The organism is Pseudomonas sp. LBUM1645 (genome assembly GCF_059716185.1).
On record NZ_CP166811.1, the window covers coordinates 4,830,580 to 4,886,349 of the forward strand.

Genomic DNA, 55,770 nt, shown 5'->3' on the forward strand with positions numbered 1-55,770 from the left:
ATGTGGCGGTCGATATAGATCAGCGACGACCCATCGTCGCGCCGTTTCACTTCATGGGAATCCCAAAGCTTGTCGTAAAGCGTTTTGCCGGCCATCAGACGGTTCCTCATCAGCTTTTTTCTATTTTCTATGCCTTGGGTCTTGCACGGTTCAATAACCCCTTGGCTTGTGAGGTCGATCCTAGGGGGTTACATTAAATAACTCAAATTCATATTTTTTATGCTTTGGATAACCAACTGGAATACTACAATGGACCTCGCCAACCTCAATGCTTTTATCGCGATTGCCGAGACCGGTAGCTTCTCCGGCGCTGGCGAACGGCTGCACCTGACGCAACCGGCCATCAGCAAGCGTATTGCCGGACTGGAGCAGCAATTGAAGGTGCGCCTGTTTGATCGCCTGGGCCGTGAAGTCGGCCTGACCGAGGCCGGTCGAGCCTTGCTGCCGCGGGCCTATCAGATTCTGAATGTGCTGGATGACACCCGCCGCGCCCTGACCAACCTGACCGGCGAAGTGACCGGCCGCCTGACCCTGGCCACCAGCCACCACATCGGCCTGCACCGCTTGCCCCCTTTATTAAGGGAGTTCACCCGACGTTACCCACAAGTGGCGCTGGATATTCAGTTCCTCGATTCGGAAGTGGCCTACGAAGAAATCCTCCATGGCCGCGCTGAACTGGCGGTCATCACCCTGGCGCCGGAGCCCCACTCACTGGTCAAGGCCACGCCGGTGTGGGACGACCCGCTGGACTTCGTGGTCGCCCCGGAGCACTCGCTGATCAGCCACGGCCCGGTCAGCCTGGCGGACATTGCCCTGCACCCGGCGGTATTCCCCGGCGGCAACACCTTTACTCACCACATCGTCCGGCGCCTGTTCGAAGCTCAAGGCCTGACGCCGAACATCGCCATGAGCACGAATTATCTGGAAACCATCAAGATGATGGTCTCGATCGGCCTGGCCTGGAGCGTATTGCCCCGCACCATGCTGGATGATCAGGTTGCGCGAATACCTTTACCAGGCATACAACTCACTCGCCAGCTAGGCTATATCCTGCACACAGAAAGGACGCTGTCGAATGCGGCACGGGCCTTCATGGCCTTGCTGGATGCACAAATCGATCTGCCAGGGACTCTCGGCTAAGCTGTGCTACGTGTCTATAGAGCCTCGAGTCACTGAACCTGACACCCCACTCAGCCAAGGCTTGCCAATGCCGAAATCTGTTGACCGTATTCCGCCGATGCCGCGTATACAGGCGCTTGACCCAAAACGGTCCGAGCAGAGCTGGGAAAGCGCCCCACAATTGCTGGCCGCCCTCAACGGTGCACGTTTGGGCGCCTGGTATTGGGACATCGAACGTGGGCAGATCAGCTGGTCGCGGGGTACCCAGGCGCTGTTCGGCTTCGACCCCCGGCAACCGCTGCCGGCGGATCTGGAATACCTCGACTTGCTGCCGCCAGAGGATCGGGCGAAAACCATTCGCGCCTTCGACGCGGTGATCGCCGGCGCCCCGCTGGAACAGGCGATGCATCACCGCATCCGCTGGCCCGACGGCAGCCTGCACTGGCTGGAGATCAACGGCAGCCTGCTGCCGGACAAACACGGTCGACCACGCATGATTGGCGTCATCCGTGAAATCACCCACCAGCGCCAGCGCGAACAGGCGTTGAGCAGCTCGGAAAAACGCTTCGCCACGCTGTTCCACCTGTGTCCGAACATGGTCCTGCTGACTCGCCAGGAAGACGGCCTGATCAGCGAAGCCAACCAGTATTTCGAAAGCCTGTTTGGCTGGCCAGTGCAGAACGCTATTGGTCGCACCACCCTGGAACTGGGCCTCTGGGTGCATCCAGAGCAACGGGCGCAACTCGTCGCAGCCACCAAGGCCAAGGGCGAACTGATCAACATGGAGGTGCAATTTCGTGCCAGCAACGGCCAGATCCACGACGGCATCCTCAGCGCGCAAAAGGTCGAGCTCGAAGGCCAGCCTTATCTGCTGAGTACGTTCCTTGACACCACCGAACGCAAAGCCGCCGAACATGCCCTGAAAGACAGCCAGGAGCGCCTTGATCTGGCGCTGGATTCAGCGCAACTCGGCACGTGGGACTGGCACATTCCCAGTGGCATGCTGTACGGCTCGGCACGCGCCGCCCAGCTGCACGGGCTGGACCCCATACCTTTCCATGAATCCTTCGACGATTTTTTTGAAGGCGTGCCCGGTGAAGAGCGCGACTCCATGCGCGATGCCTATCGCAGCCTGCGAGAAGGCCCTGCCGGCAATTATCAACTGACCTACCGCGTGCAACTGCCGGACGGCAGCTCGCGCTACCTGGAAAGCCGCGCCCGACTCTATCGCGATGAAAACGGTGCCCCGCTGCGCATGGCCGGTACGCTGCTCGACATCACCGACCAGGTTGAGCGGGAGCAGTTGCTGGTGGCGTCCGAAGAGAAGTTCGCCACCCTGTTCCAGGTCAGCCCGGACCCGATTTGCGTGACCCGTCAGGACACCGGCCAATTCATCGAGATCAACTCCAGCTTCACCCAGACCTTCGGCTGGAGCGCCGCCGACGTGATTGGCCGCAGCGCCGACGAAATCGGTCTATGGGACGCTTCGGCGCAAAGCCTGCGACGCATCGAGCAGGTCATCCGCGAACAGGGTCTGAACAACGTGGCGATCCTCGTTCAGCACAAAGACGGGCAAGCCCTGACCTGTGTGATTTCCAGCCGCCAGATCAGCGTCGGCGAGCAGCCGTGCATCGTCACCACCCTGCGCGATATCACTCAGCAGCAACGCTCGGAAGCCGCGCTCAAGGCCAGCGAAGAGAAGTTCGCCAAGGCCTTCCACTCCAGCCCCGACGCCATCACCATCACCGAGCGCGACACCGGGCGTTATCTGGAGGTTAACGATGGCTTCTGCCGCCTGACCGGCTACCGCGCCGATGAAGTGGTGGGTCGCACGGTGTATCAGGTCGGCATCTGGGCCGAGGAAAAACAACGTTCGGCGCTGCTCGCCGAACTCCAGATCAAAGGCCGGGTGCATCACCAGGAAATGCTCGGGCGCAATAAACGCGGCGAGTTGCTGACTGTCGAAGTCTCGGTAGAACCGATCACCCTCAACGAAACCGCCTGCCTGCTGCTGACCGCGCGGGACGTCAGCCTGCTGAAAAACGCCGAAGCGCAGATCCGTCACCTGGCCTACCACGACCCGCTGACCAACCTGCCCAACCGCGCCCTGCTGATGGATCGCCTGAGTCAGCAGATTGCCCTGCTCAAGCGCCACAACCTGCGCGGCGCCCTGATGTTTCTCGATCTTGATCACTTCAAGCACATCAATGATTCGCTCGGTCATCCGGTGGGCGATACCGTGCTGAAAATCATCACCGCGCGCCTCGAAGCCAGCGTGCGCATGGAAGACACCGTCGCGCGTTTGGGCGGTGACGAATTCGTGGTGCTGCTCAGCGGGCTCGAAGGCTCGCGCAACGAGGTCAGCGAGCAAGTCCTGCAACTGGCGGACACCTTGCGTGAACTGCTGTCGGAGCCGATGTTCCTCGACGGACAACGCCTGCAAGTGACCCCGAGCATCGGCATCGCGCTGATTCCCGATCACGGTTCGACCCCGACCGACCTGCTCAAACGCGCCGACATCGCCCTCTACCGAGCCAAGGATTCGGGCCGCAATACCGCGCAGATGTACCACAACACCATGCAGAAGGCGGCGAGCGAACGCTTGCGCATGGAAACCGACCTGCGCCTGGCCCTTTCCCGGGGTGAATTCCGCGTGCACTACCAGCCTCAGGTGGACGCCCGGAACGACCGCATCGTCGGCGCCGAGGCGCTGGTGCGCTGGAACCATCCGGAACTTGGCGCGCAATCGCCCACCGAGTTCATCAAGGTGCTGGAGGACAGCGGACTGATTCTGGAAGTGGGTACCTGGATCGTCGACGAAGCCTGCAGCGCCTTCAAACAACTGATCGCCAAGGGCCTGGTCGATCCGCTGGACTTCAGCCTGTGCGTGAATATCAGCCCGCGGCAATTTCGCCAAAACGACTTCGTCGAACGCATTGAGCACAGCCTCCTCATCCACGGCCTGCCCTGCTCGCTGCTGAAGCTGGAAATCACCGAAGGCATCGTGATCCAGAACCTGGAAGACACCATCAATAAAATGCGTAGCCTGAAAAAACTCGGCGTGAGTTTCGCCATGGACGATTTCGGCACCGGTTATTCCTCGCTGACCTACCTCAAGCGTCTGCCGGTCGACACCCTGAAAATCGACCAATCGTTCATCCGCGACGCCACCACCGACCCCAACGACGCCGAGATCATCCGCGCCATCGTTGCCATGGCCCGCAGCCTGGATTTGAAAGTGATTGCCGAAGGGGTAGAGACGCCGGAGCAGCTGGAATTCTTGCAGGGGCTGGGCTGTCATTTTTATCAGGGGTATTTGCACAGCCCGCCGCTGCCAGTGGAGGATTTTCAGAAGTTGCTCAAATGAGCGCAGTGCCCACACAACTTTTGTAGCTGCCTTGTGGCGAGGGGATTTATCCCCGTTCGGCTGCGGAGTAGTCGTAAAACTGTATGTGCGGTCTCCCTGAAACACCGCATCGTCTGATTTCACGACTGCTTCGCAGCCGAACGCAGCCTCGCAGGCTCGGCAGCTGCTACACGGAGGCGTGGCGCCGGGCAATTGCCAGTTTTTCTCTCAACCTGTAGGGTCGCGTTTTTTTACACCGCCTCAAAGAGATCAATCATGCAGGATGCAACCCTCCCCCGCCCGGCCTTGCTGGGTATCGATCTTGGGACCACCAATAGCCTGATCGCCGTTTGGCAGGAAGGTCGGGCACAGTTGATTCCCAACGCCCTCGGCGAATTCCTCACCCCTTCCGTAGTCAGCCTCGATGAGGACGACAGCATTCTGGTTGGCAATGCGGCACGCGCCCGCCTGACGACCCATCCGGAACGCACGGTGGCCGCGTTCAAGCGTTTCATGGGCAGTGACAAGCAATTCGAACTGGGCGGTCGGCAATTCAGTCCTGAAGAGCTGTCGGCCCTGGTGATCGGCTCGCTCAAGCAGGATGCCGAAGCCTGGCTGGGCCACCCGGTGCACGAGGCGGTGATCTCGGTGCCGGCCTACTTCAGTGACGAGCAACGCAAGCGCACGCTGTTTGCCGCTGAACTGGCAGGCCTGGCAGTGTCGCGCTTGATCAATGAACCTACCGCCGCCGCCATGGCATATGGGCTGCACGAGCAAAAATTCGAGCGCACGCTGATTTTCGATCTGGGCGGTGGCACCTTTGATGTCACGGTACTGGAATACGCATTGCCGCTGATCGAGGTCCATGCCTCCACCGGCGACAACTTCCTCGGCGGCGAAGACTTTACCGCGGCGTTGATGCAGGCCTGCCTGAAAGACTGGCAACTCACTGCACAGATGATTGATGCCCAGGCCTTGGCCAGCCTCGGTGACGCCCTTGAGCAACTCAAATGCAAGCTCACAGAAGGCGCGCAGCAACTGAGCTGGAACGGTGCCGGCGAGTTGCGCGAATGGTCACTGGATGAAGCGGCGGCGCTGAAAATCTGGGAGCCTCTGTTGGCCCGGTTGCGCGCCCCCATCGAACAGGCCCTGCGCGATGCCCGACTGAAGCCCAAGGACCTCGACAGCCTGGTGCTGGTCGGTGGCGCCACGCGGATGCCCGCGGTGCAGCAAATGGTTGCCACACTCTTCGGGCGTCTGCCTTATCGCCACCTCGACCCGGACACGATTGTCGCGCTGGGGGCGGCCACCCAAGCCGCGTGCAAGGCCCGCGATGGCGCCATCGAGGAACTGATCCTGACCGACGTCTGCCCCTACACGCTGGGCATCTCGACGAGTCGCGGTGAAGACGTCAGCGGCGCTTTCTCTCCTATCATTGAGCGCAACACCGTGATCCCGACCTCCCGGGTGCAACGCTTTTACACGACGCATCCACAGCAAGCGTCTATCCGCATCGCGGTCTATCAGGGTGAACGGCCGTGGGTGCGGGACAATATTTTCATCGATGCCTTCGACGTACCCGTGACACCCGGCGACCAGACGCAAGCCCTGGATGTACGCTTCAGTTACGACATCAATGGTTTGCTCGAAGTCGATGTGACCATGCTGGCCAGCGGTGAACGTCACAGCCACAGCATCGACCGCAGTCCCACCGGGCTTGATCAGCAATCACGGCAAAACAGCCATGAACGGCTCACCGCCCTGAAAATTCACCCGCGCGATGCGCTGCCCAATCGCACCCTGCTGGCGCGACTGGAGCGTGCCTGGATGCAAAGCCTGGGCGATGAGCGTGAACAAATTGCCGGTTGGCTGGATGCTTTTACCTCCGTGCTCGGTGGCCAGCAATCGGTGGAGATTGCCAGCCATCGCTCACAACTCAATAAGGCGCTGGACCAACTCCGCCTTTAACCATTGAGCCGCCGCAGGGTGGCCTGCAAACCACCGGGCAATGTGTCCTCACCCGCGCCGTCCGGCGGTACGCCATAGCGGTTGGGCAGTTTGTCGCCGGGAAAACCGAACAACACCAGCGGCAGAAACGGCAACACCGGCGCCAGGCAGCAGCAAACCAGCAACGTGGGAATTCCGCGACCGAGGTCATGCAAGCGCCTTAATACGGCACTGAGTAGAAACGCAACGCCCAGCAACATTACGGCAGGGGTGCCGCTGAAAATCGCCGCCACAAGGGTTATCAGCATGCATCCCAGTACCTGTCCGATAAATGCCGTGCGCCCCAGTCGCGAGCCTAAACGCCAGAACGCAGCGGATGGCGCGGGGCGGCTGTCGCTTTTGGCCAGCAGCAGGCGTTCGCTCCAGGACAGCAATGCACTGAAGGCAAACCGCAGACCCAACCCGTGAGCCGGATCATCCTTGGCTCGCTGCATGCGCTGCAAAATCTTCCCGCGCGGCACGCCGGCACTGCCATAGCGCGCCAAGCTCTTGAGCGCATCGAGAGCGAGGTAAAACGCCTCGCTGTCGATCCCTTCGCTGTCTTCCAGCGACGAGCGTGGTGGCCGCTTCGGCTCTCCTTTGATCAGACCGTCGCGAAACCCGTCGAACCAGTCCTCGGGATTGGTGACGGCGGAAATTCTGCCAAGTAAATAGCCACGCTGCTCGGCATCGAGCAGCGGGTCCTGATACAGCACGCCACACAACAACATCCGGCCCAGCAGATCGTTGTCGAACGCGCGGATGTCGCTGCGCATGCACTCGAACAAACGGTCATTGGACAGCAACTGTGTGCTGTCGAGTGCTTCCTGGACGCCAAGCAGTTGCCGGGCAAGCAAGGCATGAACCGGATCCGCCGCTTGCAGCCAGCCGAGCAAACCGCTCAGGCTGCCCTGCTCGCGATTCAATCGGCGCAACAGCGGCTGTAAACGAGCCAGCGGATGGTCGCGCGGAACATCCATCGAATCCACGCAGGCCGCCGATTGCGCGCCCAGCCAACGCTGTGGTTGATCGAGGGTTGCCAACAGGTACAGCGCTTGGCGATGCCATTCCCACACATCAAGCTGAGTCGCTATCGCGGGCACCAGCAGGCCCTGCTCGGCCAATTGGGCTTGCAGGTACACGCCGCTTAGTACCGGGTCTTGCTTGCCCAGCGCGAACGCCTCATCCAGCCGTGCCATTGCTCGAGCGTCGTAGGAGCGCAAACGACGCATCCACAGCAGGCTGAGCTCACGCGGCTCGCCCTTCTGCAGTTCCGGTGCGAGCACCGGGTGCGCGGATTGGCTGTCGAGAAACGCGTTCAGCGCCAACGGGATCGGCGCTTGAGTCAGCCAGCAGATTTGCTGTTCGGCCTGATACTTGAACCCTTGCAACACCAACGCGTCGAGCACGTCGAGGCTTTCAGGCGCGTCCAGCACCCGTTGCAGCAAGGGCACGTCGCCACGGTGCAACGCCCACGCATGCTGGTACAGCGTCTGCAGCTGCGGGTCATCGCTCTCTTCAAGCAGCCACGCCAGCAAAGGCAGTTCGTCGCCACTGATGCGCCATCCGACGAAGGCCGCCGCAATGCCGGCCAGGTCAAGTTGCCGGGCGTGGAACCAGCGCGCCAGCGTCTCCGGACGTTGAGACGGGCTGCCGTATTCCTGGGTGACATCGCTGAGGTCATGGGACCAGTCGCGGAAATTTTCCAGTCGATCAAAGGCCTGTATCAGCAACGGCAAACGCAACGGCTGATGGCGAGCACAGAGCTCCAGCAACCAGGTCGCGGCTTTCGGATGCTGATGCTCGTTCCAGAGCCGCACCCAGGCTTGCAAGGCCAGCTCCTCAAGCCCTAGCGCGCTGCGCTGGCGAGCCACCAAATAAAGCCAGTCGACATCCTGCGGCGCCAGCCGATGCTGTTCGCTCACGATGTCGAGAAAACCCTTGTTGCCAATTCCGGCCTGACTGAACTGCACGGCCAAACGTTGTAGCAGGCTGTCGTCAGCGGGCAGCGGTAGACAGGTGTGAAGGCTTGCGAAATGTTTGTAATCGGCCAGCGGTTCGTTGTGGTGCAGGTAGTTGAGGGTGCGCACGTACCAGAGGGTTTCCAGTTGCGCGGACGCCGACCAATGGGCCATCAGCGATGTGTCGAACGGATCCGGTGCATCGATTCGCTGGAGAAACTCATCGACCTGCTGTGCGTTCTCAAACGCCAAGTCCAACATCCGGCTTGCCCAACCCATACGTTGCGCCATCAAACGCGCGCAGGCGTGAGAAATCGGCCCGGCGTCGATCAACTGCCTCAGCAAAGCCCAACACACTTCATCCAGCGTCTCCAGCGACAGCTGATCAAGGTCGAGATTGAACGCTTGCCAGGCCTGCGGATTGAAGCGTCGCGTCGAGTCGAGCAGCAACGCTTCGAAGCTTGCTAACACTTGCTCGGCAGCACTTTGTCCGGCAACGACCAGTGCTTCGGTATCGAGGTCTTCCTCGCGAGCAAAGCGCAAAGCCACTTCATAGGCCTCACGCAGGGCTTGAAAGCCTTCCGGATCGGTCTCGGGGTGATGCTGCGGCAAGCGCGCGCGATAGGCACCGCGAATGGCGTCGTTGTCTTTGGTAGGCTCAATGCCCAAGCGAATCCAGCAACTCATGACCAGTCGAACTCCCCTAAAGTATCCGGGCGTTCCGGCAGGTGCAGTGGCATGTCCCAAGGCAGTTGCGCGAAAAGCGCCCGGGCATCGCGGTCGATTTTTTCAGGGATGACGGTGTTGCCCGGGTAGTCGCCCTGGCGGTCGTATTCGTGGGCCAGTTGCTCGTCGGCATTCCCCAGGCAACTCCAGAAGGCCTTGCCGACCATAAAAGCGTTCAGGTAGGTGGTCCAGCTGTCGTAGTAATACCGTGCGCGCGCCGCCATCCGACCATGCAGCCAAAGGCTTTCGGTCAAATCGATCCAGCCATGGAGCACCGCACTACGTAGCAGAAAGCCCATGCGTCCGATGTCCCAAGCGCGTATGCCACCCGGCCCACACTCTCCGAACGTGCGGCTGGCCAGTTCATAAAAGGCCCGCTGACGGGTATCGAGTGTGTCGATCAACGCTTGCCACTCGGATGGCAGACACCGTTCCCACTGGCGATAGGCTTCGTTCAGCCGTGTGGCGTGACCGGTATCAGCCGTGCGCAGCATTTCGAGCAGCTCTGGCCGCGTAGTGATGCCCCACCCGCCTTCGACATCAACGTGCTTGAGGTCAAAGCAATACGTGGCGGCGGTGTAATCGGCATCGGGGTTAAGGGCAACCAAAGGCGCAGAAAGCGCGTACAGCCAACGCTGTTGTATCTCGTCCATGAAAAAAAGCTCCGGGCCGACCAGGCAGAATGGGAGTCGGCAAACTGGCGTGGATTGTAGAGAAACCGTCGCAAGGCGGCAAAGCTCGCATGCCTGTTTTTTTCGCCGCAACAAAAAGGCCCCGACGAGTCGGGGCCTTCATTCAGCGGATTACAGCCTGCTCAGACGAATGTGTGTCTTCGAATGACTCAGTGCTGCAGCGCTGGCTTTTGCGTCCCGTTGATCGGGATGCGTTTGGCTTTCGCCTCTTCCGGAATCACCCGCAACAGGTCAATGCTCAACAAACCGTTGCTCAGGCCGGCGGCCTTGATTTCGATATGGTCCGCCAGACGGAAGGACAGTTTGAAGGCACGCTGTGCGATGCCTTGGTACAGATAAGTGACGGCTTCGTTCGCGTCACGCTTGCCGCCACTGATGGTCAGCACACCTTTTTCCACTTGCAGCTCCAGGTCTTCTTCCTGGAAGCCGGCGGCCGCTACGACGATGCGGTATTGGTCGTCGCCGTGTTTTTCGACGTTGTAAGGTGGGTAGGTGCTGCCTGGCTCGTTGCGCAGGGCGGTTTCGAACAGGTCATTAAAACGGTCGAAACCTACCGAGGAACGGAACAGTGGTGCCATGGAAAATGCAGTACTCATGATTCAAATCTCCTGAAACATATCAGCAAGTTTTTTTGTCTCCGCGACCCGAATTCGGCATCGCGTAATCCTTAAATAAGGACCGCTGATTGCTTTTCAAGAGATTATTTACTGTTTTTTTTCAGTTGGATTCAGGCTGCTTCGGACACCTGAAGACCCAGTAAACGCGAGACCTGATCCAGTTCGGTCTCGCGACGCAGCACGGTGAACAGCTCGACCGCTTCAGGGTAATTGCGGGTCAGCATCGCCAGCCACTGCTTCAAGCGACCCGGCGATTGGCGTGGCGTCATTTGCGCCTTGGCTTGCAGCCAGAAATCCTGAATCAATGGCAGCAGCTCGGCCCAGGTCATCTCGACGACGTCCTCACCGGCCCGCGCCATTGCGATTTGCCGTGCCAGGTCCGGGCGCGAAACCAGCCCGCGGCCGAGCATGATGTCCTCGACGCCGCTGATTTCGCGGCAACGACGCCAGTCTTCGACGCTCCAGATATCGCCATTGGCGAACACTGGAACCTTGACCACATCCTGCACCCGGGGGATCCATTCCCAATGGGCTGGCGGCTTGTAGCCGTCAGTTTTGGTCCGCGCATGAACCACGATGTGCGCAGCGCCACCTTCGGCCAGGGCCGTAGCACACACCAGCGCACCGTCCGGACTGTCGAAACCGAGGCGCATCTTGGCGGTCACTGGAATGTGCGCCGGAACGGCGCGACGGACATGTTCGACGATCTGGTTCAGCAGCTCAGGCTCTTTGAGCAGCACCGCACCGCCACGGGACTTGTTCACAGTCTTGGCCGGGCAGCCGAAGTTCAGGTCGATGACCTCGGAACCCAGTTCGCAGGCCAGCGCGGCGTTTTCCGCCAGGCACACCGGATCGGAACCGAGCAGTTGCACCCGCAGCGGCACGCCGGACGCGGTGCGGGCGCCGGTCAACAGCTCCGGGCCGAACTTGTGGTAATAGGCAGGCGTGAGCAGCTGATCGTTGATCCGAATGAACTCGGTCACGCACCAATCGATACCGCCCACACGGGTCAGCACGTCCCGCAGGATGTTGTCGACCAACCCCTCCATGGGCGCCAAAGCAATTTGCATGAAAAACACACTCAACGAAAAACGTGCGGCAGTTTACAGGTTTTGCTCATGTAGGTGCTGTGTAGGAGCTGTCGAGTGAAACGAGGCTGCGATCCTTTGATCTTGTTTTTTAAAAATCAAAGTCAAAAGATCGCAGCCTCGTTTCACTCGACAGCTCCTACACAGCTCCTACAAAGGAAGGTGTCAGGCCGGGAGTTGCAGTGCAGGGCCGTAACCCTCGATGAATTCCGCTGGCATGCGCTTGGGCTTACCGGTCGACAGTTCGATGCAGACAAAGGTGGTTTGCGCTCGCAGCAACGTGGTGTTGTCGCTGGGGCGTTTCAACTGGAAGTGTCGGGTCATTTTCAGGCGTTGGTCCCAATCGACGATCCACGTCGCCAATTGCAACTCATCGCCTTCATAGGCGGCGGCCAGGTAATCGATCTCGTGCCGCACCACCGCCATCGCCCGATCCAGCCGACGATATTCGACCAGGTCCAGGCCAAGGCGCTGGGAATGGCGCCAGGCACAGCGTTCGAGCCAGGTCACGTACACCGCGTTGTTCGCGTGACCCAGCCCATCGATGTCCTCTGCGCCCACTTCCAGATCAATGATAAATGGCGTTGCCCGATCCCAGCCCATGCCCCACTCCCGGTCAGAAAATTTTCACCGGGGCAGTGTAACGGATGCTCAGGCCGATTGGCGCGATTGCAGACTGCGACCGGCCAGCAGCGAGAGAACGCCTTCGATCACCCGAGGGTCAGCCAGTACCCGTTGATGACCACCCTCTTTCAGGCGCAGTAAACGACTGTCGAACCAGGCTTCGTTGATCAGCTGCGATTCCTTGACCGGAACGTAGCAGTCGTCTTCGGCATGAACGATCAGGCCGGGCATGTCGAGTTGATAGTGCGCGACATCCAGTGCCGCAGCGCGCATGCCGACGTCTTTCTCGACCTGACGAATGAACGCCGAGCGGGCTTTCGGTGGCAGCCGCACGTAACGGGCGAAACCGCGCAACACGCCAAGGATCCGAGCCGGGGCGGCGATCGTGACCAGGGTTTCGGTGCGCAAGCCCAGTTGAACGGCGAGCATGGCACTGGCGCCACCCATGGAGTGACCGATGACCGCTTGCAGCGGCGGCAACTCGGCAGCAGCTTCAAGCATGGCTCGGGCAAACAGCACGACGTTCGCTTCGTTGCCCGGAGAGCGACCGTGAGCCGGGCCGTCCAGAGCAACCACGGTGTAACCGGCATCGACCAACGCGGTGATGAGGCTGGCAAACTGCGTCGGCCGGCCTTCCCAACCGTGCATCAGCAACACCGCAGGGCCTTGCCCCCAACGCAGTGCCGAGAGACCGAAGCGCAGGGTGATTCGCTCGGACTTCGCCAGCAGCGGCAATTCCCAATCACGCGGCGGCAGTTCCCGCGGCGTCATGAAAGCCAGTCGCATTTTGCTCGCAACCAGTTTCGGTGCGAACCAGCCCAAGGTGCCATTAACGCCACGAACCCACTTTAACGTGCTCATCGCTCTCACTCCTCAGGCTAACGCCTTTAGGTCACAGCACCGCAGACTTGGCGGCGCGCAGCAATCGATCGGACAATTCTCCTGGCCCCAACGCGCGAGCCAAAGCCAAACCACCGACCATCAAGGCCATGTCGGCCAAGGCTTTGTCGGTGTCTTCCGGGCTGGCCGCCAACTGCGCGACCATCATTTCAACATGCTCATTCAACGCCACGCGAAACGCGTCCGGCAGGCGCCCCAATTCACCGACAGAAGCCGGAATCGGGCACGCTGAATCAGAGGAATCACGGTGTTTGCGTGACAGATAAAACGCAGCAACCAACGCGCGACGCTCTTCGCCGGTCAATTCGGCGTCCATGTCGGCGATCAAGCCACGGCGGTGACCGAGCAGCTGCTTGAACGCTTCCAGCATCATCGCGTCCTTGCTTTCGAAGTGCGCATAGAAGCCGCCGACGGTCAGGCCGGCCGCGCCCATCACTTCGCCCACGCTCGGTTCGGCCGGGCCGCGCTGAATCAGCGCTGCGCTGGCAGCCTTGAGGATGCGTTCGCGGGTTTGAGCTTTTTTATCGTTCATCGTTGCCTCCGAATATTACGACTAGAATATTATTCTCATAATAATTTTACGCAAGTCGTGGATGTGACCGCTGGTCTGAAGAACAGTTTGAAAGAAATAGAGGGATTTGGCCAAACGCCAGACAAACAAAAGGGCCATTCAATAATTGAATGACCCTTATAAAATCCCGCAGAGCGGGTAATCGTGGCGTCCCCTAGGGGACTCGAACCCCTGTTACCGCCGTGAAAGGGCGGTGTCCTAGGCCACTAGACGAAGGGGACGCAAAACCTTCTATACAACTGATCAGTGCTGAGAGCTGATCGATTCAAGGCCGGTGTGGCCAGACCTTGAACTGTAAAATTGGTGGAGCTAAGCGGGATCGAACCGCTGACCTCCTGCATGCCATGCAGGCGCTCTCCCAGCTGAGCTATAGCCCCGGATTTTTCGCCTCGCGGCGGAGCGACATCTTGCAACATCGCTTCTGTAAAACTGGCGTCCCCTAGGGGACTCGAACCCCTGTTACCGCCGTGAAAGGGCGGTGTCCTAGGCCACTAGACGAAGGGGACGCAAACCCTTCTATACAACAGATCAACGCTGAGAGTTGATCGCTTCAAGGCCGGTGTGGCCAGACCTTGAAGTGTAAATTGGTGGAGCTAGACGGGATCGAACCGTCGACCTCTTGCATGCCATGCAAGCGCTCTCCCAGCTGAGCTATAGCCCCTCATCGCTGAGGACGGGGCGAATCTTAATGGCGCATCGGAAGGCTGTCAAACTTATTTTTAAAATATTTCAAAGTTTTTTGCCGACATAACAATCACTTACCGCCCTCCCCCTGAAAAACCGGGGTGGCGCCGAAGAGCAGGATCAAAAGATCGCAGCCTTCGGCAGCTCCTACGCAGGATCAAACAACCTTAGGCGATGTTGCCCAAGAGTTTTTCCCACTCCTTGTTTTCCTTCTTCGACACGCCGCCCAGCAAGTCGATCGCCTGGCGCAGACGGAAACGGGTCAGGTCCGGGCCAAGGATTTCCATCGCATCGAGCACCGACACCGAGCTGGCCTGGCCAGTGATCGCGGCAAACATCAGCGGCATGGCGTCACGCAGCTTCAGCTCCAGGGATTCGACCACCGCTTGGATCGTTGCGGTGATGCTGTCCTTCTCCCACTGACGCAGGCTTTCCAGCTTCCACAGGATCAACTGCATCAACTGACGGACCTGATCGCCCGACAGCTTCTTGGATTCAAACAGCTTGGCGTCCGGGTTCACGCCACCGGCGAAGAAGAAACCGGCCAGCGGTGCGACCTGGCTGAAGGTTTCAACCCGACCCTGCACGTGCGGCGCGATCTTCATCATGTATTCCGGGTTCAGCGCCCATGTTTGCAGGCGCGAAGCGAACTCTTCCACCGGCAAGTCACGCAGCCATTGGCCGTTGAGCCACGACAGCTTCTCGATGTCAAAAATCGGCCCGCCGAGGGAGACGCGGCTCAGGTCGAAGTTGTCGACCATTTCCTGCAGCGAGAACTTCTCGCGCTCGTCCGGCATCGACCAGCCCATGCGACCGAGGTAGTTGAGCATCGCTTCCGGCATGAAGCCCATACGCTCGTAGAACGTCACCGAGGTCGGGTTCTTGCGCTTGGACAGCTTGCTCTTGTCCGGGTTACGCAGCAGCGGCATGTAGCACAGCTCCGGTTGTTCCCAGCCGAAGTATTCGTACAGCAGGATCAGTTTCGGTGCCGATGGCAGCCACTCTTCGCCGCGCAGAACGTGGGTGATGCCCATCAGGTGGTCATCGACGACGTTGGCCAGGAAGTACGTCGGCAGGCCGTCGGTCTTCATCAGTACTTGCATGTCCATGCGATCCCACGGGATCTCGACGTCGCCACGCAGCATGTCCGGCACCACGCAAACGCCTTCGCTCGGCACTTTCATGCGGATTACGTGCGGCTCGCCGGCAGCGAGGCGGCGTGCAACTTCTTCTTTGGGCAGCAACAGCGCACGGCCGTCGTAACGCGGGGTTTCGCCGCGGGCCATTTGCTCGGCTCGCATCTGGTCCAGCTCTTCGGCGGTGCAGAAGCACGGGAAAGCGTGGCCCATCTCGACCAGCTGCTGGCAGTACTTCTGATAGATGTCGCCACGCTCGCTCTGACGGTAAGGACCGTGCGGGCCGCCAACATCCGGGCCTTCGCTCCAGTCGATACCCAACCAGCGCAGGGCGTCGAAAATCTGTTGTTCGGACTCGCGGGTCGAACGCAATTGGTCAGTGTCTTCGATCCGCAGGATGAACTCACCGCCGTGCTGCTTGGCAAAGCAGTAGTTGAACAAAGCGATGTAAGCGGTACCTACGTGGGGATCCCCGGTAGGCGATGGCGCGATGCGAGTGCGGACGGTGGTCATGGCAAGTCTCGAAATGAAGATAAAACAAAGGGCGAATGGTAACAGGCGTTGCCCGCCCGGCTCCAGTGAGCAGGGCATTTAAGCCAAGGTTGCGTCTACAACGGGCTCTAGCCTTGGTGAATGGCCGATTATCAGCCGATGGCATTTACCCATCATTCGCTGTATGCCAGATTTGACCGCTGATAACTTTCCTTACAATTTCTCGACTACAGTCTGCCCATGCCTGCCCAACTCAAGCGTCGCCTGTCTATTTTCCTGCTGCTCGTCCTGCTGATTGCCGGGGGCTTTTTCGCCCAGTGGTTCTTCAAGGGGCGATTCTATGAAAGCACCGACAACGCTTATGTCCAGGGCGAGATCACCCGCGTGTCGAGCCAATTGGGCGCGCGCATCGAACAGGTGCTGGTGCAGGACAACCAGCACGTCGAGAAAGGCCAGCTGCTGATCAAGCTCGAAGGCGATGACTTCCACCTCGCCGTCGACCGCGCCAATGCCGCCCTCGCCACCCGTGAAGCCGAACGCCTGCAAGCCCGAAGCAAACTGACTCAGCAAGCCAGTCTGATCGCCGCCAGCGAGGCGCAAGTCGCCTCCAGCCAAGCCAGCCTCGGTCGTTCGCAGATCGATTTGTCTCGCGCGCAAACCCTGCGCAAACCCGGCTATGTCTCGGAAGAACGGGTGACCACCCTCTCCGCCGACAACCACATCGCCCGCTCGCAAGTGACCAAGGCCCAGGCGGATGCACAAAGTCAGCGCCAACAAATCAACTCGCTTGCCGCCGAGATCAAACGCCTCGACGCCATGATCGCCAACGCTAAAACCGATCTGGCCCAGGCCGAACTGAACCTGACCCGCAGCGAAATCCACGCACCGATCAGCGGCCTGGTCGGCCAGCGCGCTGCCCGCGAAGGCCAGTACGTGCAGGCAGGTGCTTACCTGATGTCGATCGTTCCGGATCAGGACATCTGGATTCAGGCCAACTTCAAGGAAACCCAGATTGGTCACATGCAGCCCGGCCAAAAAGCCGAACTGATCTTTGACGCCTACAGCGACATGCCAATCGATGCGCGAGTCGACAGCCTGTTCGCCGCCTCGGGCGCGCAGTTCAGCCTGTTGCCGCCGGACAATGCCACCGGCAACTTCACCAAAGTCGTACAACGGATTCCGGTAAAACTGACCTTCGCCGCGAACAATCCGCTGCAAGGCAAGATTCGTCCGGGCATGTCAGTCACCGCCAAAGTGAACATCAAAGACGCCCCTGACGATGGCCGGTGATCAACTGATCCGCCCGGTCGGCGAACCGACCCGGCGGGACTGGATCGCGGTCATGAGCGTGATGCTCGGCGCCTTTATGGCGGTGCTCGACATCCAGATCACCAACTCGTCGCTCAAGGATATTCAGGGCGCGCTGTCGGCGACCCTGGAAGAAGGCTCGTGGATTTCCACCTCCTACCTGGTGGCGGAAATCATCATGATTCCGCTGACGGCGTGGCTGGTGCAGCTGCTCTCGGCGCGGCGGCTGGCGGTGTGGGTGTCCCTCGGATTTCTCGCTGCTTCCCTGCTCTGCTCCATGGCGTGGAGCCTGGAAAGCATGATCGTCTTCCGAGCCTTGCAGGGCTTCACCGGCGGCGCGCTGATCCCGCTGGCGTTCACCCTCACGCTGATCAAACTCCCCGAACACCACCGCGCCAAAGGCATGGCCATGTTCGCCATGACCGCAACCTTCGCGCCCTCCATCGGCCCAACACTCGGCGGCTGGCTGACCGAGAATTGGGGCTGGGAATACATCTTCTACATCAATATTCCTCCAGGGCTGATCATGATCGCCGGTCTGATGTACGGCCTGGAGAAGAAAGAAGCCCACTGGGAACTGCTGAAAAGCACCGACTACATGGGCATTCTCACGCTGGGCGTCGGCCTCGGTTGTTTGCAGGTGTTTTTGGAGGAAGGCCATCGCAAGGACTGGCTGGAATCGAGCCTGATCGTGACCCTGGGCAGCATTGCGCTAGTCAGCCTGATCACCTTTGTGATCGTGCAGACGTCCAAGCCCAATCCGCTGATCAACCTCGGCATCCTGCGCAATCGAAACTTTGGTTTATCGAGTATTTCCAGTGTCGGGATGGGTGTCGGATTGTACGGCTCGATCTACCTGTTGCCGCTGTACCTGGCGCAGATCCAGAACTACAACGCCCTGCAAATCGGCGAAGTGATCATGTGGATGGGTGTGCCACAGCTGTTTCTGATTCCGCTGGTGCCGAAGCTGATGAAGTACGTCTCGCCGAAATGGCTGTGCACGCTGGGTTTCGGGCTATTTGGATTGGCGAGTTTTTCATCGGGGGTGTTGAACCCGGACTTCGCCGGGCCGCAGTTCAATCAAATCCAGATCATCCGCGCGCTGGGCCAGCCGCTGATCATGGTGACCATCTCGTTGATCGCCACTGCCTACATCCTGCCGCAGGACGCAGGTTCGGCGTCGAGTCTGTTCAACATCCTGCGCAACCTCGGCGGCGCGATTGGCATCGCCCTCCTCGCCACGTTGCTGGATGCGCGAACCAAGACTTACTTCGATTATTTACGTGAAACGATTGTGCCGACCAACCCGCAGGTGGCCGAGCGCATGGCGTCGCTGACGGATCGGTTTGGCAGTGAGACGGCAGCGCTGGGCAAGCTCAGTGAAATCGCGCATCAGCAGGCGTCGATCATGGCTTACAACGATGCGTTTCACTTTGTCGGGATTGCGCTGGGGATCAGCATGCTGGCGGTGTTGTTGACCAAGGCGTTGCCGGCGGGATTGAAGGCTGGGGAAGCGCATTAAGACCGAGGCGCCGCCATCGCGAGCAAGCTCGGCTCCTACAGGATAGGTGATCACCTGTAGGAGCCGAGCTTGCTCGCGATGGCGGCCTATCAGGCACCGCAAATCTCAGACGGTAATCAACCGCTCACGCAACTTGCCAATCTCGTCGCGCATCTGCGCCGCTGCTTCGAACTCCAGGTCGCGGGCGAGTTGGTACATTTTCTCTTCCAGCGCCTTGATACGCTTGGCGATCTCGCCCGGCGAGCGCAATTCCGCTTCGTACTTGGCGTTTTCCTCGGCGGCCTTGGCCATGCCTTTGCGCTTCTTGCTGCGCGAACCCGGCACGGTGGCGCCTTCCATGATGTCGGCAACGTCCTTGAACACGCCTTTGGGCGTGATGCCATTGGCCAGGTTAAAGGCGATCTGCTTGTCGCGGCGACGCTCGGTTTCGCCGATTGCCCGTTCCATGGAACCGGTGATGCGATCCGCGTAGAGAATCGCCCGACCATTGAGGTTACGCGCCGCCCGGCCGATGGTCTGGATCAGCGAGCGTTCGGAACGCAGGAACCCTTCCTTGTCCGCATCGAGGATCGCCACCAGCGAGACTTCCGGCATGTCCAGGCCTTCACGCAGCAGGTTGATCCCCACCAGCACATCGAAGGTACCCAAACGCAGATCGCGGATGATTTCGACCCGCTCCACCGTGTCGATGTCCGAGTGCAGATAACGCACCCGCACGCCGTGGTCGGCCAGGTAATCGGTCAAGTCTTCGGACATGCGCTTGGTCAGTGTGGTGACCAGCACCCGCTCCTCCAGCGCCACGCGCTTGCCGATTTCCGAGAGCAGATCGTCGACCTGAGTCAGCGCCGGGCGGATTTCGATTTGCGGGTCTACAAGGCCAGTCGGGCGGACCAGTTGCTCGACCACGCGACCGGCGTGTTCTGCCTCGTAATTGCCCGGTGTGGCCGAGACAAAGATTGTCTGCGGGCTGATGTTTTCGAACTCGTCGAAACGCATCGGCCGGTTATCCAGCGCGGACGGCAGACGGAAACCGTATTCCACCAGCGTCTCTTTACGCGAACGGTCGCCCTTATACATGGCGCCGACCTGCGGCACGCTGACGTGGGATTCGTCGATCACCAGCAAGGCGTCAGCCGGCAGGTAGTCAAACAAAGTCGGTGGCGCCTGGCCGGATTCACGGCCCGACAGGTAGCGCGAGTAGTTTTCGATGCCGTTGCAGTAACCCAGTTCGAGGATCATCTCCAGGTCGAAACGGGTGCGCTGCTCCAGGCGCTGGGCCTCAACGAGTTTGTTGTTGGAGCGCAGGTAGTCCAGACGCTCCTGCAACTCGACTTTGATCCCTTCGACGGCACCCAGCAGGGTTTCCCGTGGGGTCACGTAGTGGCTTTTCGGATAGAACGTGAAACGCGGCAGCTTGCGAATCACTTCGCCGGTGAGCGGATCGAAGGCGGACAGGCTCTCGACTTCGTCATCGAACAGCTCGATGCGGATCGCTTCGAAATCGGATTCCGCCGGGTGGATATCGATCACATCGCCGCGGACCCGGAAGGTCGCACGGGCGAACTCCATGTCGTTGCGGGTGTATTGCAGATCCGCCAGGCGACGCAGCAACGCACGCTGATCGAGTTTGTCGCCGCGATCCACGTGCAGCACCATTTTCAAATAGGTTTCCGGACTGCCCAGACCATAGATGCACGACACGGTGGTGACGATGATCGCGTCCTTGCGCTCCAGCAGTGCCTTGGTCGCCGACAATCGCATCTGCTCGATGTGATCGTTGATCGAGGCGTCTTTCTCGATGAAGGTGTCCGACGACGGCACATACGCTTCGGGCTGGTAGTAGTCGTAGTAGGAAACGAAGTATTCGACCGCGTTGTTCGGGAAGAACGCCTTGAACTCACCGTACAACTGCGCGGCCAGGGTCTTGTTCGGCGCCAGCACCAGGGTCGGACGCTGAATCTGGGCGATCACATTGGCGATGCTGAAGGTCTTGCCCGAGCCGGTCACACCGAGCAACGTCTGGTGCGCCAGCCCGGCTTCGATGCCCTCGACCATCAGGCGGATGGCTTCCGGCTGATCGCCGGCGGGCTCGAAGCGGGTGACTAGCTGGAATTCAGACATGAAAAACCTCTGGGTTCGCGCCTGTCCGGGCGAACCGGGCAGCAACGGGAAAGACCGCAAACGACCGATGTCGCCCGAGGAAAAAACTGGATTGTGCTCAATGTGGAGCCGATTGCCCTCGCTTTCAAGGCAAACGTCCTACATCGGGTAAAACCTTTGACGATGCCAATCGACTAACGGTCGAGAAATAATCGGAAAAACTTACCGTAAAAGCCGAATCGTCTGTCGCCATCAATCGCAGATGGCCTCTATACTAGCTCCCCGTTTGTGCACCGCTCTAGTGCATTCGGCTGGAGCGCGACACGTCCCTCCACTTTCCATTCAGAGCCGCCGCAAAATGAGCCTGTTCTCCGCTGTCGAAATGGCACCTCGTGATCCAATCCTGGGCCTCAACGAAGCATTCAACGCCGATACCCGTACCAACAAGGTCAACCTGGGGGTCGGTGTTTACTGCAACGAGGAGGGGCGAATTCCACTCCTGCGCGCCGTTGTCGAAGCCGAGACGATTCGCGTCGCTCAACACGCTTCCCGTGGCTACTTGCCAATCGACGGTATTGCCGCCTACGACCAGGCCGTACAGAAACTGCTGTTTGGCAATGACTCGCCACTGATCGCCGCTGGCCGCGTCATCACCACCCAAGCCGTTGGCGGTACTGGCGCGCTGAAAATCGGTGCCGACTTTCTCAAGCAACTGCTGCCAAACGCTGTCGTGGCGATCAGCGACCCGAGCTGGGAAAACCACCGCGCGTTGTTCGAAACGGCCGGTTTCCCGGTGCAGAACTATCGCTACTACGACGCCGCGACCCACGACGTGAACCGCGCTGGCTTGCTGGAAGACTTGAACGCCCTGCCGTCCGGCTCCATCGTTGTCCTGCACGCTTGCTGCCATAACCCGACCGGCGTGGACCTGAGCCCAGCGGACTGGAAAAACGTTCTGGAAGTGGTGAAAGCCAAAGGTCACGTACCGTTCCTCGACATGGCCTACCAGGGCTTTGGCGATGGTATCGACGAAGACGCCGCTGCCGTGCGTCTGTTCGCTGAATCGGGCCTGACCTTCTTTGTCTCCAGCTCGTTCTCCAAATCCTTCTCGTTGTACGGCGAGCGCGTTGGCGCCCTGTCGATCGTCAGCGAATCGAAAGAAGAAAGCGCGCGCGTGCTGTCGCAGGTCAAACGCGTGATCCGCACCAACTACTCCAACCCGCCGACCCACGGTGCAAGCATCGTCGCCGCTGTACTGAACAGCCCGGAACTGCGTGCTCAGTGGGAAGAAGAACTGGCTGAAATGCGCCTGCGGATTCGCGGCATGCGCATCCAGATGGTTGAGCAGTTGGCAAAACAAGCTCCACAGCGTGATTTCAGTTTCGTCGGTCGTCAGCGCGGCATGTTCTCCTACTCCGGCCTGACGGTTGAGCAAGTGACCCGCCTGCGCAGCGAGTTCGGTATCTACGCCCTGGACACCGGCCGCATCTGCGTCGCCGCGTTGAACCAGAGCAACATCGACGTTGTGACCAAGGCCATCGTTGCGGTGATCTGAGTCGTGCGGTGATACGAAAAACGGGAAGCCAAATGGCTTCCCGTTTTTTATTTGTCTCAGATAAATCCCAGCACAGCAAACGACCGCTCTAGACTGCACACATATTAAATGTGGGAGCTGGCTTGCCTGCGATAGCGGCCGGCCAGCCAACATCAATGTTGAATGTGATGGCCTCATCGCGAGCAAGCTCGCTCCCACAGGTTTTATGTACACCCGAGAATTCTTACGAGAGCCAACATGAAAAACGATGACCTACGCGCCGACCGCGATGAGCTGGACCACTTCGTGCCTCGCACCCCGGCCAAACGCAGTAACAACCTGGTGATGCAAGTCGCTGCCGGCGTGTTTCTCGGCGGCCTGGCCTTGTGGCTGGTGCAACTGGCCGCAACGATGCTGTACGCCAAGCTGATGCTCGCCACTGTCACCTTCGGCGGTTAGGCCAGTTCGGTTGCGCGCTGGCTGGCAGCGTCGTCATAGGCGACGTAGAGCGATTCGGCGACCTGGCTTTTGATGGCCTTGGCGCTTTCCAGGCCCAATACAAAACCTTCGGCCTTGCCACCGGCACGGTTCAATTCGTCAGCGGTGCTGGCCTGAGTAATTGCGTCGAACAGTTTTTCGGCGTGAGGGCCGACGCCTTTGGGCAGGCTGATCTGAGCGATGCTCATGCGAACACCCCGTTGTGACGAGGTGTGGTGGTTGGGTGATTCATGGCGCGTACCTTTTCGGCGAATGGCCGGCAGCGCGTGTAACCACTTCCGGGCGGCCATGGTAGTCCTCTGAGGCGATTCTGGTAACCGCCCACGGTCGATAAACCACCGTCCGTCCCCATGAATCCATCAATCCGCTAACAGGTGCTTGACTTCTCTTTTTGAATCAGTAACATACACGCCATTCCGCGATAGCTCAGTTGGTAGAGCAAGTGACTGTTAATCACTGGGTCCCTGGTTCGAGTCCAGGTCGTGGAGCCAGACAGCAATATCGAAAAGCCCCTGAATCGAAAGGTTCAGGGGCTTTTTTGTGGCCGGTAAGAAAGTCAAAAGATCGCAGCCTGCGGCAGCTCCTACAGGGGAATCGCGTACACCCGTGATTCATCGGGCGAACACAAACTCTGTAGGAGCTGCCGCAGGCTGCGATCATTTGATCCTGCGGCTATAAGCCGTCAGACATGCTCACTGCTTTTCGCATGGCTGGGGTGGTGCTCGTCCGATGCATGAACCGCCTCCACCACCGGAATCTCATTCCCGTCGCAGTCACGCAGTTTGCCTTCGCTGAAATAATCCCCTTCGCGCAACGCTGCCAGATCCTGATAACGCAGGACGCGCTCAGTACCGGCCGCAAACACTGACTGCTGATCCGAGTTACCGGCAGTGAGGTGGTTGAAGGTCAGGTTCAGCACGATCGCCATGATCGCCGACGAGCTGATACCCGAGTGGAAGATCGTGGCGAACCAGCTTGGGAAGTGGTCGTAGAAGTTCGGTGCAGCGATGGGGATCATGCCGAAGCCGATGGACGTGGCGACGATGATCAGGTTGACGTTGTTGCGGTAGTCGACCTTGGACAGCGTACGAATACCGCTGGCCGCTACGGTGCCGAACAGCACGATACCGGCGCCGCCGAGGACCGAAGTCGGTACAGCGGCGATGACGCGCCCCATAAACGGCAGCAAACCGAGGATCACCAGAAACAAACCGCCGGTAGCCACCACGAAGCGGCTCTTGATGCCGGTCACCGCCACCAGCCCGACGTTCTGGGCGAACGCGCTTTGGGTGAAGGAGCCGAAGATCGGCGCGATCATGCTCGACAGCATGTCGGCGCGCAGGCCGTTGCCCAGGCGTTTGGAATCGACCTTGGTGCCGATGATTTCACCCACCGCCAGGATGTCAGCCGAGGTTTCCACCAGGGTCACCATGACGACGATGCACATCGACAGGATCGCAGCGAAATGGAAGGTCGGCATGCCGAAATGGAACGGCGTCGGGAAGCCGAACATCGGGCCTTGAGTGACAGACGAGAAGTCCGCCATGCCAAGGAACACTGCGATCACCGTGCCGATAACCATCGCCAGCAGGATCGACAAACGAGAGATGGTCGCGCTGCCGACCTTGCTCAACAGCAGAACCAGCACCAGCGTCACCGCCGCCAAACCGATGTTCGCCATGCTGCCGAAGTCCGGGGCATGGCTGTTACCGCCCATGGCCCAGCGTGCAGCGACTGGCATCAGCGTCAGGCCGATGGTGGTGATCACAATGCCCGTGACCAGCGGCGGGAAAAACTTGGTGATTCGCGAGAACACCGGCGTGATCAGCAGGCCGATCAACGACGCGGCAATCACCGCCCCGAGAATCGATTGAAACCCGCCCTCCCCGCCACTGCTGACAATCGCCACCATCGTCGCGACACCAGAAAACGACACGCCCTGTACCAGCGGCAATTGGCAGCCGAAAAACGGTAAACCCAGGGTTTGCAGCAATGTCGCCAGCCCCCCTGCAAACAATGAAGCAGCAATCAACAAACCGATGTCCGCCGGCGAGAGCCCGGCCGCCTGGCCGATGATCAAAGGCACCGCAACGATGCCGCCGTACATGGTCAGAACGTGTTGCAGGCCGTAAGCCATATTCGCGCCGACCCCGAGATTTTCATCCTCAGGCCGTTGGTGTGAAACATGGGGCGTTTTCATGGTTTGGGGGGTTCCCTGGTTTTTGTTGTGCGCACACTGTATGCAAGACTCAGGACAAATGTCTATAGAGTTGTATACAACTAATCAGTCAGATGATGGACACATGGCCATTTCACACCTGAGCCTTGCGCCGCACCTTCCCTGATAAACTCTGCCGCTCCGCACTCTGGCGGACAATTACGGACATGGAAGCCGCCACCTTGAATAACCGCTCAGCACTCGAACACCTTGCCCGGATCCTGCCCCTGACCTTTGGCGCGTTTTGCACCGTGGTCGCCGTGCAAGCCCTGGCCATTGCCCTACCCTATGCCATGGATTCCGCCGACCTGGAGGTTGGCCTCTGGGTTGGTGTCGGCGTCTTTGTGCCCTTTTTGGTCGGAGGCGTGGTCTTCGGCATGGTGCCGCTGCTCGCGGGCTTCACGCCGCTGTACGCCTGGCTCAGCGCCAAGGGTTACGCCAACTGGGTGACTGGCGTGTTGGCTGGAGTGGCGATCGCCGGGCTGGTCTGTCTTCACCCTAAATTGCGGTTGCTGTGGTCGTTCTGGCTGATCGATGGCGCGGCAGTCGGGCTGATCACCCACTGGGCGTGGCGCCGAGTCCAGAAAATCCAACATGACGCAACATCCCGGGCCCTCTCACGACCATGAACACCCTTGAGCGATTCGCCCTTTGGCAGCCTGAAGCCCCCGACGACCCGAACCCCGAAGCATCAACGTTGATCATCGACGGCCACCGCTCAGCGCTGGCCATTTCTGGTCGCACGCTGCTGCGCCAATACGAAACCGCGTCCGGCTATCTGTTGGTGACCGACTTCGACTGCCCCTTTGAAGAAGCCGTGTGCTTTTCGTTGATCAGTAAAGACCTTCAAAACGTATTGGGCGAACACGTCGTCGGATGCATGTACAGCTCGTACTATCTGGATGAGCTGGTATGGCTGGATGAGGCGCACTTTTTCGCGACCTTTGCGGGCCTGGCCGATTATCGGTTTTACTTCACGATTCGCCGGTTCGGCATCCCCTGGATTTACCCGCGACTGGGCGTGGCGTGCAGGCGCTTTCATCCCAAGAGTGGAACGTGGCGGCGGGATATTCGTTAAAACGCGAGCCAGCGAGACTCATAGTCGGCGAAGCCAAAACCTCCCGGCAACATGACGCAAGGCAAGACGTGCACTACCTTGATAGAGGTACGCTCTCACTGAGACCACGATAGGACATCGACATGAGCAAGGCTGACCAACTCGCCGCAAAACTGAAGCAAACCCAGCACTCCAGCGCCGACGAGACACTTCGTGCAGATCACCAGATAGACAGCTGGCCTGCGCAGGTTTACGAGCTGTACCACCTCATCGAAACCTGGCTGGCGCCGCTCAGCGAAGCCGGGCTGAACATTCGGCGAGTGCCGACGCACGTCTTCGAGAGTCATCCCGATGGAGCGACCTACGACTACGCCATCGACCAGTTAGTGATTGAAGGCAACCACCACAGCATCACCTTCGACCCCGTCGCTCGTTTCACTGAGGACGGTGCCGGGCGGGTCGAGATCCGCACCCAAGGGAAAGCACTCTCGATGCTGCGAACCGTGAGCGAACACGGCGAGACACAGTGGTGGCTGCAGGCGATCGATCAATCCGGGCAACAGCCGGATGCGATTGCCATGACCGAAGACAATCTGCTTTCGGTGGTGCAGGAGGGGCTGCAGCTGTGAGGTTCAGGGCTGTTGAATCAGCCCTTCAATAACCCGGCGCAACGCCGCCTCCCGCGGCACCCGAATGTCGAATTCGCTGTGCAACAACCCCAGCAATTCACCCACATCCGTCACCTGCCGCCGTTCAGTTTCACTGCCGATCCGATGAATCGCAAAACTGCCGTTGTTCAGCGTGCGGCGCCACCCTTCGCCGGTGCGCGCCACCATCAGCTGCCTGGCGAACGACGATTCGGGATGGGTCGAGACGTACCAGTTGCCGACGGCGTAATCGATGTCTTCCTGGCGCTGCAAATCGAAAATGTACATCGCCCGCCATTCGCCGCCGACGTTAGCGCGCAGGGTGTAGCCATCCTCGTGCTGCTCGATGCGATAGGGTTCGTGAGGTGTGAACTGTTCAGCCGGGGTATCGAGCAGCAGCGGTGCGGTGGGCACCATGCCGCCGAAGCCGACGTCGGTGATGTAGCGCACGCCGCCCAGGGTTACGAGGCTCAAGCGGTGCGTACGGGCGGTCCATGCGCCTTCGGGTTGGCCCATGACCACTCGGCCGGAGAGGCCGCGAGCGTCGAAGCCCAGCGTCTGGAGCAGCGCCAGGAACAGGTTATTGAGTTCGTAGCAGTAACCACCGCGGCCATCGTGCAGGACCTTTTGCTCGATGGACGGCAGGTCGATGAGCACTGGTTGGCCCGACAACGTGCTGAGGTTTTCGAACGGAAAGGCGCCGGTGTGGCGCAGTTGAAGTTGGCGCAGGGTGTCCAGGGTCGGCGCCGGAGGCGCGTCGAAGCCCAGGCGTTGCAGGTACAACGCAAGATTGCTCAGGTGTGGCTCGCTCATTGCTCAGTCCTTATGCATGGGGCCGGATTTCTCCGCTGATGGGCGCCATGTATAAGGGATAAAGCAGCTCGACTGACAATTGATTTAGCCAATCGCCGCACACCTAAAGATCAACGCAGCTTGCGCGAACTCAAGCGAATCCACGTCGGCGCATGATCACTTGCGTGGGGCTCGTTGCGAACCCAGGCATCGACTCCGGCCTCCTGCAGATAAGGGCTCAGCGCCGGGTTAAGCAACAGATGATCGATGCGCAGCCCTGAGTTCTTTTGCCAGTGCTGGCGAAAATAATCCCAGAAGGTATAGAGCCGATCCTCTGGATAAAGATGGCGCAAGGAGTCGGTCCAGCCCTGGTTCAGCAGGCGCTGATAACACTCGCGGCTTTCAGGTTGCAGCAACGCATCCTTCAGCCAGGATCGCGGGTTGTAGATGTCCAGGTCGGTGGGCACCACGTTGTAGTCACCGGCCAGGACCACGGGATGCTCACTGGCCTGAAGCGTCTGCGCGTAGTGGATCAGCCGTTCGAACCACGCCAGCTTGTAATCGAACTTCGGCCCCGGCTGCGGGTTGCCGTTGGGCAGGTACAGGCAGCCCACCAGAATCCCGTGCACGGCGGCCTCCAGATACCGGCTATGGGTGTCGCTGTCATCACCCGGCAGGCCTCGACGACTCTCCAGCGGCTGAGCATCCCGCGCCAGAATCGCCACCCCGTTCCACGAAGACTGACCTTGCCAGATCGCGCCGTAGCCAGCGGCCTCAAGCTCGGCGGCGGGGAAAGCACTGTCGACCGACTTGAGTTCCTGCAAACAAGCGATGTCCGGTTGCTCTCGCTCAAGCCAGGCCAGCAAGTTCGGCAGTCGGGCGCGCATGCCGTTGACGTTGAATGTCGCGATTTTCAGGTTCTTCATGGGCCAACGCTCGCAACGCAGGGTCGATATCCAGTTGTGACCGGGGGTGCGTCCCGGCAGTTGCCTCTACGAGCGAGTCAGGCGACTAAAGGCACGCCCCTACACTGGAAACTCGTCATGCGACGCCTTGAGCAATGGCAGCAACGCCTGCTTTTCCATAGGCCGACTCAAGTAGAAACCCTGCACTTCATTGCACTGGTCCGAGACCAGGAAGTCCAGTTGCTCCAGAGTCTCGACGCCCTCTGCCGTCACGGTCAGGCCCATGGCTTTGCCCAGGTTGATGATCGCCTGCACCACGGCGCGGTCATTGCCGCCGCCGCTCATGGACGAGATGAAGCGCTTGTCGATCTTGATCCCGTCGAACGGGTACGTGCGCAAGTAACCCAGGGACGAATAGCCGGTACCGAAGTCGTCCATGTTCAACCGCACGCCCAGTTCCTTGAGCGCATTCATGGTCGCCAACGCGCCCTCCACATCGATGAGCATCACGTTTTCGGTGATTTCCAGTTCCAGACGACTGGCCGGCAAACGGGTCTGGATCAATGCCTCCCTGACGTCCTCCACCACATCGCTGCGGGCAAATTGAACAGGCGACAAATTGACCGACACCATCAACGCACCGGGCCAGGTCAGGGCCGTTTCACAGGCTTCGCGCAACACCCAGCGCCCCAAAGGCACGATCAGGTCAGTCTGCTCGGCCAAAGGGATAAACTCGTCGGGGCTCAGCAGCCCCTGTTCCGGATGCTGCCAGCGCAGCAACGCTTCCACCGAAACCACCTGCTTGCCGCCCATGTTGTAGCGCGGCTGGTAATGCATCACGAACTCGTTGTTCTTGATCGCCCGGCGCAAGTCGTTTTCCAGTTGCCGACGGTGCTGGATCTGATCGTTCATGTGCGGCGCAAAGTAGCACCAGGTCTTCTTGCCGTTGGATTTAGCCTGGTACAGCGCAATGTCGGCACACCGGATCAGCTCATTGGGAATGTGACCCTGACGCCGACTCAAGGCGACACCGATGCTCGCCCCGATGTGCAGCGTGTGATGCTCGTAACGAATCGGCTGCTGCAGGCTCTCGAGCAAACGTTCGCAGAACCGGTCGATTTCGGCGTGGCTGTCCATGCCGTTGAGCACCAGCACAAACTCATCACCACCGAGCCGGGCGACCAGATCGATGTCCCGCGTGCACTCGCGCAATCGGGTGGCCACTTCCAGCAGCACGGCGTCGCCAGCCGGGTGACCAAGGGAATCGTTGATCGGCTTGAAGTTATCCAGATCGATCATCAACAGCGCCAGCGCTGCCGAATGCCCTTTCTGCGCCAGGGCCTCATCAAGGAAACGCGCCAGTTTGTTTCGATTCGGCAGCCCCGTCAGGGCATCGTGCAACGACAGATGCTGGATCTGGGCATGGGCGGCGACTTCATCGGTGATGTCGCTGGCCGTTCCGCGATAGCCCAGCACCGCGCCCTTGCGATGGATCGGTCGTGCCGAAACCCGGCAAATACGCTGTTGGCCCGACTGATCGCGATAGGAGCAGCGCAAATGGCTGACGGGCTGTTCTTCATTGAGCTTATGCAGCCACTGGGACAAGGGCAGCGTATCGCAATTGAGCAGTTGCCCGATGTCCTGCCCTATCCATTGCTGATCGGAAAAACCGGTGACGGTGGCGAAACGTCCTGACAGATAAGAGATGCAATGCTTGTCGTCGATTTCCCAGATCCAGTCGGAAGCGGCCTCAGCCACGGCACGAAAACGCTCTTCACTGGCCTCCAGCGCCTGGTTCGATAAATCGAGGCTGGTGTAGCTGGCATCCACATGCCCGGACGTGCGCAAGACATAGCGGAAAAAATAAGCGGTCAACAACGCCAAGACCAAAAGCGCGCCGCCCAATGGCGGCAGCAGCGACCAGAGTAACTGGTGACCCGGTTGCTCAAGTCGGGAAACCAGGCTGTAACCGGTGCCCGCCAGTGCCACGGCTGGCCTGTCGGGCGAGATGGCGTTATTAGGCGCCAGGTTTAAATCATGCAAGCCGTAATCGGCGCTCAGGGCGATGAGCTTGTCAGGGCTTAATTGGTCGACGAACACCAGCACCGAGGTGCTTTGAGGATCGACCGCCGGCCTTTCGTCATTGGGGACGATCGCGGCAGCCGTCAGCAATGCCGGTTTGCCCTCGAACAGCGTGAACTGGCTGATCGGATCAATGAGGCTTTCCTGACTCTGGACTGCCTGTATCAGCGTCGCCATCGATGCCGAAAGATAGGTGGTCGCCGCCTCTTGCACCTGAACCCCGCGCACCACGGCGTATTTGGTTTGCTGATGATCGACCACGAAGACACCATCGTAGTGATCGATGCTGAACAAGGTTTTGCCCAGGTTCTGCTCGACGTAAGCCCACTGCACATCGACCTTGCCGTTCAAGTGGTCGTAAGCGGTCGTCCAGTTTGCATAGCTGGCGACGTAGTTTTTCGAGGCGGTGATGCGATTTTCCAGCGCACGCTGGGTATAGAACGTGGTCTTGGCCAGGTCCTGGGCGTCCAGCCGCCCGGCAATGTTGAACAAGGCCAACAGGGCAATCAGCACAGCCAGAACAAACAGCAAGCCGACGACCAACACCAGGTTACGGGTTATCGGCGTATGACGGGGAGCGGCGACGGTGGTAACGGCGGTCATATCCATGCACTTGATCCTGTCAATCGATTGCCTGATCGGGATGCGACGCTCGCAATGCTTTTTTTAACAGGGCACTCGCCGAACGTTCATTGACCATAGCAGCCATGCTGGGCCCTGACGCCTGGATAACGCAAGGCATTGCCGCAATTGAAGAACCGATAACACAACCATTGCCAATCGACGGCCGCTGCCCTGTAATTGTACGCATCGCCCGCGTACCTTTTGATGCCGAGAATGCCTGCTGATGGACACACTGGAAGGTCAACGAATCTGCCTGCGCCCCCTGCAATTGAGTGATGCCGATGCGCTGGTCAATGCCGCGCAGGACGGTGAACTGTGGAACCTGACCGTCACCGTCGTGCCGTCGCCGACCACCGTCGACAGCTACCTCAAGAAAGCCCTCGACGGCCGGGATGCCGGCACTGTGCTGCCCTTCGTCATCGTGCTCAAGGACACCGGCGAGGTCATCGGCTCGACGCGCTTCTGGAAAATCGACCGGCTCAACCGCAAGCTCGAAATCGGCAGCAGCTGGATCTGCGCCCGCTGGCAGAAAACCTTCGTCAACACCGAAGCCAAATACCTGATGCTGCGGCATGCGTTCGACACGCTGGATTGCGTGCGGGTGCAATTCACCACCGACGAAAACAACCAGAAGTCACGTAACGCGATCCTCAGGCTCGGCGCGCAGCAAGAAGGCATCGTGCGCCACGAACGGATCATGCCGGACGGACGCAAGCGCAACTCGGTGCGGTTCAGCATCATTGATGATGAATGGCCGCAGGTGCGGCTGAACCTCGAACAGAAGCTGGCCGAATAACACCTTCGCTGACACCTTGCTTGGGTGCGTCGCTATCGTTTGTTATCGCGCAAGAAAAGGAAGTCATGACATGCCCCTCATCCCCCAGCACTTCATCCTCCATGAAACCGAACACTGGGTCGTCAACCACCGTCTCAACTCGGCACTGCCTGGTTACGTGATGCTCGGCGCCCGAGCGAACGTCAGCGCGCTCCACGAACTGCCCGAAAGCGCCCTCGCCGAGTTCGGCCCGCTGCTGGCGAAAACTCAACGGATTGTCGAAACGTTGTTCAAACCCAAACGGCTGTACATTGGTCGATATGGACATGAGCCCGGCCATCCGATTCACTTTCATGTCATACCGATCTACGACTGGGTCGAGGATTTGTTCTGGCAGGATGAACGCTACAGAGTGCTCGAGACCTTCTCATCCCCCCACCCGGAAATCATCACCGATGGTGCCGAGCTGACGCTGTTTGTATGGCGTGAGTTTTGTGAACGGCCTGATCCGCCGACTGCACCGGAAATGACAGTAGAAGCAGCGATCAGCCACCTGCGCGAGGCTTTCGCCTGAAACGTACGCCGACCACTCGTCAACCAATCGGCAACCGCCCTGCCCTTCATACCAACATCAGGTAACGACTCATCTTGGAGACGCACCATGATGACCATCAAAATGACTTCGCTGTTACTGGCTGGAGTGCTGTCCGCCATGTCCGTCGGCATTTTTGCAGCCTCAGGCGATGGCGCTGATGCGACCGGTACCCCATCGGGTTCAATCGGCCGCTCGACAATGGCGCCCAACAATAACCTTGGCCAACCCTCGAGCGACCATAACGCTAGCGGCGGCAATAGCGGATCGGGCTCGTCGGGTGGCGGAAATGGTGGCAATGCCGGGAACAGCGGCTCTGGCGCGGGAGGAGGCACGGGCGCGGCGGGCGGTGGAACGGGCGGTGCCGGCGGCGGAACGGGCAGCTGGACGCGTAGAGACAGCCGATGATTGCAGATCGTCGGCTGCTGTCAGTTGGGTGCTACACACCGGCATGTGACCGCCGGCAGGTTCCACTTGCCGCTCAACACCTCGGGCTTGGGCCCATACAAACGCATGGTCAGATTGAACCTACCCTTCGCCCGTTGACCACACGAGTGAGCGTTGGAACCTTCCACGTCTTCAGCGCCTGTGCGTCCTCGGGCACGGTCTGCAGCGCTGCTTTGATTTCAGGGTCCAGCGCATCCATGTTGAAGGATTTTCCGGGCTCGATACCGATACGCTTCATCTGCGCCAGGATCGGTTGATCACTGATGTGCGCAGGGTGCACTTTGAGCAATTCGGCGGCGTAGGCGAAGTAGTCGGCCGCCGACATTGAGTCGACCTGGATCTTTGGCGGGGTCTTCATGTCCACGACCGGGTCAATGTTCACGCTGGCCGGCTCGGGGCTTTTACCCAGCCGAGACAACGGTGTCACGGTGTAGCCAGCCTGAATTTCGTGCACGGCCGCGTAGTCCGCAGCGCCGTTGGTCTTGGTGCGGCCAATGACCCAGACAAAGGGCGTAGGCGCCGGCAGATGGTTCAGTCCGGCAGGCACCGTCCCGGTCCAGCCCGGCGGTGTCACCAGAAACTGCCCCGCTTGGGTGCCCGTGGTGCGCCAGCCCGGTGAGGCGAATACATCGGTCCACATGTCGAGCATCGGCAGCAAGTAAAAACGCCCGGCCGTATCGGGCGCCGCGATCACCAGCGGTTCTTTGGTCAAATCCAGCCAGGCAATGGAATACAAGGTGTCGACGTTCGAGCGCACCACCCCTTTGAAATCTGCAGGTGGATACTGCGGCACGCTGACAAAGGTATTCATCGGACCTTTACCGAATTCCTTACCCGATTCGATGTTGGTGAATTGCTTGCGGGTGATGTCCATGGTCAACAGCGGATACAAATGAAGGTAGGCATCCACGCCGATGGAGTGTGCTTCTTCGGCAGTGACTTTCGATTGAGCATGGCTCGCGAGCGGAAAGATGACGCAGGCTGCAACGGTTAGAGCAACGGCTGTCAATGCTTGAGTAATCAACATTTTGACGATCATCCGTGCGGTGGGGAGGCCTGCCAGGATCGGCAGCGTTACCGCAACTCTAGACGATCAATTGAAGAGGATCTGACCGGCAGACAGCCGGCTGGCCGGGGTGTTGCGCGGGTGAAACAACATCGAGAGACACCTCAACGATCCGAACGCAGCAGTGCCTCGACACCGCCTTCCATCGACAGCACCGCCGAGCGGTTTCGCCCCGAATGCTTGGCTTGATACAGCGCCGCATCCGCACGTTCGATGAACACTTCCATGCTGTCTCGACCCGTCGGCACAAACGAATAACAACCCAGACTGACCGTCACGAAGCCCGAGGGTGAACCGCTGTGGATGATGTTCTTGTCCATGACGCTGCGGCGGATCTGCTCGGCCATCACCATCGCGCCGTGAATGTCGGTGTCGGGCAGCAAAACCGCAAACTCCTCACCGCCGTAACGCACCGCCAAATCGGCCTTTCGATGGCAGCAGCCCTTCACCGCCCGCGCCACTTCAGCCAGGCAATGGTCCCCCGCCACGTGGCCGTAAGCGTCGTTGTAGGGTTTGAAGTAATCGATATCGAGCATGATCAGGCTCAGCGAACTCGACTGCCGGGCGCCACGGCCGAACTCGATGTCCAGCGCCCCCTCGAATAGCCGGCGATTGGCCAGGCCGGTCAGGCTGTCGTGGGTCGCGATCAGCTTCAGCGCTTCCTTTGCCTTGCGCAAATCCGCCTCGACCTGTTCACCGACACGCACCTGATAAAGGAACATCCAGCCGAACAGCCCCACGCCCAACACCACCAGGGCAACGATGACCGTGGAGCGAAATGCTGTGTCGTTCCAATCCTTGAGTATCGAATCCCTGGACGAGGCGGCAGACACGACCAGCGGATAAGTGTCGAGCTGACGGTAGCCATACAACCGCACAACACCATCGACCAGCGAGCTGAACATCGCGTTACCGGAAGGCGCGTTGGGCAGCAATTTCTCGAAGATCTCGCTCTTGGCCAGTGATGTGCCAATCAGCGACTCCACAAACGGCCTTCGCGCCAGTAGCGTTCCGTCGGTCAATCCCAAAAACATCGAACCGTTGTCATCAATGCTGAAGCTTTTGAAGAACTGATCGAAGTACGCCATCTTGATACCGGCCAACAAGACGCCCTGGAAATTGCCATTCTTGTCGTTCACACGCTTGGATATCGGAATGACCCACTCGCCATTTTTTCGACTGCGAATCGCCGGCCCGATGTGCGCCAGGGAGGAGACGTTCTGCTGATGAAACTTGAAGTACTCGCGATCCACCACACCCGGGCCGCGTGGCAGGTCTTCGAAGGAGCTGACGATCCACTGCCCCTTCTGGTCGAACAGAAATATCCCGTGCAATTGATTCAGCGCCTGCACCCGCCGGGCGAACGTTTTCTGCAAGCGTGCCTTTTGGGGCGCGCCGAAACCGTCAGCCTGAATCCAGTCGGCCAGACTGGTCAGCACCAGATCGGCTTGCATGAAGGTGTCTTCGGCTTGTTGCGCCATGGCCCGCGTCAGGTTTGTAGACGCCACTTGCGCTAATGCCAGGTCATGCCGGCGCGACTGCTCCAGTTGCAGGTACAGCAAACCGCACAGGCTCAGGCACACGACCGCGATAAACAGCACCGCTGCTTTGCGCAGAGGTAACCGTTTCAACGTGACGCCGGTGGCGTTGTGCGGATCGTGAAGAGGGATAGGCAAAAGCTCGTCCTGTAAGGGTAAGGCATGGGTAACACCCCAAAACCCTTATTTTTTGTGAGCTTAGTCTACGGTGGGTTATGGGGCAAATGTCCTTTGGCTAGCCGCCGCATCGCACTGTGCAAATGCGCCCGAGCACTTTCTGCATCCCCCAGGCGCATTTGCTCATACGCCCGCTGGGCAATCTCATGGGGCACCGGCTTGAGTTCGCGCTGGGTCGCCATCGCGATCAACTGGACCTGGGCGGCACGTTCCAGGTAATACAGATCGTCCCAGGCTTCGGCGATGGTTGGCCCGGCGACGATCACCCCGTGGTTCTTCAAAAACAGAATGTCGGCATCGCCCATAACGCTGGCAATCCGGTCGCCTTCAGACTCGTCGAGCGCCAGACCGTTGTAGTCCTCGTCCACCGCGGTACGGCCGTAGAATTTCAAGGCCGTTTGCCCCAGCCACAACAGCGGCGGACCTTGCAGCAGGCTCAACGCCGTGGCGTGCGGCATATGTGTGTGAAACGCCACTTTCACCCTCGGCAGCTGTTTGTGCAGTCGCGCATGGATATAGAACGCGGTCGCTTCCGGCAGCCCGTCGCCCACCACGACATTGCCGTGAAAGTCGCAGACCAGCAGGTTGTCAGCGGTGACTTCTTCGAACGCGTACCCATAGGGGTTCACGAAAAACAGATCATCCCGGCCCGGCACCATGGCGGAAAAGTGGTTACAGATGCCCTCCTCCAATCCATAAAGCGCCGCCAGTTGAAAGCACGCCGCCAATTCCGTGCGAGCGGTGATGACGGCCTGCGAATCGAGATTCAGATCGGCGTAACGCGAGGGACGGGAACTGCCTGCAAGGGTGTGTGCCATGACGACTCCGTGTTTACCAGCCAAGGGATGTGAACAAGGGCACGACCTGGTCCAGCGTGCTTAATATCGCATCGGGTTGATAGTCCGGCAGCAACTGCCGCCCCGTGCCGCGGTCAATCCAGACGCAGCGAAAGTGCATGTCGCGGGCGGCGGTGTGGTCCAGCATCGGACTGGCGCAGATGTGCACCACCTGATCACGACTGACGCCGAGCTGTTCATGAGCGTAGTCAAACAGTCGCGGATTCGGCTTATAAGCACCGGCCTGCTGGGCGGTGATGACCCGGTCGATATGCCCACCGAGTTGCGCGACATTGCCGGCGATGATGTCGTCATCGGTGTTGGACACGATGCACAACTTGAACCCCATCGCCTTGAGCCGCGCGAGTGTCTCGACCACTTCGGGGAACGGCGGCATCCGCGGGATCGCCCCGGCCAGCCGCTGACTGTCTTCGGGCGCGCTCGCCAGCCCCAACTCCTCCAGCGCGAGGTGTAACCCCTGCGTGCTCAACTGGCGAAACGAGCGATGCGGCGGCAGCTGCTCCAGGCGGTGCTCATGCCGGTCGTATACCTCGATCAAGCGATCGACATCAACGGCGTGGTCGCCCTTGTCGCGCAAAATCTCGGCGACCACGGCCTTCAGGCCTTCATCCCACTGAATCAGCGTGCCGTAGCAATCGAAGGTCAGCCACTCGGGGCGCGGGGTGTTTTTGAGTGTCATGTTCGTGTCCTCTGAAAGGTGATCTTCAGACTACGAGCCATTGGTGATAGTGTGAAATTAAATTAATATCGACTCGTCAGTGATAAATCAAATATCAAGGAGTCCGCCATGCTCGACCTCGAACTGCTCAAGACCTTCGTCTGCGTAGTCGACGAAGGCAGCTTCACCCGCGCCGCCGAACGTGTGCATCGGACCCAATCCACGGTGAGCCAACAGGTTCGTAAACTCGAAGAACTGGTCGGGCATTCACTGTTGCTGCGTGATCGGACCGGGCAGAACGTCAGTGTCACCGAGCATGGCGAACTGCTGATTCACTATGCCCGGCGCTTGCTGGCGCTGTCCTCCGAGGCGGTTGAAGCGTTGGCCAGCGACCTCGATCTGGAGATTTTGCGCATCGGTGTACCGGAGGATTTCGACGCTCGGCGCCTGGCAGTCATTCTCGCTGGTTTCAACCGGGCCAGACCTGAAGCGCGCCTGGAAACCGTCAGCGGCATGAGCACCGATCTCAAACAAAAACTGAGCGCGGGCGCCCTCGACATTGCGCTGGTCAAGCGTGAACCAGACAGCGGGCCGTGCTGGGCAGCCTGGCCGGAAGTGTTGGTGTGGGTCAAAGGTGCAGGCGTGGATTCAGCCAACGGGGTATTGCCACTGGCGCTGTTCCCGCAGGGCTGCATCTACCGTCAACGAGCCATCCGCCTGCTGGATGTGGCTCAGCGCCCCTGGCGGGTTGCGTTTGGCAGTCATAGTCTGACGGGCATTCAGGCAGCGGTGGCTTCAGGTCTGGGCGTGTCGGTGCTACCCGCTTCGGCGGTATTGCCTGAACACAGTGTGTGCACCGACCTGCCCGAATTGCCGCCGACCGAGTTGGCGTTGATCAGCCGCGAGGGAGCGCTGACCGGGTTGCAACGGGCGTTGGTGGAGTTTTTGCGGGAGGAATTAGGAGCTGTAGGGAATCAATAATGGGTGCTCAGCGAGCCCCCATTTTTTGACGACCAACCCCATCAAGGTTTGAGCTTCAGATGTGCGTTGACTCTCCCGTTCTTTGGGTCGACTAACCAGTACTCATTATTGGCGACCTTCACTTGACTGCACTCGGTTGGGTACCCGTTAGGTATGACGCAAACAACACCTTCTTTCAGAGTCCATCGTTCTTTTTCCGGCGCGTTGGGCGCCATCTCGAACACATCGATACCATTGGGTAAAAAACTGATCGAGTACGGGTGACTGCCTTCTCTGGTAGTGCCATAGAACTTCTTGCCCACTAACGTGCTGGTGATTTGCCCATCATCAAGCGTAACCGCCGATGCTGGCACCGGTGGCGGTTCGTATTTGCTGGTGGTGACGCAGCCAGCCAAACAGACCATCAGGATCGACACGCCGAATTTTAGTAAAGTCATGCCACACCTTCCTTGTAAGTACCGGAAGAATGTCCGGATAAATCAAAGCTTAGGCGACGCTTTTTTGCAGACCCGACGCAAGTGCCGAACGGTTGACGGTCACTAAGTTACAAACAAAAAAATGGGCGCCTCGCGGGCGCCCATTTCAATAACGCACAAACAACCTTTAGATCAACTTGTCGATTTCATCCAATGTCACTCGAGGAATGAGCTCATCCGGAATCCTTGAGGAACTGGACAGGTTGTAGACCTGAAAATCTTCATCCACGACGTACTTGGACAAGATCTCGAACGACGGCAGGATTCTCGTATAAAAATGCTGATCGAGCAGGCATGGCGAGGCAAACGTGCCGGGTTTTTCGTAAAAACGGCTCACCGACTGATTCAAGTCGACACCTACCAAAAACACTTTGGTAAACCCCACGTGATACGCAATTTGCAAAGCCAGATAAGCCACGGTGCGGGCATCAAAAAAACCGCGTTTAAGGTTCTTGCTGAAACCGAGGGTTCTATTGCGGCCATTTCCGAGCTTGCGACTTCTGACGAGTTCTTTATCGGCCCTGAAAACCAGGTCTGTCCAGGAGAGCTTGGGTGCTCGTCCGAGTAAATACAGTTCGCCCTCAGGCGCTACCTTCGTATGCCAGATGTGCTCTTGCCACAGTGCAACCCGCTGACTAATACGCATGGCCTGTGAAAACAGTTCGGGTTGCTGCTGGGAAAAGCCTTGATCCGTACAGGCATAAAAGAACGGCTTGATACCTGTCTTGGAGAACATGGAGATGGCACCATTCATCGTGATCATCGGAACGTCTGCAAACCTTTCCTGCGGAAAATCTTTAGCGGACGCCCCCGAGGCAATGATAAACACGGCACCTTTTTGGATGTTGCGGCACTCATCGAGGTCATGCACATCAAGCATACCGGTGATGAGTGAGGTTCTTTTTTGCGCAACTTCCATGGTCAATTCCCTATCCCTTCACATCGATGATCGGTAACTATTTTGCATTGTGATAGTTTCCACGGGTGAGCCAACCTTGGGGCTTTACCAACTCCGGTATCTGCGACGGAGCGCAAAGGTTGACGCAGAGCGCTTGCATCGTAGGTGCATCAATGACCTGCAAGTCCCGCTTCCTTCACGGCCATTGCCGGTTTAGCCCCGTCGCGACAGTGGAAGTTCCTGCTCGTCGCACATCCAGAACGGGCAGTTCCGAAGGCAGATTCAGTCCCCGTAGTACTGCTGAATCGTACCCGTAGACATCGGGTTTAAACATCACTCGACCATCGTTACTCAGGTCCACGGTCCAGTAAGCCAACAGCACCGGTACCTTGACGGGCAGCCTGATGTTTTCGGTCTTGCCGTTAGCCAACTGGGCCTGTATCCCGGCGCTGTTCCAACGAACCGGGTCGTTGAACAGTAACTCTACTAACTGCAGCGGGTTTTCCACCCGTATGCAGCCTGAACTGGTGGCTCGGCGCGATTGGGCAAACAACTCGCGATGCGGCGTGTCGTGGAGGTAAATCGAATATTCATTGGGAAACCGAATGACCACCTGCCCCAGCGAATTATCCGGCCCGGCATCCTGTCGCAGCGTGATACCGCGCGCGTTATCCCAGTCGACGGTCGACGGATCGAGCACATTCCCCTCTCGATCAAGGGCTCTTATACGGTTGGCAGCAAGGTATCCAGGATCTCGTTGAATCTTCGGCAGCATATCTTTGACGAGGATCGTCGGTGGCACAGTCCAAGTGGGGTTGAACGTTACATAAGTAATCTCGGATTGAAACACCGGCGTACTGCGGAACGGCTTACCGACCTGAACCCGGGAACGCCATATCGCCTTACCGTCGCGATAAAGCGCCACTTTGTAGCCCGCAATATCAACGATGACAAAAGTGCCCTGAAGTTTGAACAGCAACCAACGCGCACGCTCCATGTTCACCCGAACCTGGTCGATCCGCGCCTCTACGGGCACATTCAACGCAGCCAGTGTCGCGGCCCCCGCCACGCCATCCGCCCCCAGGTATTGCTCGGTCTGATACTTTTTCACCGCCGCGGCGACGCTGTCGTCGTAATCAGTGCGTTGCTTCTTTGATGGGGCCAGATAACCACCCACCACCAAACGTGCTCGCAACTGCGCGACAGAGGCGTCATCCATGCCTGGCTTGAGCGATTGGCCTTCGGCAATCTTCGGCCAGCCACCCGCGTCCCTAACCTTGCGCAGTTGCGCCAGGCCCACGCGCAGGCTGCGGTAAACCGCCTCTTGTGGTGGCGCTTCGGCGAAAGCGCGCGCCACGTCATGAGCATCGAGCGCGGCGAACAAGTTATTCATGTCTCCACGAGGATCGGCGCCGACAGGGTCGAAATTCCAATGGATGTCCAGACGCGAAGGGTCAACCTTGCCGCGCCGCAATTGCAGCAGCGCCGTGATAAAGGTCCGGGTGGCCGCGATATCGAACGCCGCCCGTTGCGCCACCGTCGGCTCTGCTGCCTGCATCGATGCTCTGGCCTTCGCCAACTCATCAATATGAAAGTCCGCAGGGTCTAATCCATCGGCCTGGGTCTCGCTCAGGCTTTTCAATAACTGGATGACATCGCTGTCGTTCGCCCAGGCCGAGCGATAACTCCGATGCATGTAAAAATCCATGACCACGCGACTCGGGTCCACCCGTTGATGGCCACGGGAAGTGAGCAAGGGTGGAAACGATGAACTCAATGGCTCAAGTGCCGCCTGAATCGTTTGAGCGACGTAATCGTCAGGTGCTGCGCCAGTTCTGCTGATGACTGCAGATGCCGCCTCAATCGGCGAAGTTTCTGCAATCGCTGTGCCGCTGATCAGAAAGCCCATAAAAAAGATGCGGCTTATGACGAATAACCTTGTTAACTGCCCCATGGATAATCCTTAATCGCCCCGTATTCAACGGCTAGCATCCTGCACACTGCTAGACTCGAAACATTAATGTGAGACTTACATATGGCACTAGACCGCTTTGGTTTCCTATTCACGGCCTTGCTGCTGACGTTAGTTTCGGTACCGGCAGCCTACGCCGATTCGCTTGAAGCCGCGCTGCTCAAAGCAGCACCAGGCGCCAACGCCAAAGTCATCGGGCTGGCCGTACGCGCTACCCAATGCAGCTTGGCCCAAGGTAAAGCACCTGTCCAAAGACTTGCTGTCATCGACTACTCATTGCCTTCGACCGAACAACGGTTGTGGGTGTTCGATCTGAAGAAACGCAAATTGCTGTTCCACGAACTGGTTGCCCACGGTCGCAACAGCGGCGAAAACATGGCGGTCAAGTTCTCCAACCAGAATGAAAGCTTTGCCACCAGCCTCGGTTTGTACCGCACCCAGTCGAGCTATGTCGGCCAGAACGGTTATTCCTTGCGCATGGAAGGTCTGGAGCCGGGTTTCAACGACAACGCATTTGAGCGGGCGATCGTTATTCACGGCGCGCCCTATGTCAGCCCGGTTCTTGCCCGAGCGAATGGCCGGATCGGTAGAAGCCTGGGGTGTCCGGCTGTGCGGCCGGCGATTGCGCATAAGTTGATTGATTCGATGAAAGATGGGCAGTTGTTGTTTTCTTACTATCCGGATCAACGCTGGTTGAAGTCGTCTTCGTATATCAATTGCGGTGGCGGCACTGTGGCCGCAGCGTCAACGCCCGGTACACGCCAATAAATACGGGATGAACCTGTCAAAACTGTAATCCCCGCCTCAGCCTGCTGAAAGGCACCGCCCGTTAGCCTCGTCGTCAAGCTCCATCCAAGCTGACGGACCGGGAAAACGGCATGCATTCCAACACATCAAGACGCACCTTCGTGAAGGGGCTGGCCGCGGGCGGGCTCCTCGGCGGCTTCGGGTTATGGCGCACGCCTGTCTGGGCGGTCACCAGTCCCGGCGAGCCTCAGGTGCTGGCCGGCACCGATTTCGACCTGCTCATCGGCGAAACCCCGGTCAACATCACCGGCAACCCGCGCATCGCAATGACCATCAACGGCGGTATTCCCGGGCCCCTGCTGCGTTGGCGCGAAGGTGACACGGTGACGCTGCGGGTGAAGAACAAACTCAACGCCGACACCTCCATTCACTGGCACGGCATCTTGCTGCCGGCCAACATGGACGGCGTGCCGGGGCTGAGCTTTCACGGCATCGAGCCGGATGGCATGTACGTCTACCAGTTCAAGGTCCGGCAGAACGGCACTTACTGGTACCACAGCCATTCGGGTTTTCAGGAGCAGTCCGGCGTTTACGGGCCGTTGGTGATTGACGCCAAGGAACCGGAGCCGTTCCAGTACGACCGCGATTACGTGGTGATGCTGACCGACTGGACCGATGAAGATCCGGTCAGCCTGATGAAGACGCTGAAAAAACAGTCCGATTACTACAACTACAACAAGCCCACCGTGGGTGATTTCATCCACGACGTCAGCGAGAAAGGTTGGGGCTCCACGGTCGCCGATCGAAAGATGTGGGCCGAAATGAAGATGAATCCCACGGACCTGGCCGACGTCAGCGGCGCAACTTACACCTACTTGATGAACGGCCAGGCGCCGAACTCGAACTGGACGGGCGTGTTCCGGCCGGGCGAGAAGCTGCGCCTGCGCTTCATCAATGGCTCCGGCATGACGTACTTCGACGTGCGCATTCCCGGGCTCAAAATGACGGTGGTCGCTGCGGATGGGCTGCACGTCAAACCGGTGAGTGTCGATGAGTTTCGCATTGCGGTGGCGGAGACCTTCGATGTGATTGTCGAGCCGACCGAAGCGGCTTACACCCTCTTCGCCCAGTCGATGGATCGGACTGGCTTTGCACGCGGCACGCTTGCAGCGAAGGCTGGTTTATCCGCGCCGGTGCCGCCGCTGGACCCTCGACCGCTGGTGACCATGGATGACATGGGCATGGGCGGAATGGATCACGGCAGCATGGCGGGCATGGATCACAGCGCCATGGCCATGCCCGGCATGCAGTCCCATCCCGAGACGGAAAAAGACAACCCGCTGGTGGACATGCAAGCCATGACCACCGCCCCCAAACTCGACGATCCCGGCCTTGGCCTGCGCAACAACGGCCGCCGCGTCCTGACCTATTCCGACCTGCGCAGCACCTTCGAAGACCCGGACGGCCGCGACCCGAGCCGTACGATCGAACTGCACCTCACCGGCCACATGGAGAAATTCGCCTGGTCGTTCAACGGCGTGAAGTTCTCCGACGCCGAACCTGTGCGCCTCAAATATGGCGAGCGGGTTCGGGTGGTGCTGGTCAACGACACGATGATGACCCACCCGATCCATCTGCACGGCATGTGGAGCGACCTCGAAGACGAGAACGGCGAGTTCATGGTGCGCAAACACACCATCGACATGCCGCCCGGTTCCCGACGCAGCTATCGGGTCACCGCCGATGCGCTCGGCCGCTGGGCCTATCACTGCCACCTCCTGTACCACATGGAAATGGGCATGTTCCGTGAAGTTCGCGTGGAAGAATGAGGCGCCTACCCATGACCAGACTCACTCCAATCTCTTTGGCACTCGTGACCGCGAGCCTGACGCTCTCTTCGGCGATGGCCGCCACCGACGACATGCAGAACATGGATCACAGCCAGATGCAGGGCATGGACCCTAGCCAAATGCAAAGCATGGACGACAGCCAGATGCAGCCCGCCGCGCCGACCGAAAGCCGCACGCCGATCCCGGCACTGACCGACGCCGACCGCGCCGCTGTGTACGCCAGTCCGGCCGGCCACAAGGTGCATGACACAGCGCTCAACCATTACTTCCTCGCCGATAAACTCGAATGGCAGGACGCTGACGACGGCAGCACCCTGGCCTGGGATCTCTCCGGCTGGATCGGCGGCGACATCGATCGCCTGTGGCTGCGCTCCGAAGGCGAACGCACCAACGGCAAAACCGAAGACGCCGAAATCCAGGCCCTGTGGGGCCACGCGATCTCCCCGTGGTGGGACGTGGTGACCGGCATTCGCCAGGATTTCAAACCCGGCGACCCGCAAACCTGGGCCGCGTTTGGCGTGCAAGGCATGGCGCTGTACAACTTCGAAGCCGAGGCCACCGCCTTCATCGGCGAAGGCGGCCAAACAGCCGCGCGACTGGAGGGCGACTACGACATCCTGCTGACCAACCGGCTCATCCTGCAGCCGACCGCCGAGCTCAACGTCTACGGCAAAAACGATCCGCAACGGGGTATCGGTTCCGGGTTATCCAACACCGAAGCCGGTCTGCGACTGCGCTATGAAATCCGCCGGGAAATCGCGCCTTACATCGGCGTGACCTGGAACCGCACCTACGGCAAAACCGCCGACTACGCCAACGATGAAGGTGAGAATCGCAGCGAAGCACGCCTGGTTCTCGGTGTTCGCCTGTGGTTCTAAACGCATTAACTCAACAACCAAAAAAACAACCGCTTAAAGCGGTAAGAGGCCTTGCATGCGCATGATTAAAACGACCGCTGTTGCCATTGGACTGCTCATGAGCTCGCTCGCTCAAGCGCACCCGAAACTGCTCTCCTCCACTCCGGCGGAAGGTGCGGATGGCGCGGCACCCGGCAAAATCGAACTGCACTTTTCCGAAAGCCTCATGACCCAGTTTTCCGGTGCAAAACTGGTCATGACGGAAATGCCCGGCATGGCGCACTCCCCCATGCCCATGAAGGCCAAAGTCTCTGGGGGTAGTGATCCGAAAACCATGGTCATCACACCGCTTTCGCCACTGCCTGCCGGCACCTACAAAGTCGAATGGCGCGCAGTGTCGTCGGACACCCACCCAATCACCGGCAACGTCACGTTCAAAGTGAAGTGATTGATGAGCGACTCGGTCAGCATTGCCCTGCGCTTTGGGTTGTATGTGGATTTGATGCTGTTGTTTGGGCTGGCGCTGTTTGGGCTCTACAGCCTTAAAGGACAGGAACGGATATCGGGCGCGGTATTGCCGTTTCGGTCGATGTTGACAGGGTCTGCGTTGCTGGGCGTGCTGCTTTCTGTCCCCAGCATGGTGACGATGGCGAGCGCCATGAGCGGGGAGTCGGACTTTGCCGAGCTGCGTCCGCATATCGAGATGATGGTGCTTGAGACGGATGTCGGGTTGGCCTGGGTCGTGCGCATCATCGCGCTGGTTATCGCCAGTCTGGCGGTGATGCTCAATCACCGTGCGCCCGGATTCAGCCTGCTGATCGCGTCTTTTGCCGGCGCTATCGCCTTGGCCAGCCTGGCCTGGAGCGGTCATGGAGCGATGGATGAAGGCAGCCGTCGTTACTGGCATTTCATCACTGACATCTTGCATCTGCTGGCTTCGGGAGCCTGGTTCGGTGCGCTGGTCGCGCTTGCCTTGATGGCAAAGATCAACGATCTGCAAACCGAGGAACGCATCAGATTACTGGCTCGTGCAGTCAGCCGATTTGAATGGGTGGGCGCGGTGATCGTGGCCGTCATCATGGTCACGGGAGTGGTGAATTACCTGTTCATCGTGGGCCCAACGCTCGACGACGTATTGCTCAGTACCTACGGGATTTTGCTGTCCATCAAAATCGCGCTGTTTGCCGGGATGCTGGTGCTCGCCGCGTTGAACCGGTTTCACCTGGGGCCGTTTTTGCAGCGGTCGTTGCGTGAGGGTCAATATCGGGTCGCAGCGAATACGCTACGGCGCAGCGTGGTGGTTGAGTTGACAGCGGCGGTGTTGATTGTGGGGTTGGTGGCTTGGTTGGGGACGTTGAGTCCGGAAATGGAGATGGCGGGGTAATAGCTGGTCGATCGTTACGGCACGCCAGGCGCTGTAATCGGTCGCTCTGTGGTAAAACCACCACAACGACCACCCTGAAGGAACAGGCATGTCCATCAATGCCGCTCTGACCCCGGAACAGAAAGCGAGCATCCGGATAGCACTGGCTGAGGCGTTTGTAGACAACCCGGTCGACTACGCCTACATCGCCGAACAAATTCGGCCATACGACTTAAAAGCCGTAGAAGACATCCTTTACACAGAAGTCGCACCGGTCTGTTTCTGGAACCTGGAAGTGGCCGTTCCACCCATCTGGACGGGTTTCAAGGATGACTGGTTACTGAGTGAAATCGAAAAAACGTTGAGCGCACGAGCGTCGAGTAGGGTTCGTCGCACTTTCGCGAAAGTGAAAATCGCTTGGCTGCGCTACAGCTACGGATACGTCTGGAAGGAAATCCGGGAGTATTTATAAGCTTCTGGTGTTATCCATCGCCCCCACCCATTCCCCCACTGAGTCTCAAGGATGAAAAAACTGATCGCTGTTGCCGCGCTGATCTTGTTGGGCGTGCTGAATCTCGGTTACTACAATGCCGTTGAAGATGCCGAGGTCGAAACAATCCCCTTCATCAAGAAACACCCAACCCTGCAAATCAAGTTCTACAACATCCACGCCAATGACGGCGACACTCGAAAAGTGGAACGCCTGACGGATGAGCAACGCGCGTGGATTATTGATTACTGCAAATATCGGTTGGGAATCGAGACCGAATTGAAAACCCAGGATGATGTTGAGCGGTGCAGCAAAATGTAAGTACTCTCAGCCCCCACTCCATCATGGAAGCCGGATAACAATGAACAACCTGAAAAGCACAATGATGCTCGGTGGCCTGCTCGCTCTATCGTTTGCCGCTCAGGCAGAGCAATCGCATCTGGACAGCGTCATCCAACAGGGCCAATTGCGCGTGTGCACAACAGGCGACTACAAACCCTATACCGTCAAAGCCGAGGACGGCGAATACTCGGGCATCGACATCGCCATGGCCCGCTCGCTGGCCGACAGCCTGGGCGTGAAGGTCGAGTGGGTGCAGACCACCTGGAAAACCCTGATGCCTGACATGCTCGCAGGCAAATGCGACATCGGCGTCGGCGGCATCTCGGTCACGCTGGAGCGCCAGAAAAAGGCCTTCTTCAGCACCACGCTGGACGTCGACGGCAAAATCCCGCTGGTGCGCTGCGAAGATCAGGCGTTGTACCAGACCGTCGAGCAAATCAACCAGCCTTCGGTTCGTTTGGTCGAACCGGCCGGCGGCACCAACGAAGCCTTTGTTCATGCCTTTCTACCCAAGGCTCAATTACGCCTTCACGACAACGTAACCATCTTTCAGGAGCTGCTGGACAAGAAGGCTGACGTGATGATCACCGACGCCTCGGAAGCGCTCTATCAGCAGAAACTCAAACCCGGTCTGTGCGCGGTGAATCCGAAGCAATTCATGCAGTATGGCGAGAAGGCTTACTTGCTACCGCGTGATGACATGACTTGGAAGTTGTACGTCGATCAGTGGTTGCACCTGGCCAAAGTCACAGGCAACTACCAAAAAGTTTTGGGCCAATGGATAGCGACACCGGAGCCCAAATAGCCGCACGTACACAATCCATGTAGCAGCTGGCGAAGCCTGCGTCCGACTGCGCAGCAGTCGCCAACCCAAAGCACACGGCACATCAGGCAAAACGCAAAACGGCGGAAACACTTCCGCCGTTAATCGTCGTGCAACAACCCCGAACTGTACTCGCCGAAGCTGTTGCCGAGCGCACTGCCATGGAAATTCATCTTATTGGGGTTGTTGGTAGGCCCCGGACCAAAACCGGCAGACGGCAAGGTGGCTTCCGAATATTCGCTATGGGTGCTTGCACCCGAGCAGGCGCTCAATAGCAACGCACCACCGATCAGCACGATTTTTAAGAAGTTCGAGATCATTTTTCAGTTTCCTGTGGGTTGGAAGCGCGGGGACCTTAGGTAGTCATCCTATGCCGCGAGCCCGCCGGGAATTATGAAACTTTGCTCGGCGACAGCGTTGGTTCAGGTAGTGATTTCTTGACGCACAAAAGGGTGTTGCCCAGACAAACTGTTAAAAGAGCAACGTCCTACACGACTCTGGGAATTGTCCGTACACTTGCGCATTGCTGTGCCTTTGTCACGAGGCCTATAGTCCGATCCGCGTCCGTATGACGTATCGGGTTTGGCGACTCGATGACAACGGTAAAGAAACCTCCGAGCTCTTCTCGGAGGGTTTCTGAACGCACTTGGCTACCTGTTTTTTGGTGGCTGTGCGTGGGAGACCTTCGGGTCTGCCGGTTTTACCATTGTCCGGTTCGCCAACCCGCGTACAGCTACCACCCTTTTGTTTGGCGACAATTGAGTGGTAGGTCTTCCACCTACAATTGGTAACCACTCATGAAAGAATATATGGCTTTAACCAGCAACGCCGACGACCTTCCCTCGCTGTATGTAAACACCACCCAACCGCTGCACTCACTGCTCAGCACCGCACGCTACCGAATTGGCGCGGTAACACAGATCCTGGAAAACCTCGCGATGCGCGGCGACATCACCACGGACTCGGTGATACTCAGCGACTTCGCAATGCTTTGCTGCATACCCTTGCGCGATGGCTGCGATGTGCTGGATGTCGTTGCGCGACGTATGGATGCTGAACCGTCCTGACGTCACAAAGGGGCGCCCACCTGGACGCCCCGTTGGCCCATTTCTCTGATTCTTCGACTTCCTTCACTCACACGCGCTGAAGAACTGCTGCAAGACTCGTCTAACCCCCCGCACCCGCCCCGCTCTCCCGCACCACCGAGTTCCCTTTTACCGGCCTTTGCGGTGTGGCTAACCGCGTTACATAAGGCAAATATCGGCCAGGTGCAGCCATGCGGACCACCTAAAAAACGGACGACTTGATCTATTCACTGATTCACCATGGGGGACAGCGATCCAACACAAAAAAAACAGCTATCGTCATAAGTGTCGGTCTGTCCTAGACCAGTAGCGTACTGATGGAGTTCTTATGAAAAGGACCAATCTTACTGCTGTTGTCACCAGCCTTCTCGCGGGAACCGTCCCAACACTTTCTAGCGCTACATCTCCTACAGATCCAGTTTTCGCCTTTGGCTTGCTGGGAAGCTATAGCGTTCTCGAATTCACAGGGCACAGAAGCACAAACACCGAACACATTCCGGAAGGAGGGTTATTTCTCAACTTTGGCAACAAAATGACGGCTCAAACCGGTTTTATCTATCATGCGGAAATAAGCGGGCAGTACTCTGAAGAAAAGAATCAGACAGTAAAGGATGGCCAGGTCGACATGGATCTTGGATGGCGGACTGATTTGAACACGCGTAACTTTTTAGATCTATTGCTGGGCGGAGGATACAAATGGAATCGATTTCAACCGGAGTCTAACAAGTACGACATTGATCTCACCAGCCGCACTTCTTTCGCTAAAATTGCTGCTGGCTACAATCATCGGTTCAACACTACAACCCTGCGTTTTGAAGCGGGAATTCGAAGAGTAATAAATGGTGATTCGCAGCTAAAACTCCATGGAATCAGCAGCGAGAGTCTGGATTTAAAAGATAGCAACAATCCTTTTGCCGAGCTGAGTTTTCTATTTAATCAACTAGGATCGATTCCGGTCTTAGCATCCCTATACTACAACCGCTTCAATTATGACCTGGATGGTCAATTTGCAGTGACTGACCTCGACAAACAAACCAGGGAGGAATATGGCGTGAAATTGGGCTTGGTTTTTTAACCCAACGATGGATCTTTTCTATGGTTAACGGCCCTACCTGACCAAAAAAAGATCCTTTTCTGAAGAATGGTCAAGGCTTCTGGCGGCAAATGGCACCAGACGTCATTGCCGATCTTCTGCCCGGGGTTTTTCATATCGCGAACCAGTACCCGATGGTCGACCTCGTCCAGATCGGCCCATTGAATCCGAGTGATTTCCTCTTGGCGCCGAGTGGAGAACAACGCGAAGCCGGCTACTTTAAGCATATTGATAGCTGTCGGACGGCGTGCCTGAATGCCCTGAAAGTGCGTCTGTGGTTTGACGTCTCCCCCCTCTTCACTCATCCGCCACAGCGCATACTCCACCAACTTCTGACTGGTGATGTCGTTGTCGTGCAGCTTGCCAAGATAAGACTCGCCGATTGCATTGAGCGTGGCGAGCTTGGTTTTGCCCAGTGGCCGCACCTTCTTCATTTCGGCTAAGTAGCGCTCGATCATCTCCTTGATCGTCGCGCCCGTACGGTCTGCTCGCTCGATAGCGCCTGGTTGGTCCAGCTCGGTCTCGCGATTTCGAACCCAGGCCTTAGCGGCCACTTTTCGGGCGAAGATCTGGCTCTCTTGGTAAACTTGGGCACCGTCGCGAAACAGGCGTATTTGTGCCGTGTAGCTGACGCTGCCGTCGGTGCGTTTCCTTGCTCTGATCGTGGCCATGGTCACCTGGTACATTGCACCAACCACTGGTACAAAACGCCGCCCCCCCCAAATAAGCCTCAAACGCGTAGAGCAAAATGATACAGAATCTTGCTACAACCCAAGTAAATAAAGGCTCTACGGTGTCCAGACGGTTTAGCGTTGCGCCCATGATGGATTGGACAGACCGCCATTGCCGTTTCTTCCTGCGCCTACTCTCCAAGCACGCGCTCCTCTACACAGAAATGGTCACCACCGGCGCCCTCCTCAACGGCGATCACGATCGCTTCCTGCGTCACAACGAAGCCGAGCACCCGCTCGCCCTGCAGCTCGGCGGCAGTGTGCCGCTGGACCTGGCGATGTGCGCGCGTATGGCGCAGGAGCACGGTTACGACGAGGTGAATCTGAATGTCGGCTGCCCGAGTGATCGGGTGCAGAACAATATGATCGGTGCGTGCCTGATGGGGCATCCGCAGTTGGTGGCTGATTGTGTGAAGGCGATGCGGGATGCGGTGTCGATTCCGGTGACGGTGAAGCACCGGATCGGGATCAACGGGCGGGACAGTTACGAGGAGTTGTGTGATTTCGTCGGCACGGTTCGGGATGCCGGGTGCACAAGTTTTACGGTGCATGCGCGAATTGCGATTCTGGAGGGGTTGTCGCCGAAGGAGAACCGCGACATTCCGCCTCTGCGTTATGACGTGGCGGCGCGGTTGAAGACGGATTTTCCGGAGTTGGAGATTATTCTCAACGGCGGGATCAAGACGCTGGAAGCCTGTCACGAGCATTTGCAGACGTTCGACGGCGTGATGCTGGGCCGTGAGGCCTATCACAACCCTTATGTGATGGCCGAGGTGGATCAGAAACTGTTCGGCAGCACAGCGCCGGTGATCAGCCGGGCCGAGGCGTTGGCGCAGTTGCGGCCTTATATCGCCGCGCACATCGATGCAGGCGGCTCGATGCACCACATCACTCGCCATGTGCTGGGGCTGGGTACCGGGTTTCCGGGGGCGCGCAAGTTTCGGCAGTTGTTGTCGGTGGATATTCACAAGGCTAAAGAGCCTTTGGTGTTGCTGGATCAGGCGGCGGAGTTGTTGGAGGGGCGGTAACCGGAAAATCCCTAGCTACGTTAATGGAGTGTCATTGATGGCAACTGCGAGGCTAACGACGCAAGGACGAATTACCATTCCGGCGCAGGTTCGCACCTCGCTCGGGTTGGCCGCAGGTGATCACGTCGAATTTGTAACGTTGCGAGACGGCAGCGCTGAATTTTTGGCCAAGATGGGCTGCGCAAAATCGCAAAGGAGCTGAATCATGCCCCTAACTGAAAAAGAACTGATGGAACGGGATGCCAAACGCAATATTGGCGAAGAACTGTTGGCGTCGATTCTTGAAGTCAAAGCCGGCCTACACGGCGACGTTCACAAAGTTGAAGTAACCGAGGCTGCAGAGGCCCGAAGCAAAACCGGTCTATCGCAACCGAAGTTTGCGGAGCTGTTGGGCGTTTCCGTACGCACTCTGCAGGAGTGGGAACAAGGACGACGGTCCCCTTCTGGGGCTGCACGATCGCTCCTTCATATCGCCGCTATTCGCCCTGACGTTTTCCGAGACGTATTGTCGAACTGAAGTCATGACCGTGGACCTTCTGGGCGTTAACGGTCGCTCGGGTTGAACCTGTGGTCTGATTTGGCATCGTATTTACCGATACCGCGCCCCGCCTTTCAAACAGCCGTTTTCCGGATGTTGCCGCTGGGGCCCTCGATACGTACACACACCCTTGAGTGGCTGTCAGCGCTCGGGTAATGTCATTAGACCCATAGGACAGAGCACGCCCATGACTTCCAAGCTGGAACAACTCAAACAAATGACCACCGTTGTTGCCGATACCGGCGACTTCGAAGCTATCGCTCGCGTTAAACCCGTGGACGCTACCACCAACCCTTCCCTGCTGCTCAAAGCGGCGGCCATTCCCGGTTATGCCGAGTTGCTGAACGCATGCGTCAGCGACTGCAAGGGCGATGTGGGCCTGGCCAGCGACCGTTTTGGTGTTGCGGTAGGGCAAGAAATTCTGAAAGTGATCCCTGGCCGTATTTCCACCGAAGTGGATGCGCGCCTGTCGTTCGACACTGACGCCGTATTGAAGCGTGCGCACCGTCTGATCGACCTGTACGACAAGGCCGGCATTGGCCGTGACCGCGTGCTGATCAAGATCGCTTCCACCTGGGAAGGCATCCGCGCTGCCGAGATTCTGGAAAAAGAAGGCATTCAGACCAACCTGACGTTGCTGTTCTCGTTCGCTCAGGCTGCGGCGTGTGCTGACGCAGGCGTATTCCTGATTTCGCCGTTCGTGGGTCGCATCTACGACTGGTACAAGAAGGCCAACGGCAACGACTACACCGGCGCGGATGATCCGGGCGTGCAGTCGGTGACGCGCATCTACAACTACTACAAGGCCAATGACTACAAGACTGTGGTCATGGGCGCTAGCTTCCGTAACCTGAATCAGATCGAGCAACTGGCTGGTTGCGACCGTCTGACCATCAGCCCGGACCTGATCGATAAGCTGGCGGCGGATACTGGCAAGCTGGAGCGCAAATTGGCCCCAGGTCATGCCGGTGAAGCTCGTTTGATCTTGAATGAAGCGCAGTTCCGTTGGCTTTCCAACGAGGACGCGATGGCGACCGAGAAACTGGCTGAGGGTATTCGTCAGTTCGCTCGCGACCAGGAAAAGCTTGAGGCGTTGCTGCAAGCCAAGCTGTGATTTGATTTAGCTAGATGCACAAAGGGCGAACCTTGATGGGTTCGCCCTTTTTTATGCGTTGGTTTTGGGGCTGCTTCGCAACCCAGCGGGAGCAAGCTCCCTCGCCACAGGATCAGTGACGCTCGAGGGCGTTCACCAGATCATGGAATGCTTCACGATTGGAGTCGTTCAGGCCCATGAGGATCTTGTGCGCTTCGAGCACTTTGATCCGCACCACTTCTTCGGACTGATCCTGGTCTGGCAGGTCGGTCAGGCACTCAGGGCACGGGATCGGGCGGTCAACGATGTTGAACACTTGCTCGAAGCCCATGGACTGCAGCAGACGGGTGATGTCTTCGTGGGTGGTGACGACGGTCGGCAGCAAGCCGACCTTTTGCCGCGACAGGATCGACAGCTTGGCCAAAAGGCCAAGGGTGGTGCTGTCGATGCTGCGGGTTTCGGTCAGGTCGATCACGATTGCGTTGAAGTTCAACGCCGTGAAGATCCGCTCAATAGTCGCATCCAACGCCGAACACAGGGTCAGGCGAACTTCACCGACGAACTTCAGGACGAAGGTGCCATCCTGCTCGGCGAACTGGATTCTACCGGTACTCATTAAAGATTCCTGCTCAACACCAACAGGGCGATATCATCCGGCATCTCCCCTAGCGTGGCCAATCCAAAAACCTGCCGCAGACCATCCAGGCTGCCGCCCGCTGCCTTGACCCGTTGGGGCAAAGCCGCTTCTTTTTCTTTGAGTGTAGGTTCTGGCAAAAGGTCCAGAATGCCATCGGACATCAGCGTCAGGCTGAACGTCGGCGGCAGCTCCAGTACGTGGTCTTCGTAGGTGGCTTCATTGAAGAGGCCCACCGGCAGACCACGCCCTTCCAGATAACGAACACTGTCTGGCGTGTACAACACAGGCAACGGCAAATGACCACCGATGCTATAGGTCAACAAACCTGTCTCCTCGTCGATGACTCCACCGACCATTGTGACGTGTTTACCCAGCTTACAACTGATCAGGCCTCGGTTGATATGACCAAGGACCTCTGAAGGCTTGAATTCCGGCAATGTGCCGCTGCGCTTGGACTCGAACAGCAAGCGCGTGGTCATGAACTTCAGCAGCACGGTAACGAAGGCTGAAGAGGCGCCATGACCGGAAACGTCCGCCAGGTAGAAGGCTACCCGACGCTCGTCGACCCGAAAGTAGTCGACGAAATCACCCGACAGGTACAGCGACGGGATGATCTGGTGAGCAAACTGGAACTCGTCGATGGTCCAGGGGCTGACCGGCAGCATGTTCATCTGCACCTGGCGACCGGCGTTCTGGTCTTCCTGGAGCAGGTTCAGGCTGGCGGCGAGCTCGCGGTTGGCCTTTTCCAGCTTCTCGCGGTAGCGCTGGTTTTCCAGCAGCAGGCGCGCACGATCCAGGGCCCGGCGCACAGAGTGCTCGAGCACAGCCAGATCTTCGAGAGGCTTGATCAGGTAGTCCGCCGCGCCCAGGCGCAGGGCCTCGACCGCGTCGTTCATCACGCCGGCGCCCGAAACCACGATCACCGGGGTTTGTGGCGACAGCTCGGTGACCTGGCGAATGAGTTCGAGTCCGCCCATCTGTGGCATGCGCAGATCGCAGATGACCAAGTCGGGCTTGTCTTGCTCGAATACCTGAAGACCCTGCTGGCCATTGCTGGCCTGCAAGACGCTGAAACCACTGTCTTCCAAATAGGCGGCGAGGCTCGCGCGCACTACTTCGTCATCATCGATTATCAGCAGCGTGGCACTGGTTTTTGGCATGTGGGCAAACGGCGCCAGAATTAGGTTGGCGTAGCAGGCAGGGGCTTTGTCCCGGCTCACACTACTGGATTCGCTTTCTAGCCTCTCTACTGCACTGTTTTCGAGCGTTTGCCCTACACACAGGTACACCAGAGGTGCCCTTCTAAGGCGCAGACGGTACTCCCATCCGCGGGGCGTTTCAAGCTCACGCCGATGGTCGCTTGACGTCTTTCGATTTCAAATCACCGGGAGTTATAAGAACAGGCAAAACCGTAACGTAATGGAAGG

The 55,770-nt window shown here is 58.6% G+C and carries 52 protein-coding genes, 5 tRNA genes and 2 pseudogenes (1 of these 59 only partly in view); 29 read left to right on the forward strand and 30 right to left on the reverse strand.

Features of this window, described 5'->3' with window-relative positions; translation table 11 throughout:
* Nucleotides 1-95, reverse strand: partial view of a 3-isopropylmalate dehydratase large subunit gene (gene leuC / locus ACA079_RS21830; RefSeq protein ID WP_008151269.1) — the start only. It extends 1,324 nt beyond the left edge of the window; the window shows 95 of its 1,419 coding nt (coding positions 1-95); it begins with the start codon at nt 93-95; the stop codon falls past the left edge of the window.
* 154 nt (nt 96-249) lie between these two features.
* Between leuC and ACA079_RS21835 the strand changes: the two genes are divergently transcribed.
* From ACA079_RS21835 to ACA079_RS21845, 3 genes are all read left to right on the forward strand, one after another.
* The gene (locus tag ACA079_RS21835) at nt 250-1,140 is read left to right on the forward strand and encodes a LysR family transcriptional regulator (protein ID WP_497700911.1); all 891 of its coding nucleotides are present in this window, start codon (nt 250-252) and stop codon (nt 1,138-1,140) included.
* Nucleotides 1,141-1,207: 67 nt separating this feature from the next.
* Nucleotides 1,208-4,486, forward strand: coding sequence for an EAL domain-containing protein (locus tag ACA079_RS21840; protein ID WP_497700912.1), 3,279 nt, complete (start codon nt 1,208-1,210; stop codon nt 4,484-4,486).
* A 255-nt stretch (nt 4,487-4,741) separates the two neighbouring features.
* Nucleotides 4,742-6,433 (forward strand): Hsp70 family protein, encoded by a 1,692-nt coding sequence (locus tag ACA079_RS21845; RefSeq protein ID WP_497700913.1) that lies wholly within the window; start codon nt 4,742-4,744, stop codon nt 6,431-6,433.
* Here the strand turns inward: ACA079_RS21845 and ACA079_RS21850 are convergent.
* The 12 genes from ACA079_RS21850 to gltX form a co-directional block, all read right to left on the reverse strand.
* A complete protein-coding gene (locus ACA079_RS21850) occupies nt 6,430-9,099 on the reverse strand; it encodes a molecular chaperone DnaJ (RefSeq protein ID WP_497700914.1) in 2,670 nt (889 codons plus the stop codon). The two genes, ACA079_RS21845 and ACA079_RS21850, sit on opposite strands and share 4 nt — an antisense overlap.
* A complete protein-coding gene (locus tag ACA079_RS21855) occupies nt 9,096-9,791 on the reverse strand; it encodes a DUF1266 domain-containing protein (protein WP_497700915.1) in 696 nt (231 codons plus the stop codon). Before ACA079_RS21855 ends, ACA079_RS21850 begins: the two co-directional genes overlap by 4 nt.
* Before the next feature lie 188 nt (nt 9,792-9,979).
* Complete coding sequence (locus ACA079_RS21860; protein WP_497700916.1) at nt 9,980-10,426, reverse strand: Hsp20 family protein; 447 nt, start codon at nt 10,424-10,426, stop codon at nt 9,980-9,982.
* Nucleotides 10,427-10,557: 131 nt separating this feature from the next.
* Nucleotides 10,558-11,517: a tRNA dihydrouridine synthase gene (locus ACA079_RS21865; protein WP_046054225.1), complete on the reverse strand. Its 960-nt coding sequence runs from the start codon at nt 11,515-11,517 to the stop codon at nt 10,558-10,560.
* A gap of 183 nt (nt 11,518-11,700) precedes the next feature.
* Nucleotides 11,701-12,138, reverse strand: coding sequence for an acyl-CoA thioesterase (locus ACA079_RS21870; protein WP_046047743.1), 438 nt, complete (start codon nt 12,136-12,138; stop codon nt 11,701-11,703).
* Nucleotides 12,139-12,186: 48 nt separating this feature from the next.
* Nucleotides 12,187-13,020: an alpha/beta fold hydrolase gene (locus ACA079_RS21875; protein ID WP_497700917.1), complete on the reverse strand. Its 834-nt coding sequence runs from the start codon at nt 13,018-13,020 to the stop codon at nt 12,187-12,189.
* Between the two features lie 31 nt (nt 13,021-13,051).
* Nucleotides 13,052-13,591 (reverse strand): TetR/AcrR family transcriptional regulator, encoded by a 540-nt coding sequence (locus tag ACA079_RS21880; RefSeq protein WP_008151286.1) that lies wholly within the window; start codon nt 13,589-13,591, stop codon nt 13,052-13,054.
* Nucleotides 13,592-13,775: 184 nt separating this feature from the next.
* Nucleotides 13,776-13,851, reverse strand: a tRNA-Glu gene (locus ACA079_RS21885).
* An 80-nt stretch (nt 13,852-13,931) separates the two neighbouring features.
* Nucleotides 13,932-14,007, reverse strand: a tRNA-Ala gene (locus ACA079_RS21890).
* A 53-nt stretch (nt 14,008-14,060) separates the two neighbouring features.
* Nucleotides 14,061-14,136, reverse strand: a tRNA-Glu gene (locus tag ACA079_RS21895).
* 79 nt (nt 14,137-14,215) lie between these two features.
* Nucleotides 14,216-14,291: transfer RNA gene (locus tag ACA079_RS21900), tRNA-Ala, on the reverse strand.
* 190 nt (nt 14,292-14,481) lie between these two features.
* The gene (gene gltX / locus ACA079_RS21905) at nt 14,482-15,963 is read right to left on the reverse strand and encodes a glutamate--tRNA ligase (RefSeq protein ID WP_497700918.1); all 1,482 of its coding nucleotides are present in this window, start codon (nt 15,961-15,963) and stop codon (nt 14,482-14,484) included.
* A gap of 219 nt (nt 15,964-16,182) precedes the next feature.
* Between gltX and ACA079_RS21910 the strand changes: the two genes are divergently transcribed.
* Together ACA079_RS21910 and ACA079_RS21915 are read left to right on the forward strand one after the other, a co-directional pair.
* Nucleotides 16,183-17,232 carry an HlyD family secretion protein gene (locus tag ACA079_RS21910; protein ID WP_497700919.1) on the forward strand — a complete coding sequence of 350 codons (1,050 nt, stop codon included), beginning with the start codon at nt 16,183-16,185 and terminating at the stop codon, nt 17,230-17,232.
* Nucleotides 17,222-18,772 (forward strand): MDR family MFS transporter, encoded by a 1,551-nt coding sequence (locus tag ACA079_RS21915; RefSeq protein ID WP_497700920.1) that lies wholly within the window; start codon nt 17,222-17,224, stop codon nt 18,770-18,772. The genes ACA079_RS21910 and ACA079_RS21915 overlap by 11 nt, the downstream gene beginning before the upstream one ends.
* A 105-nt stretch (nt 18,773-18,877) precedes the next feature.
* Here the strand turns inward: ACA079_RS21915 and uvrB are convergent, their stop codons facing one another.
* A complete protein-coding gene (gene uvrB, locus ACA079_RS21920; protein ID WP_149631826.1) occupies nt 18,878-20,893 on the reverse strand; it encodes an excinuclease ABC subunit UvrB in 2,016 nt (671 codons plus the stop codon).
* A gap of 337 nt (nt 20,894-21,230) precedes the next feature.
* Between uvrB and ACA079_RS21925 the strand changes: the two genes are divergently transcribed.
* Nucleotides 21,231-22,427 carry an amino acid aminotransferase gene (locus ACA079_RS21925; protein ID WP_497700921.1) on the forward strand — a complete coding sequence of 399 codons (1,197 nt, stop codon included), beginning with the start codon at nt 21,231-21,233 and terminating at the stop codon, nt 22,425-22,427.
* A 237-nt stretch (nt 22,428-22,664) separates the two neighbouring features.
* Nucleotides 22,665-22,865, forward strand: coding sequence for a hypothetical protein (locus ACA079_RS21930; protein ID WP_095128607.1), 201 nt, complete (start codon nt 22,665-22,667; stop codon nt 22,863-22,865).
* Here the strand turns inward: ACA079_RS21930 and ACA079_RS21935 are convergent.
* Nucleotides 22,862-23,092: a hypothetical protein gene (locus ACA079_RS21935; RefSeq protein WP_033061947.1), complete on the reverse strand. Its 231-nt coding sequence runs from the start codon at nt 23,090-23,092 to the stop codon at nt 22,862-22,864. The two genes, ACA079_RS21930 and ACA079_RS21935, sit on opposite strands and share 4 nt — an antisense overlap.
* A 227-nt stretch (nt 23,093-23,319) precedes the next feature.
* Here ACA079_RS21935 and ACA079_RS21940 point away from each other — a divergent pair.
* Nucleotides 23,320-23,395, forward strand: a tRNA-Asn gene (locus ACA079_RS21940).
* Between the two features lie 191 nt (nt 23,396-23,586).
* On the opposite strand, the gene ACA079_RS21945 is transcribed toward ACA079_RS21940, so the two are convergent.
* Nucleotides 23,587-25,104 carry a nucleobase:cation symporter-2 family protein gene (locus ACA079_RS21945; RefSeq protein WP_497700922.1) on the reverse strand — a complete coding sequence of 506 codons (1,518 nt, stop codon included), beginning with the start codon at nt 25,102-25,104 and terminating at the stop codon, nt 23,587-23,589.
* 200 nt (nt 25,105-25,304) lie between these two features.
* On the opposite strand from ACA079_RS21945, the gene ACA079_RS21950 reads away from it, so the two are divergent.
* The 3 genes from ACA079_RS21950 to ACA079_RS21960 all read left to right on the forward strand — a co-directional run bounded on the left by ACA079_RS21950 (nt 25,305) and on the right by ACA079_RS21960 (nt 26,808).
* Nucleotides 25,305-25,751 (forward strand): hypothetical protein, encoded by a 447-nt coding sequence (locus ACA079_RS21950; protein WP_497700923.1) that lies wholly within the window; start codon nt 25,305-25,307, stop codon nt 25,749-25,751.
* A complete protein-coding gene (locus tag ACA079_RS21955) occupies nt 25,748-26,200 on the forward strand; it encodes a hypothetical protein (protein WP_497700924.1) in 453 nt (150 codons plus the stop codon). The genes ACA079_RS21950 and ACA079_RS21955 overlap by 4 nt, the downstream gene beginning before the upstream one ends.
* Nucleotides 26,201-26,322: 122 nt before the next feature.
* On the forward strand, nt 26,323-26,808 hold the full coding sequence (locus ACA079_RS21960; RefSeq protein ID WP_497700925.1) for a hypothetical protein: 486 nt from the start codon (nt 26,323-26,325) through the stop codon (nt 26,806-26,808).
* Between the two features lie 3 nt (nt 26,809-26,811).
* Here ACA079_RS21960 and ACA079_RS21965 read toward each other — a convergent pair whose 3' ends face one another.
* The 3 genes from ACA079_RS21965 to ACA079_RS21975 form a co-directional block, all read right to left on the reverse strand.
* Nucleotides 26,812-27,639 (reverse strand): arylamine N-acetyltransferase family protein, encoded by an 828-nt coding sequence (locus ACA079_RS21965; protein WP_497700926.1) that lies wholly within the window; start codon nt 27,637-27,639, stop codon nt 26,812-26,814.
* A 110-nt stretch (nt 27,640-27,749) separates the two neighbouring features.
* Nucleotides 27,750-28,544 carry an exodeoxyribonuclease III gene (locus tag ACA079_RS21970; RefSeq protein ID WP_497700927.1) on the reverse strand — a complete coding sequence of 265 codons (795 nt, stop codon included), beginning with the start codon at nt 28,542-28,544 and terminating at the stop codon, nt 27,750-27,752.
* Nucleotides 28,545-28,643: 99 nt separating this feature from the next.
* Nucleotides 28,644-31,214 (reverse strand): bifunctional diguanylate cyclase/phosphodiesterase, encoded by a 2,571-nt coding sequence (locus ACA079_RS21975; protein WP_497700928.1) that lies wholly within the window; start codon nt 31,212-31,214, stop codon nt 28,644-28,646.
* Nucleotides 31,215-31,452: 238 nt separating this feature from the next.
* Here ACA079_RS21975 and ACA079_RS21980 point away from each other — a divergent pair, with 238 nt between their 5' ends.
* From ACA079_RS21980 to ACA079_RS21990, 3 genes are all read left to right on the forward strand, one after another.
* Complete coding sequence (locus ACA079_RS21980) at nt 31,453-32,025, forward strand: GNAT family N-acetyltransferase (protein WP_497700929.1); 573 nt, start codon at nt 31,453-31,455, stop codon at nt 32,023-32,025.
* 70 nt (nt 32,026-32,095) lie between these two features.
* A complete protein-coding gene (locus ACA079_RS21985) occupies nt 32,096-32,578 on the forward strand; it encodes an HIT family protein (RefSeq protein ID WP_497700930.1) in 483 nt (160 codons plus the stop codon).
* An 87-nt stretch (nt 32,579-32,665) separates the two neighbouring features.
* Nucleotides 32,666-33,004, forward strand: a complete 339-nt coding sequence (locus ACA079_RS21990) for a hypothetical protein (RefSeq protein WP_497700931.1) — start codon at nt 32,666-32,668, stop codon at nt 33,002-33,004.
* Nucleotides 33,005-33,134: 130 nt separating this feature from the next.
* Here ACA079_RS21990 and ACA079_RS21995 read toward each other — a convergent pair.
* The 4 genes and pseudogenes from ACA079_RS21995 to ACA079_RS22010 form a co-directional block, all read right to left on the reverse strand.
* Nucleotides 33,135-34,070: pseudogene (locus ACA079_RS21995) on the reverse strand (DUF1254 domain-containing protein); the annotation flags it as partial.
* Nucleotides 34,071-34,213: 143 nt separating this feature from the next.
* Nucleotides 34,214-35,785 carry a sensor domain-containing diguanylate cyclase gene (locus ACA079_RS22000; RefSeq protein WP_497700932.1) on the reverse strand — a complete coding sequence of 524 codons (1,572 nt, stop codon included), beginning with the start codon at nt 35,783-35,785 and terminating at the stop codon, nt 34,214-34,216.
* A gap of 65 nt (nt 35,786-35,850) precedes the next feature.
* Nucleotides 35,851-36,642: an aldolase gene (locus ACA079_RS22005; RefSeq protein WP_497700933.1), complete on the reverse strand. Its 792-nt coding sequence runs from the start codon at nt 36,640-36,642 to the stop codon at nt 35,851-35,853.
* Between the two features lie 13 nt (nt 36,643-36,655).
* Nucleotides 36,656-37,360, reverse strand: coding sequence for a haloacid dehalogenase type II (locus ACA079_RS22010; RefSeq protein WP_497700934.1), 705 nt, complete (start codon nt 37,358-37,360; stop codon nt 36,656-36,658).
* A 108-nt stretch (nt 37,361-37,468) separates the two neighbouring features.
* Here ACA079_RS22010 and ACA079_RS22015 point away from each other — a divergent pair, with 108 nt between their 5' ends.
* Nucleotides 37,469-38,320 (forward strand): LysR substrate-binding domain-containing protein, encoded by an 852-nt coding sequence (locus tag ACA079_RS22015; RefSeq protein ID WP_497700935.1) that lies wholly within the window; start codon nt 37,469-37,471, stop codon nt 38,318-38,320.
* 41 nt (nt 38,321-38,361) lie between these two features.
* Here the strand turns inward: ACA079_RS22015 and ACA079_RS22020 are convergent, their stop codons facing one another.
* From ACA079_RS22020 to ACA079_RS22030, 3 genes are all read right to left on the reverse strand, one after another.
* On the reverse strand, nt 38,362-38,757 hold the full coding sequence (locus ACA079_RS22020) for a hypothetical protein (RefSeq protein ID WP_497700936.1): 396 nt from the start codon (nt 38,755-38,757) through the stop codon (nt 38,362-38,364).
* A 166-nt stretch (nt 38,758-38,923) separates the two neighbouring features.
* Nucleotides 38,924-39,715: a WaaZ-like lipopolysaccharide core biosynthesis protein gene (locus ACA079_RS22025; protein WP_497700937.1), complete on the reverse strand. Its 792-nt coding sequence runs from the start codon at nt 39,713-39,715 to the stop codon at nt 38,924-38,926.
* Between the two features lie 175 nt (nt 39,716-39,890).
* Nucleotides 39,891-41,648: a L,D-transpeptidase family protein gene (locus tag ACA079_RS22030; protein ID WP_497700938.1), complete on the reverse strand. Its 1,758-nt coding sequence runs from the start codon at nt 41,646-41,648 to the stop codon at nt 39,891-39,893.
* 81 nt (nt 41,649-41,729) lie between these two features.
* Between ACA079_RS22030 and ACA079_RS22035 the strand changes: the two genes are divergently transcribed.
* From ACA079_RS22035 to ACA079_RS22070, 8 genes are all read left to right on the forward strand, one after another.
* On the forward strand, nt 41,730-42,434 hold the full coding sequence (locus tag ACA079_RS22035) for a murein L,D-transpeptidase catalytic domain family protein (protein WP_497700939.1): 705 nt from the start codon (nt 41,730-41,732) through the stop codon (nt 42,432-42,434).
* A gap of 110 nt (nt 42,435-42,544) precedes the next feature.
* Nucleotides 42,545-44,242, forward strand: a complete 1,698-nt coding sequence (locus ACA079_RS22040) for a copper resistance system multicopper oxidase (RefSeq protein WP_497700940.1) — start codon at nt 42,545-42,547, stop codon at nt 44,240-44,242.
* Nucleotides 44,243-44,253: 11 nt separating this feature from the next.
* Nucleotides 44,254-45,141, forward strand: coding sequence for a copper resistance protein B (locus ACA079_RS22045; RefSeq protein WP_497700941.1), 888 nt, complete (start codon nt 44,254-44,256; stop codon nt 45,139-45,141).
* A gap of 55 nt (nt 45,142-45,196) precedes the next feature.
* Nucleotides 45,197-45,568, forward strand: coding sequence for a copper homeostasis periplasmic binding protein CopC (copC, locus tag ACA079_RS22050; RefSeq protein WP_497700942.1), 372 nt, complete (start codon nt 45,197-45,199; stop codon nt 45,566-45,568).
* Nucleotides 45,569-45,571: 3 nt separating this feature from the next.
* Entirely contained in the window at nt 45,572-46,504 is a 933-nt protein-coding gene (copD, locus tag ACA079_RS22055) for a copper homeostasis membrane protein CopD (RefSeq protein ID WP_497700943.1), read from the forward strand.
* Between the two features lie 94 nt (nt 46,505-46,598).
* Nucleotides 46,599-46,955 (forward strand): DUF7079 family protein, encoded by a 357-nt coding sequence (locus tag ACA079_RS22060; RefSeq protein ID WP_497704359.1) that lies wholly within the window; start codon nt 46,599-46,601, stop codon nt 46,953-46,955.
* A 51-nt stretch (nt 46,956-47,006) separates the two neighbouring features.
* Nucleotides 47,007-47,294, forward strand: coding sequence for a hypothetical protein (locus tag ACA079_RS22065; protein WP_497700944.1), 288 nt, complete (start codon nt 47,007-47,009; stop codon nt 47,292-47,294).
* Between the two features lie 40 nt (nt 47,295-47,334).
* Nucleotides 47,335-48,120, forward strand: coding sequence for a transporter substrate-binding domain-containing protein (locus ACA079_RS22070; protein ID WP_218537388.1), 786 nt, complete (start codon nt 47,335-47,337; stop codon nt 48,118-48,120).
* A 119-nt stretch (nt 48,121-48,239) separates the two neighbouring features.
* Here ACA079_RS22070 and ACA079_RS22075 read toward each other — a convergent pair whose 3' ends face one another.
* On the reverse strand, nt 48,240-48,458 hold the full coding sequence (locus ACA079_RS22075) for a hypothetical protein (protein ID WP_497700945.1): 219 nt from the start codon (nt 48,456-48,458) through the stop codon (nt 48,240-48,242).
* Between the two features lie 477 nt (nt 48,459-48,935).
* Here ACA079_RS22075 and ACA079_RS22080 point away from each other — a divergent pair, with 477 nt between their 5' ends.
* Nucleotides 48,936-49,205, forward strand: a complete 270-nt coding sequence (locus ACA079_RS22080; protein WP_046057033.1) for a hypothetical protein — start codon at nt 48,936-48,938, stop codon at nt 49,203-49,205.
* Between the two features lie 346 nt (nt 49,206-49,551).
* On the forward strand, nt 49,552-50,298 hold the full coding sequence (locus ACA079_RS22085) for a hypothetical protein (RefSeq protein WP_497700946.1): 747 nt from the start codon (nt 49,552-49,554) through the stop codon (nt 50,296-50,298).
* Between the two features lie 59 nt (nt 50,299-50,357).
* Here ACA079_RS22085 and ACA079_RS22090 read toward each other — a convergent pair.
* Nucleotides 50,358-50,987: pseudogene (locus tag ACA079_RS22090) on the reverse strand (site-specific integrase); the annotation flags it as partial.
* A 77-nt stretch (nt 50,988-51,064) separates the two neighbouring features.
* Between ACA079_RS22090 and dusA the strand changes: the two are divergent.
* The 4 genes from dusA (at nt 51,065) to tal (ending at nt 53,727) form a co-directional block, all read left to right on the forward strand.
* Nucleotides 51,065-52,075 (forward strand): tRNA dihydrouridine(20/20a) synthase DusA, encoded by a 1,011-nt coding sequence (dusA, locus tag ACA079_RS22095; protein ID WP_497700947.1) that lies wholly within the window; start codon nt 51,065-51,067, stop codon nt 52,073-52,075.
* A 37-nt stretch (nt 52,076-52,112) separates the two neighbouring features.
* Nucleotides 52,113-52,277 carry an AbrB/MazE/SpoVT family DNA-binding domain-containing protein gene (locus ACA079_RS22100; protein WP_497700948.1) on the forward strand — a complete coding sequence of 55 codons (165 nt, stop codon included), beginning with the start codon at nt 52,113-52,115 and terminating at the stop codon, nt 52,275-52,277.
* Nucleotides 52,278-52,280: 3 nt separating this feature from the next.
* The gene (locus tag ACA079_RS22105; protein WP_497700949.1) at nt 52,281-52,592 is read left to right on the forward strand and encodes a helix-turn-helix domain-containing protein; all 312 of its coding nucleotides are present in this window, start codon (nt 52,281-52,283) and stop codon (nt 52,590-52,592) included.
* Between the two features lie 208 nt (nt 52,593-52,800).
* Nucleotides 52,801-53,727: a transaldolase gene (gene tal / locus ACA079_RS22110; protein WP_497700950.1), complete on the forward strand. Its 927-nt coding sequence runs from the start codon at nt 52,801-52,803 to the stop codon at nt 53,725-53,727.
* Nucleotides 53,728-53,839: 112 nt separating this feature from the next.
* Here the strand turns inward: tal and rssC are convergent, their stop codons facing one another.
* Both rssC and rssB read right to left on the reverse strand, forming a co-directional pair.
* Nucleotides 53,840-54,322 (reverse strand): anti-sigma factor antagonist RssC, encoded by a 483-nt coding sequence (gene rssC / locus ACA079_RS22115; protein WP_007935262.1) that lies wholly within the window; start codon nt 54,320-54,322, stop codon nt 53,840-53,842.
* Entirely contained in the window at nt 54,322-55,503 is a 1,182-nt protein-coding gene (gene rssB, locus ACA079_RS22120; protein ID WP_010456296.1) for a two-component system response regulator RssB, read from the reverse strand. The genes rssC and rssB overlap by 1 nt, the downstream gene beginning before the upstream one ends.
* Nucleotides 55,504-55,770 lie beyond the last annotated feature (267 nt).

Excerpts from the sequence above, each read along its gene's own strand:
- ACA079_RS21835 (WP_497700911.1), top strand. The coding sequence starts at position 250 with ATGGACCTCGCCAACCTCAATGCTTTTATCGCGATTGCCGAGACCGGT.
- ACA079_RS21840 (WP_497700912.1), top strand. The coding sequence starts at position 1,208 with ATGCCGAAATCTGTTGACCGTATTCCGCCGATGCCGCGTATACAGGCG.
- ACA079_RS21845 (WP_497700913.1), top strand. The coding sequence starts at position 4,742 with ATGCAGGATGCAACCCTCCCCCGCCCGGCCTTGCTGGGTATCGATCTT.
- ACA079_RS21850 (WP_497700914.1), bottom strand. The coding sequence starts at position 9,099 with ATGAGTTGCTGGATTCGCTTGGGCATTGAGCCTACCAAAGACAACGAC.
- ACA079_RS21855 (WP_497700915.1), bottom strand. The coding sequence starts at position 9,791 with ATGGACGAGATACAACAGCGTTGGCTGTACGCGCTTTCTGCGCCTTTG.
- ACA079_RS21860 (WP_497700916.1), bottom strand. The coding sequence starts at position 10,426 with ATGAGTACTGCATTTTCCATGGCACCACTGTTCCGTTCCTCGGTAGGT.
- ACA079_RS21865 (WP_046054225.1), bottom strand. The coding sequence starts at position 11,517 with ATGCAAATTGCTTTGGCGCCCATGGAGGGGTTGGTCGACAACATCCTG.
- ACA079_RS21870 (WP_046047743.1), bottom strand. The coding sequence starts at position 12,138 with ATGGGCTGGGATCGGGCAACGCCATTTATCATTGATCTGGAAGTGGGC.
- ACA079_RS21875 (WP_497700917.1), bottom strand. The coding sequence starts at position 13,020 with ATGAGCACGTTAAAGTGGGTTCGTGGCGTTAATGGCACCTTGGGCTGG.
- ACA079_RS21880 (WP_008151286.1), bottom strand. The coding sequence starts at position 13,591 with ATGAACGATAAAAAAGCTCAAACCCGCGAACGCATCCTCAAGGCTGCC.
- gltX (WP_497700918.1), bottom strand. The coding sequence starts at position 15,963 with ATGACCACCGTCCGCACTCGCATCGCGCCATCGCCTACCGGGGATCCC.
- ACA079_RS21910 (WP_497700919.1), top strand. The coding sequence starts at position 16,183 with ATGCCTGCCCAACTCAAGCGTCGCCTGTCTATTTTCCTGCTGCTCGTC.
- ACA079_RS21915 (WP_497700920.1), top strand. The coding sequence starts at position 17,222 with ATGGCCGGTGATCAACTGATCCGCCCGGTCGGCGAACCGACCCGGCGG.
- uvrB (WP_149631826.1), bottom strand. The coding sequence starts at position 20,893 with ATGTCTGAATTCCAGCTAGTCACCCGCTTCGAGCCCGCCGGCGATCAG.
- ACA079_RS21925 (WP_497700921.1), top strand. The coding sequence starts at position 21,231 with ATGAGCCTGTTCTCCGCTGTCGAAATGGCACCTCGTGATCCAATCCTG.
- ACA079_RS21930 (WP_095128607.1), top strand. The coding sequence starts at position 22,665 with ATGAAAAACGATGACCTACGCGCCGACCGCGATGAGCTGGACCACTTC.
- ACA079_RS21935 (WP_033061947.1), bottom strand. The coding sequence starts at position 23,092 with ATGAGCATCGCTCAGATCAGCCTGCCCAAAGGCGTCGGCCCTCACGCC.
- ACA079_RS21945 (WP_497700922.1), bottom strand. The coding sequence starts at position 25,104 with ATGAAAACGCCCCATGTTTCACACCAACGGCCTGAGGATGAAAATCTC.
- ACA079_RS21955 (WP_497700924.1), top strand. The coding sequence starts at position 25,748 with ATGAACACCCTTGAGCGATTCGCCCTTTGGCAGCCTGAAGCCCCCGAC.
- ACA079_RS21960 (WP_497700925.1), top strand. The coding sequence starts at position 26,323 with ATGAGCAAGGCTGACCAACTCGCCGCAAAACTGAAGCAAACCCAGCAC.
- ACA079_RS21965 (WP_497700926.1), bottom strand. The coding sequence starts at position 27,639 with ATGAGCGAGCCACACCTGAGCAATCTTGCGTTGTACCTGCAACGCCTG.
- ACA079_RS21970 (WP_497700927.1), bottom strand. The coding sequence starts at position 28,544 with ATGAAGAACCTGAAAATCGCGACATTCAACGTCAACGGCATGCGCGCC.
- ACA079_RS21975 (WP_497700928.1), bottom strand. The coding sequence starts at position 31,214 with ATGGATATGACCGCCGTTACCACCGTCGCCGCTCCCCGTCATACGCCG.
- ACA079_RS21980 (WP_497700929.1), top strand. The coding sequence starts at position 31,453 with ATGGACACACTGGAAGGTCAACGAATCTGCCTGCGCCCCCTGCAATTG.
- ACA079_RS21985 (WP_497700930.1), top strand. The coding sequence starts at position 32,096 with ATGCCCCTCATCCCCCAGCACTTCATCCTCCATGAAACCGAACACTGG.
- ACA079_RS21990 (WP_497700931.1), top strand. The coding sequence starts at position 32,666 with ATGATGACCATCAAAATGACTTCGCTGTTACTGGCTGGAGTGCTGTCC.
- ACA079_RS22005 (WP_497700933.1), bottom strand. The coding sequence starts at position 36,642 with ATGGCACACACCCTTGCAGGCAGTTCCCGTCCCTCGCGTTACGCCGAT.
- ACA079_RS22010 (WP_497700934.1), bottom strand. The coding sequence starts at position 37,360 with ATGACACTCAAAAACACCCCGCGCCCCGAGTGGCTGACCTTCGATTGC.
- ACA079_RS22015 (WP_497700935.1), top strand. The coding sequence starts at position 37,469 with ATGCTCGACCTCGAACTGCTCAAGACCTTCGTCTGCGTAGTCGACGAA.
- ACA079_RS22020 (WP_497700936.1), bottom strand. The coding sequence starts at position 38,757 with ATGACTTTACTAAAATTCGGCGTGTCGATCCTGATGGTCTGTTTGGCT.
- ACA079_RS22025 (WP_497700937.1), bottom strand. The coding sequence starts at position 39,715 with ATGGAAGTTGCGCAAAAAAGAACCTCACTCATCACCGGTATGCTTGAT.
- ACA079_RS22030 (WP_497700938.1), bottom strand. The coding sequence starts at position 41,648 with ATGGGGCAGTTAACAAGGTTATTCGTCATAAGCCGCATCTTTTTTATG.
- ACA079_RS22035 (WP_497700939.1), top strand. The coding sequence starts at position 41,730 with ATGGCACTAGACCGCTTTGGTTTCCTATTCACGGCCTTGCTGCTGACG.
- ACA079_RS22040 (WP_497700940.1), top strand. The coding sequence starts at position 42,545 with ATGCATTCCAACACATCAAGACGCACCTTCGTGAAGGGGCTGGCCGCG.
- ACA079_RS22045 (WP_497700941.1), top strand. The coding sequence starts at position 44,254 with ATGACCAGACTCACTCCAATCTCTTTGGCACTCGTGACCGCGAGCCTG.
- copC (WP_497700942.1), top strand. The coding sequence starts at position 45,197 with ATGCGCATGATTAAAACGACCGCTGTTGCCATTGGACTGCTCATGAGC.
- copD (WP_497700943.1), top strand. The coding sequence starts at position 45,572 with ATGAGCGACTCGGTCAGCATTGCCCTGCGCTTTGGGTTGTATGTGGAT.
- ACA079_RS22065 (WP_497700944.1), top strand. The coding sequence starts at position 47,007 with ATGAAAAAACTGATCGCTGTTGCCGCGCTGATCTTGTTGGGCGTGCTG.
- ACA079_RS22070 (WP_218537388.1), top strand. The coding sequence starts at position 47,335 with ATGAACAACCTGAAAAGCACAATGATGCTCGGTGGCCTGCTCGCTCTA.
- ACA079_RS22075 (WP_497700945.1), bottom strand. The coding sequence starts at position 48,458 with ATGATCTCGAACTTCTTAAAAATCGTGCTGATCGGTGGTGCGTTGCTA.
- ACA079_RS22080 (WP_046057033.1), top strand. The coding sequence starts at position 48,936 with ATGAAAGAATATATGGCTTTAACCAGCAACGCCGACGACCTTCCCTCG.
- ACA079_RS22085 (WP_497700946.1), top strand. The coding sequence starts at position 49,552 with ATGAAAAGGACCAATCTTACTGCTGTTGTCACCAGCCTTCTCGCGGGA.
- dusA (WP_497700947.1), top strand. The coding sequence starts at position 51,065 with ATGATACAGAATCTTGCTACAACCCAAGTAAATAAAGGCTCTACGGTG.
- ACA079_RS22100 (WP_497700948.1), top strand. The coding sequence starts at position 52,113 with ATGGCAACTGCGAGGCTAACGACGCAAGGACGAATTACCATTCCGGCG.
- ACA079_RS22105 (WP_497700949.1), top strand. The coding sequence starts at position 52,281 with ATGCCCCTAACTGAAAAAGAACTGATGGAACGGGATGCCAAACGCAAT.
- tal (WP_497700950.1), top strand. The coding sequence starts at position 52,801 with ATGACTTCCAAGCTGGAACAACTCAAACAAATGACCACCGTTGTTGCC.
- rssC (WP_007935262.1), bottom strand. The coding sequence starts at position 54,322 with ATGAGTACCGGTAGAATCCAGTTCGCCGAGCAGGATGGCACCTTCGTC.
- rssB (WP_010456296.1), bottom strand. The coding sequence starts at position 55,503 with ATGCCAAAAACCAGTGCCACGCTGCTGATAATCGATGATGACGAAGTA.